This window comes from Citrobacter sp. S-77, assembly GCF_963864895.1.
GTDB classification, from domain to species: domain Bacteria; phylum Pseudomonadota; class Gammaproteobacteria; order Enterobacterales; family Enterobacteriaceae; genus Citrobacter; species Citrobacter murliniae.
The window spans coordinates 2,556,823-2,614,493 of sequence record NZ_CAWLWU010000002.1; the positions used below are offsets into that span (position 1 = coordinate 2,556,823).

Here is a 57,671-nt window from a genome sequence, read left to right on the forward strand (position 1 = left end):
TAACATTTCAGCCCAATCAAATCACAATCCCCTATAATTCTGCCCATGCGGGAAGGATGAGAAGCTTCGATTCGAGCACACAATTTGCCTGATGCACGATGCTTATCAGACTTACAAAAAACGCCTACATTCACCATCCTGCAAACAGTTATAAAAAAACCCCGCCGAAGCAGGGTTTTGTCTTACGAAAATAACGGATTAGTGACGTGCGCGCACAATCTGGTATTTACGCGTCAGATACTCGACAGGAACGCTCCAGATATGCACCAGACGCGAGAACGGGAACAACAGGAACAACGTCATACCGAGCACCAGGTGCATACGGAAGATGAACGCCACACCGTCCAGATATTGAGAAGCGCCGCCGTGGAAAGTCACCACGGACTGTGCCCAGTTCACCAGCTTCATCATCTCGCTGCCGTCCATATGCTGGGCAGAGAATGGGATAGTCAGCAGACCCAACGCACACTGGATAACCAGGACAGATAGCACCAGAATATCCGCGCCAGTAGTGGTTGCGCGTACGCGTGGGCTGAACAGACGGCGTTTAAGCAGTAATACGCCCCCCACCAGGCACATCACACCGGATGCACCGCCAGCAAACATTGCCATCTTTTGTTTTACTTCCAAAGGCAGCCACGCTTCGTACATCCAGTGCGGCGTCAGCATACCAAGGAAGTGACCAGCGAAAATACCCAGGATCCCGATGTGGAACAGGTTTGACGCCAGGTTCATTCCTTTACGATCCAGCATCTGGCTGGAAGCCGCGCGCCAGGTGTACTGACCGTAGTCATAACGCAGCCAACTACCAATCAGGAAGACAGAACCCGCGATGTACGGATAGATGTCAAAGAAGAACGTATTCAGGAAGTGCATTATTGCTGTCCTCCGGTGGTGATATTCAGGTACTGCGGCGCAACGGCCCCGGCAAAACGACGCTGGTGAGCGGAGATTTCAGATTCGCCGCACCCCTGGTCGGCAAAGAATTTCACCTGCTCTTCTTCCCAGACCGCATCCAGCGCCTGTGGAGTGTCGTCACGAACTTCATCCGCAATTTTTTCAGCCACTTTGTTGCTGTCGATAGCAGCGTTAGCCAGTTTCAACAACAGATCGAACAGCACGGCGTAGCGGCTCTCGCGCTGTTGCAGACGCGCACTGAGCAGCGCCAGAATCGGTGCGATATCCTGCAGGCCACCCAACGCTTCTTCCTTCGGCAACTGAGCCAGATATTCCAGATATAACGGAAGATGATCTGGCAGCTCGCGGCTGTCGAGCTGCAAACCGTGTTGCTCGTACTGAGCCATCAGGTCTACCATCGCCTGGCCGCGATCGCGGGATTCTCCATGAACATGTTCAAACAACAGCAGAGAGGTTGCACGACCACGGTCGAACAGCTCGCTGTAGCTTGCCTGCACATCCAGCATATCCTGCGCGGTTAAATCACGCAGGAAGACGCCCAGGGTCTGAGCATCCTCTTTGTCCAGGTTCTCAGATGATGCGAGTGCATCGAAAAGTTCCTGCTGATGCTGCCACAGGGCAGCATCTGGGTATTCGAGCAGGCGCGAAACAATGACGAGTTCAATCATTGGTGCGGCTCCGTTTTACTGGTCACATCGACAGCATCGATGCGGCGGCTGTTGAACAGATTGAATTTTGTGTCAGAACCATGACAACCATCACCAAAGCTAAAGCCGCAACCCCCTTTCTCCGGGAACGCTTCGCGCGCCAGTTCACGATGGCTGCTCGGCACGACGAAACGATCTTCGTAGTTAGCAATCGCCAGGTAACGATACATCTCCTGTGCCTGAGCTTCAGTCAGTCCGACCTCTTCCAGCGCACGGGTGTCGACTTTACCGTCAACCGTTTCCGCACGTTTGTAGTGACGCATCGCCAGCATACGTTTCAGTGCCAACAGCACCGGCTGGGTATCGCCGGCAGTCAGCAGGTTTGCCAGGTACTGAACCGGAATACGCAGGCTGTCTACATCCGGCAGAATGCCATTGCTGCCCAGTTCGCCCGCGTCAGCCGCTGACTGAATCGGTGACAATGGCGGCACATACCAGACCATTGGCAATGTGCGATACTCCGGATGTAGCGGCAGTGCCAGTTTCCAGTCCATCGCCATTTTGTACACCGGAGACTGCTGTGCCGCGTCAATCACGCTCAGTGGGATGCCATCTTTCAGCGCCTGTTCAATGATCGCCGGATCGTTCGGATCGAGGAATACATCCAGTTGACGCTGGTACAGGTCTTTCTCGTTTTCCGTGCTTGCCGCGCTTTCAATCGCGTCCGCGTCATACAACAGCACGCCGAGGTAGCGAATACGACCTACGCAGGTTTCGGAACAAATGGTCGGCTGACCAGCTTCGATACGCGGGTAGCAGAAAATGCATTTCTCGGATTTGCCGCTCTTCCAGTTGAAGTAGATTTTTTTGTACGGACAACCTGTGATGCACATACGCCAGCCACGGCACTTATCCTGGTCAATCAGTACGATGCCATCTTCTTCACGCTTGTAGATGGCGCCGCTTGGGCAGGTCGCCACGCACGCCGGGTTAAGGCAATGCTCACACAGACGCGGCAGATACATCATGAAGGTGTTCTCGAACTGACCGTACATCGCCTTCTGCATGTTCTCGAAGTTTTTGTCTTTCGACAGCTTCTCAAATTCACCACCCAGGTCATCTTCCCAGTTCGGACCCTTGGTGATTTTATCCATACGCTTGCCGGTGATCAGCGAACGAGGACGAGCAATCGGCTGCGCCTTGCTGTCAGCTGGCGTGTTATGCAGCGTCTGGTAGTCGAAATCAAACGGTTCGTAGTAATCATCCAGGCCCGGCAGGTGCGGGTTGGCAAAGATTTTACCCAGAAGCATCGCGCGGTTACCCATACGCGGCTGCAGTTTACCGTTGATCTTACGAACCCAACCGCCTTTCATTTTCTCCTGGTTTTCCCAGTCAGTCGGGAAACCGGTACCTGGCTTGGTTTCAACATTGTTGAACCACGCGTACTCGGTCCCTTCACGGCTGGTCCAGACGTTTTTACAGGTGACTGAGCAGGTATGACAGCCGATGCACTTATCGAGATTCAGCACCATGCCGACTTGTGAACGAATTTTCATTTTACGCTCTCCTGTACCTGGTCATTGCCTTCGCCATCCAACCAGTTAATGTTCTTCATCTTACGTACAACCACGAACTCATCACGGTTTGAACCTACGGTACCGTAGTAGTTAAAGCCGTATGCCAGGTGCGCATAACCGCCAATCATATGGGTCGGTTTCGGCGTAATGCGGGTCACCGAGTTATGGATACCACCACGTTGACCGGTAATTTCAGAGCCAGGCAGGTTAACGATACGTTCCTGTGCGTGGTACATCATGGTCATCCCGGCAGGAACACGCTGGCTTACTACAGCACGAGCGGTCAGCGCACCATTGCTGTTGAAGACTTCAATCCAGTCGTTGTCTTCAATACCAATCTCTTTGGCATCCTCTTCACTCATCCATACAACCGGACCACCGCGGCCTAAAGTCAGCATCAGCAGGTTGTCACTGTAGGTGGAGTGGATACCCCACTTCTGGTGTGGCGTCAGGAAGTTGAGCGCTTTTTCCGGGTTGCCATTGGATTTCTCACCCATCACCTCTTTCACCGAACGGGTATCGATTGGCGGACGATAGACCAGCAGGCTTTCACCGAAGTCGCGCATCCACTGATGATCCTGATACAGTTGCTGGCGACCCGTCAGCGTACGCCATGGGATCAGCTCGTGAACGTTGGTATAACCGGCATTGTAAGAAACGTGTTCATCTTCCAGGCCAGACCATGTCGGGCTGGAGATAATTTTGCGCGGCTGCGCCTGAATATCACGGAAGCGGATTTTCTCGTCTTCTTTATTTAGCGCCAGGTGCGTATGGTCCCGACCGGTAAACTCGCTCAGCGCCGCCCATGCTTTGACGGCTACCTGGCCGTTAGTTTCCGGGGCCAGTGTCAGAATCATCTCTGCCGCATCAATCGCCGTATTCAGCATAGGCTGGCCTTTAGCCGGACCTTCTGCCTTGGTGTAATTGAGCTTACGCAGCAGATCCATTTCACTCTGGGTGTTCCAGGCAATCCCTTTACCACCGTTACCGACTTTATCCATCAGCGGGCCAATAGAGGTGAAACGCTCGTAGGTGGCCGGATAATCACGCTCAACGGTCATGATGTGCGGTGCAGTTACGCCTGGTATCAGATCACATTCGCCTTTCTTCCAGTCTTTTACATCCAGCGGCTGCGCCAGTTCGGCGGCAGAGTCGTGCTGGATAGGCAGTGTAACCACATCAGTTTCTTTACCGAGATGGCCAACACAAACTTCAGAGAATTTCTTCGCGATGGCTTTATAGATTTCCCAGTCGCTTTTCGATTCCCATGCCGGGTCAACGGCGGCAGACAACGGATGAATAAACGGATGCATATCCGAGGTATTCATGTCGTCTTTTTCGTACCAGGTCGCGGTTGGCAGCACGATGTCGGAATAGAGGCAGGTGCTTGACAGACGGAAGTCCAACGTCACCACCAGATCCAGTTTGCCGTCGAGACCGTTATCCTGCCATTCCACTTCTTCCGGCTTCACACCGCCCTGTTTGCCCAGATCCAGCCCCTGAATACCGTGCTCGGTACCCAGCAGGTACTTCAGCATATATTCATGGCCTTTACCGGATGAGCCCAGCAGGTTTGAACGCCAGATAAACAGGTTACGTGGATGGTTTTTACCGTTTTCCGGCTGCTCGGCCGCAAAGCGAATAGTGCCCTCTTTCAACGCTTTGACGGTGTAGTCTACCGGTGTCATTCCGGCTTTTTCCGCTTCATCGGCGATACGCAGTGGGTTAGTGCCTAACTGCGGTGCAGACGGCAACCACCCCATACGTTCTGCGCGAACGTTGAAATCAAGCAGATGGCCGGTGTAACGGGATTTATCCGCCAGCGGTGACAGCAGTTCTTGCGCCGTAACCGACTCGTAGCGCCATTGGCTGGAGTGGTTATAGAAGTACGAGGTGCTGTTCATATGGCGCGCCGGACGTTGCCAGTCCAGACCAAACGCCAGTGGCTGCCAGCCAGTCTGCGGACGCAGTTTTTCCTGACCGACGTAGTGTGCCCAACCGCCACCGCTCTGGCCGACACAGCCGCAGAACACCAGCATGTTGATCAGACCACGATAGTTCATATCAAGGTGATACCAGTGGTTCAGGCCCGCACCGACGATAATCATCGAACGACCGTGCGTTTTATCCGCGTTATCGGCAAATTCACGCGCGATACGGACGATCTGTGAGCGGGAAACACCGGTGATTTTTTCTGCCCACGCTGGGGTATACGCTTTGATGTCATCGTAGCTGGTCGCACAGTTTTCATCGTTCAGACCGCGTTCCAGACCGTAGTTAGCCATGGTCAGATCGTAAACGGTAGTCACCAGTGCAGTAGAACCATCTGCCAGACGCAGGCGTTTCACCGGCAGTTTATGCAGCAGAACATTTTCCAGTTCGACTTTATTGAAGTGTTCAGTACCTTCACCGCCGAAGTACGGGAAACCAACTTCAGCGATATCATCCTGACTACCCAGCAGGCTGAGCTGCAGTTCGGTTTCTTCACCAGACGTGCCGTCACGCTGCTCAAGATTCCATTTGCCTTTTTCGCCCCAACGGAAACCGATTGAGCCGTTTGGCGCGACCATATCGCCATTGGTATTAATCGCGACAGTTTTCCATTCCGGGTTGTTTTCCTGACCCAGAGAATCAACAAGATCCGCAGCACGCAGCATACGGCCCGCAGCATAGTAACCGTCACGCTCTTCAAGCATTACCAGCATCGGCATGTCGGTATAACGACGCACATAGTCGGTAAAATACTGGCTCGGATTATCGAGGTGGAACTCACGCAACATAACGTGGCCCATCGCCAGTGCCATCGCGGCATCGGTACCCTGCTTCGGCGCCAGCCACAAGTCGCACAGCTTGGCGATTTCTGCATAGTCCGGCGTAATCGCAACGGTTTTGGTGCCTTTGTAACGAACTTCCGTGAAGAAGTGGGCGTCCGGAGTACGGGTCTGCGGAACGTTAGAGCCCCAGGCGATGATATAGCTGGAGTTGTACCAGTCAGCAGATTCAGGTACGTCGGTCTGTTCACCCCAGGTCTGTGGAGACGCAGGCGGCAGGTCGCAGTACCAGTCGTAGAAGCTCAGGCAGGTACCGCCAATCAGGGACAGGTAGCGTGCGCCGGAAGCGTAAGAAACCATCGACATTGCCGGGATCGGAGAGAAACCAGCGACACGGTCAGGACCGTAGGTTTTGACCGTGTAAACGTTGGAAGCCGCAATCAGTTCATTCACTTCCTGCCAGGAAGAACGGACAAACCCACCACGACCACGCGCTTGTTTGAAGCTTTTTGCTTTATCGGCGTCTTCAATGATGGATGCCCATGCGTCTACCGGATCGCTGTGCAGTCTTTTCGCTTCACGCCACATCTTCATCAGACGTTTGCGCATCAGCGGATATTTGAGACGGTTAGCGCTGTAGAGATACCAGGAATAGCTCGCACCGCGCGGGCAGCCGCGTGGTTCGTGGTTCGGCAGATCAGGACGGGTACGCGGGTAGTCAGTTTGCTGAGTTTCCCAGGTCACCAGACCATTCTTCACGTAGATTTTCCAGCTGCATGAACCGGTGCAGTTTACCCCATGGGTTGAGCGCACGACTTTGTCATGCTGCCAACGCTGGCGGTATCCATCCTCCCAGTCCCTGTTAGTATCGAGAAGCTGGCCGTGCCCATCGGCAAAGGTTTCGCCCTTCTGTTTGAAGTAGCGAAACCGGTCCAGGAATTTACTCATCGGTTGTCTCCTGTAGGAGCCTGACGGCTCTCTGATAAATCGACATTGCTTGATTGCCTGCGAAGTTAACGCTCTGAAAGCACGTAGGAATTGATAACGATCAAGGCAGACAGGGATGAAAAATGGAGGTTAATTTTCATATACCCCCTAAGTGGGATATTTTTATTGAATCTAACTAATTGATATTAAATAATATTTCCAATAACGCTCATCATGCAAATGTTAATTTCTTTACAAGTGGGTATTAAGGGGTATGCCCCCTGCCTGGCATATTGCATGCACACTATCTCAGGCGGTCACCTTGAAATAACTCATTAGTATGTTGTAACTAAAATCAGACAAAAAAAAGCGCGGTCTAACACCGCGCAATGGATAATCAATTGTTACTTTTTTACTTTTTAGAATGCCGTCCGTATACCACCCAGGTGATTACCACGCAGGCGACATAGAAGATTAGAAAGACTTTCATCGCCCCCACCGGCGAACCGGTTAACGCCAGAGAAGTACCAAATGCTTTTGGAATAAAAAAGCCGCCAATTGCGCCAATGGCTGAGATAAAGCCCAATGCTGCAGCTGTATCAGTTGCCGCTTCACGCATCGCTTTCTCTTCAGAACCACCTTCCGCTTTAACCCTGTCCATCGTCAGCTTACGGAAGATGACAGAGATCATCTGGAAGGTAGAGCCACTGCCCAGACCGGCTGTCAGGAACAACGCCAGGAACACGACGAAGAAGGCCATAAAGTTGCCACCCTCACCGTTTACAGGCAAGGTCAGGAACAACAAAGCGCTGAAAACTGCCATCAGTACAAAGTTCACCAGCGTAACGCGCGTCCCGCCCAGTCGGTCAGAGATTGCACCGCCCGCAGAACGAGCCAGGGCACCAATCAGCGGACCAAAGAAGGCGTAATGCAGGATCTGCACATCCGGAAACTGAGTTTTTGACAGCATCGCGAAACCGGCAGAGAAGCCGATGAAGGAGCCAAAGGTCGCCAGATACAGCAGGCTCATAATCCACAGATGCCCACGTTTCAGCACCGGAAGTTGCTCTTTCAGCGACGCTTTCGAGGTTGCCAGTTCGTTCATACCGAACCATGCCGCCAGCGTGAACACCGCCAGGAACGGTACCCAAACCCATGCAGCGTTTGCCAGATACAATTGCGTGCCATCCGGTTGTTCCACGCCATGACTGCCAAATACGGCGAAAATGGACAACGAAACCACCAGCGGCGCAACCAGTTGCATCACGCTGACGCCCATATTGCCCAAACCGCCATTCAGACCCAGCGCACCACCCTGTTTCTGTTTTGGAAAGAAGAAACTGATGTTTGCCATGCTGGAAGCAAAGTTTGCACCCGCAAAACCGCACAACAAGGAGATCACAATAAAGGTACTAAAAGGCGTGGTGGTATCCTGCACGGCAAAACCTAACCATACGCAAGGGATGATCAGGATACCGGTACTGAATGCCGTCCAGCGGCGTCCACCAAATAGTGGAACCATAAAGGAGTACGGTACGCGCAACAGTGCGCCGGAAACCGATGGTAACGCCGTCAGCATAAACAGCTGTTCAGTTGTGAAGTCGAAACCGACCTTCGGCAGATTCACCGCAACGGCGCTGAATAACATCCACACACAAAACGCCAGCAGCAGACAAGGGACGGAAATCCACAGGTTACGGCTGGCAACTCGTTGACCACGCTGTTGCCAGAAGACGGGATCTTCCGGCCGCCATTCTGTAATTACAGCTCCAGATGCCCTTTCCGGGGCAGATGAGTGACTCATAGACACCTCTGATACTTGTTTCGATGCCTGCCACATTAGGGTTTACAGCCGGTGGTAAGTTGATATAAATCAAAGGAAAAGGTGTCATTATTGATGCTTAAAATTTATCATTACCCCAAATGAGTAGCTAACATCGGTAAAAAAGATGTGGTTTTTCACGCTTCTGTCGCACGCTACTCCCCTCTGTCAGGAATCGCTCCCACCAGTGGCAATTAAGGGGTAGCCCGTTTGAGGTATGGGTATACTCCAGTGTATAGCTGAGAATAACGCCACTGCCTGCAGCAGAATCGTCATTCAATAAGGTTTTCTGCTCAATGAAAACCCGAAGGAAGAAGTCACCATGTTTAAACGTTGTCTCTCACCGCTTACGCTGGTCAACCAGGTGGCGCTTATTGTTTTACTGTCCACTGCTATTGGCGTGGCGGGTATGGCTGTCTCCGGCTGGCTGGTTCAGGGGGTTCAGGGCAGCGCCCATGCGATCAACAAAGCGGGTTCACTGCGAATGCAAAGCTATCGCCTGCTGGCAGCGGTGCCATTGGATGCCGACGACCAACCGCTGCTGGAAGAGATGGAAAAAACCGCGTTTAGCCCGGAACTGACTCGCGCCGCGCTCCGTGACGGGCAGCAGGAACAGTTGAAAGCATTGCAGAATTACTGGCACACCGAACTGGCGCCAGGGCTCGCGCATGCACAAAATGGCGCAGCGGTGGCCGGGGACGTTTCACGTTTCGTGACAGGGTTGGATCAACTGGTCACGGCCTTCGACCACACCACCGAACTGCGTATTGAACGCGTGGTCATGCTGCATCGCCTGATGGCGATATTTATGGCATTGCTGCTGGTCTTCACCATTATCTGGCTACGCGTGCGCCTGTTGCAGCCGTGGAAACAACTGCTGGCGATGGCTCGTGCAGTCAGTCAGCGCGACTTCACCCAACGCGCACATATCAGTGGCCGTAATGAAATGGCCGCACTGGGATCGGCACTGAATAATATGTCAGAGGAACTGGCCGAAAGTTACGCGGTACTGGAACAGCGGGTCCAGGAGAAAACAGCAGGTCTGGAACATAAAAATCAGATCCTCTCTTTCCTGTGGCAAGCTAATCGTCGTCTGCACTCCCAGATACCACTTTGTGAACGACTTTCCCCGGTACTCAACGGCCTGCAAAATTTAACATTACTGCATGATATTGAACTGCGGGTTTACGATCTGGAGGATGAAGATAACCATCAGGAGTTTACCTGTCAGTCTACTGTCAGCTGTGATGAAAAAGGGTGTCACCTGTGTCCACGCGGCATTCAACCCGCAATTGACGGGGGCATTACGCTGAAATGGCGGCTAACCGATGCACATACCCAGTACGGTATTCTGCTCGCCACCTTGCCATACGGACGCCATCTCAGCCACGACCAACAGCAACTGGTGGACACGCTGGTTGAACAACTGACCGCTACGTTGGCGCTGGACAGGCACCAGGAGCGCCAGCAGCAGTTGATTGTTATGGAGGAGCGTGCCACCATTGCTCGCGAACTGCATGATTCTATTGCACAATCTCTCTCTTGTATGAAAATGCAGGTCAGTTGCTTGCAGATGCAGGGTGACGCGCTACCAGAAAACAGCCGCGAGCTGTTGAGTCAAATACGTAACGAACTGAACGCCTCGTGGGCGCAGTTGCGCGAACTGTTAACCACCTTCCGTTTGCAGCTAACGGAACCTGGATTGCGGCCTGCGCTGGAAGCCAGCTGTCAGGAATACAGCGCCCGCTTTGGCTTTACGGTGAAGCTGGATTATCAATTGCCGCCACGTCTGGTGCCTTCCCATCAGGCGATCCACTTGCTGCAAATTGCCCGCGAAGCCCTGAGTAATGCCCTTAAACACTCCCAGGCCGATGACGTTATCGTGACGGTGGTGCAAAATGGCAAGCAGGTCAAACTGACTGTACAAGATAACGGCTGCGGCGTACCGGAAAACGCCGAACGCAGTAACCACTACGGCATGATAATAATGCGTGACCGTGCGCAGAGCTTGCGCGGCGATTGCCGCGTTCGCCGTCGCGAGACAGGCGGTACTGAAGTTACTGTCACTTTTATTCCCGAAACAAACTTCACAGATGTCCAAGGAGATACCCATGAGTAATCAGGAACCGGCAACCATCCTGTTGATCGACGATCATCCGATGCTACGAACCGGTGTAAAACAGCTTGTCAGCATGGCGCCCGATATTACCGTGGTCGGTGAAGCCAGTAATGGCGAGCAGGGTATCGAGCTGGCTGAATCCCTTGATCCGGATCTGATTCTGCTGGATCTGAACATGCCCGGAATGAACGGTCTGGAAACACTCGATAAGTTGCGAGAAAAATCACTTTCCGGCCGCATCGTGGTTTTCAGCGTATCTAACCATGAAGAAGACGTTGTTACCGCACTGAAACGCGGCGCAGATGGCTATCTGCTAAAAGACATGGAACCGGAAGATCTGCTGAAAGCGTTGCAGCAGGCAGCAGCAGGTGAAATGGTACTAAGCGAAGCCCTGACACCTGTTCTGGCTGCCAGTCTGCGGGCGAACCGTGCGACTTCCGACCGGGACGTTACCCAGTTGACGCCACGCGAGCGCGACATTCTGAAGCTGATTGCCCAGGGCCTACCAAACAAGATGATTGCCCGTCGTCTGGACATCACCGAAAGCACGGTAAAAGTGCATGTTAAGCATATGCTGAAGAAGATGAAACTCAAATCACGCGTTGAAGCAGCGGTGTGGGTGCATCAGGAACGTATATTCTGATAATGAGTTCCTGAAGTATTTTAACGAGGATCATTTTCCGACACGGTGATGAACGGTTCGGCCAGCGATAGCGTGATCTCATTGGAAGAGACACGCTGGCCCTGCCCGTCTTCCACTACCACTGACAACCGCCAGCGGTTTGTTGCCCCTTCGCTACCGTCCCACTTCGGCGTAATAATCGTCCAGCCTTCCGCACTGCGGGTATTTGTCCCGGCCGTTAAGCTCAGTGCCTGCGTATCCCCCTGCCACGCCAGATGGCGAATACCATGCAGACTACGGACCTCAAGCTTCAGTACCACCGTTTCACCCGGTTTGAGATCCCAGGGCGGCGTTGCCAAAAAGACGGAAAGAGATTTGCGCTGGCGATATTCCATCGTTGGCAGATTATCACGTTGCGGAAAGTCATAACGACTGCCACGCAGTGACTGGCTGCTCGCCACTTCACTGACCATCAGCTGTTTTTTCAGCGGGACGCCAAAACGATAATTGAGGTTTAATCCAAGGTTATTTTGACTCACTCCACTTTCCCCCTGCTTGTGCTGTGCGGTCAATGTTATCAGTGGGACCGGCGTATAGCTTAGCCCCAGTTTGACCGCTACAGGGTTGTGGTATCCGGCTCCGGAATGAAACAGATCCACCCGATCGCCGAAATATTGTTCAACGCTGACACTGGTATTGAGGTGCTCATAAAATGGCACCCGCATCAGCGCGGTAAGGTCATACCCACGCGCCATCCGCTGCTCTTGCGTCGCTGAACGCTCCTGCCAGGCAGAGAACGGTTGATAGTAATTCGCGGATAAGCGCAGATACTCTCCCCACGCTTCTGCCCCCAATCCGCCCCGGGACAGATTTTCATCCAACAGGTTATCGTAAAAGGTGTTGTAGCCCAGCAACCAACCGTCCCGCACCCAGCGTTGTCCGATACCCACATTACTGACTAATCCCTCATCCTGTTGAGTCAGCCCCAACTGGCTCCAGGTAAGGTAACGCTGATTATCCTGCCAGGGTATAAACCAGTTACCACGACTGCCGCTAAAACTGCCCTCATTATCAATCTGGAGCCCAACGCTGGCTCTTCCCCAGGGAGAAAGCCATGATTCAAGCTGCTGATTAACCTGTTCACTCACCGTGTCACGCACCTGGCCAAACGCGAACTGCTTCGCCTGCTCGCCCGTATCAAGCCCGTTGTCGGTCATACTGGCTTCGCCAAACGCTTTAACCATTTCAGCAAAATGCTTTTCTCCTGTCCTGGACTCAGGTGCCATGCCAAGGTCAGGCAGACCATCATCATTATTGTCGAAAGGGTTTTCAGCTTTCTGAATAAAGGAAGGGGGTGCGCTGGCAATACCGCCTGCCGGCGGCAAGAGTAGGAGGAGATACAGCGGACTACAGACTATACGGCTCAAAACGTCAGTTGTTTCTTACATCAATAAATTACAGCGGCATACATATCCTAAACCATAGCGTTTTCACGCAATATTTGCAGCCCTGCTCTCTCTTTTCCGGATTATCCCTGGACGAAAAGTACTTGTGACCCGCCCCTTCACTCATGCTTCCTTTTCCATACAAACAACACGGAGTAACATAGATGCTGATGAGTAATCCTGTCCCCTGACAACCGGAGTCAAAATGCAAAAGATTGTGATCATCGCGAACGGTGCGGCCTATGGAAGCGAATCGTTATTCAATAGTCTGCGTCTGGCCATTGCGCTGCGCGAACAGGAGAGTAGCCTGGAGCTACGTCTGTTTTTGATGTCGGACGCAGTGACGGCTGGGTTACGTGGGCAAAAACCTGCGGAAGGCTACAATATTCAGCAAATGCTGGAGATTCTGACCGCGCAAAATGTGCCGGTAAAACTCTGCAAAACCTGCACCGATGGACGCGGGATCACCGCATTGCCATTAATCGACGGAGTGGAAGTCGGTACGCTGGTAGAACTGGCACAGTGGACGCTGGCGGCAGATAAGGTTCTGACCTTCTGATTCGCTAAGTTTCAGGCAAGCGCACTACCAGGAGCAGCTATTCCCCGATTTAATCTTACATGGGCGTGGTTTCACTGAAAGTTAGCACGCCCTTTCAACGCTTCTGAGGGATTTTGTCATTTTTGTTTAATCGTTATGCCATTTTTTGATCAAAATCAGCATCCTGTTACTCCCCCTTTGGTGTTATGCAATGAGTGAAATGTGAACAACATCACGCAGCACTTTCGAAAGAGAGTACGTTGTTTTCAAGAACGGGGTGAAAAATGGCATTAGTGAAGGCAAGTTTAAAGTTATTTGGTGGAGATACGGTGGTTGTGCGCTGCTCTGAGCGCTGTCACATCCACCTGATGAGCGAGAAAAATCACGTCAAAGACATGCAGACTGACATTTTAAGCGTGCAGGATCGTGATAACGCGTGGCTGACCGTACCGTACACAGGCGTCTGGAATGTGCTGATCGACAGTCACAGCCAGTCGCTGGAGCACTCAATCAGTTATATTGCAGCCTGATTGTAAAAGGCCCGATAGCGCATACGCTTATCGGGCATCTTACAGGTAAGCGGGTTCTCGCTTACGCATATCCTGGTCGCATAACTCCTTCCGGCAGATCCTCACCCAACAATCTTTTGACGGTTATCACCAGATCGTTAAGACAATCATCCTTCATTCCCAATCTGGAAAGCTCTTGTTCCAGCGAGAACAAATACTGTGCGTTAGTCCCTAATGGCCCACTGGCGGCAGCGATAAGCGGCGCTATGACCTGCGCTCGGGTATCGGACTCAAACAGTGGGTGACGCGGATCCATAATAAAGACCAGCGCATTGACCGTCCTGCCATCATCCAGCGCCAGCTGACACCAGGTTGGAAGATAACAGCCAGTAATCATTTCACGCTTCCACAGCAGGGAAAGCTCTTGTTCCAGGGTGGCATCCGGTAAGCGATATGCGACACCGGTCGTGCGCCCGCCCTCCTTCAGAGCCAGCATACGTCCTGGCTGACACGCCGTTCCTCGCCCCGCCGTCAGACGCAGACAAAAAGCCCGATGCCAGCCAACCAACGTCCCGGTACAGGACTCTTCAAACTCTAAAGCCGGGTTCCACATCAACGATCCATAACCAAAGATCCACACCGGTCCATCATCAGGTCGGCAAGAGAGCGTGGCTGCCAGTGAGGCTGCCCGTTGTTCCGCTGACCAGAGTAGTGATTCTTCAATTGTACCAAATGCCGTTTTACAGTCGGCATTCAACAAAAAATCACGCGTTAACACCTTACACCTCCGCCACTGCGACTTCCCTGCGACAACTTTTGACGCCTTCCGGACTTTTTTACTGCTCATTTTGAAACCAATACCAGGACAATAGGCAATTCACCGACAGCTTGCAAGACAACAAAGGCTCAACGGCACTTTATATCCTGTTCCGATGACCCCAATTGTCCGAGTATTTGCATCATTATCATTGTCAATTTTTGTGCCCAATGGAAGCTAACACTTTGTTATTTAAACACTCTATAAACAAGATAAACGATTTTACTCACTTTGAGGCAAAAACTGACTCATGCCGTAAAATTACGTAAAAACAGATCGGAAATACCGAGAGATCTGTTATTTTTTACATTCTTTAATACATTTATAATTATAAATACCTGCAGAGATGGAGAATTAATTAAATGACACATGCACATGAGGCGGTTAAAACCCGCCACAAGGAGACCTCGCTCGTCTTCCCGATTTTGGCGCTGGTAGTCCTGTTCTTATGGGGGAGCAGTCAGTCACTACCAGTGGTCATCGGCATTAATGCTCTTGCCCTTGTTGGTATATTAAGCAGCGCTTTTAGCGTTGTCCGTCATGCTGACGTATTAGCCCACCGTCTGGGCGAACCTTATGGCTCGTTAATCCTGAGCCTTTCGGTAGTTATTCTTGAAGTTAGTTTAATTTCCGCATTAATGGCAACTGGTGATGCCGCACCGACGCTAATGCGCGATACGCTCTACTCCATCATTATGATTGTTACCGGCGGTCTGGTCGGTTTTTCATTACTGCTGGGTGGACAAAAATTTGCCACTCAGTATATGAACCTGTTTGGAATTAAGCAGTATTTAATTGCTTTGTTCCCGCTGGCTATTATTGTGTTGGTCTTCCCGATGGCATTGCCGGAAGCAAACTTCACTACCGCGCAAGCGCTGCTGGTAGCGTTAATCTCTGCGGCAATGTATGGCGTATTTCTGCTGATTCAGACCAAAACACACCAGAGCTTGTTTATTTACGAGCATGAGGATGAAAGCGACGACGACGATCCGCATCACGGTAAACCATCAGCACACAGCAATATGTGGCATGCTGCCTGGCTTATCATCCATTTAATTGCGGTCATCGCCGTGACCAAAATGAATGCCAATCCTCTGGAGACTCTGTTAACTGAGCTGAATGCACCAGTCGCATTTACTGGTTTCCTGGTTGCTCTGTTGATCCTCTCCCCGGAAGGGCTGGGAGCACTAAAAGCGGTGCTCAGCAATCAAGTACAGCGTGCGATGAATTTGTTCTTCGGCTCAGTATTAGCCACCATCTCACTGACAGTACCGGTGGTGACACTGATTGCATGGGCGACGGGGAACGATCTGGTATTTGGCTTAGGCGCGCCAGAGATGATCGTGATGGTTTCTTCGTTGGTGCTGTGCCATATTTCCTTCTCAACGGGGCGCACTAACGTGCTAAACGGTGCGGCACATCTGGCACTTTTCATCGCCTATCTGATGACGATATTTGCCTGACCGTGTAAAAAAGCCCGATAAGCGTTAACGCATATCGGGCTTACATGCCTGGTTTTGCAGACCGGATAAAACGCTCAGGCGTGTTATCCGGCAGACAAAAACCGCAGTTTAGTTTTCAGTATCCAGTTCGTCGAAACTTTTCACCAGATCATCAATCGCTTTAATCTGCGTCAGGAACTGTTCCAGCTTCGCCAGCGGCAGCGCGGACGGACCATCACATTTTGCATTCGCTGGATCCGGGTGTGCTTCAATAAACAGACCAGCCAGACCTACCGCCATACCAGCGCGCGCCAGTTCGGTAACCTGCGCACGACGACCGCCGGAAGCTGCGCCAAACGGATCGCGGCACTGCAGTGCGTGAGTGACGTCAAAAATAACCGGAGAGTTGCCGGAAACTTTTTTCATCACGCTAAAGCCCAGCATATCCACAACCAGGTTGTCGTAACCAAAATTGGCACCACGATCGCACAGAATAACTTTATCGTTACCGCCTTCATGGAATTTATCCACGATGTTACCCATTTGACCAGGGCTTACGAACTGCGGTTTTTTCACGTTGATAACGGCACCAGTCTTCGCCATGGCTTCCACCAGATCGGTCTGACGAGCAAGGAATGCCGGAAGCTGAATTACATCCACAACGTCAGCAACTGGCTGTGCCTGGCTGGCTTCATGAACGTCGGTGATCACTTTTACGCCAAAAGTTTGCTTCAGTTCCTGGAAGATTTTCATCCCTTCTTCAAGGCCTGGTCCACGGTATGAGTGGATGGAAGAACGGTTGGCTTTATCAAAGGAGGCTTTGAACACGTAAGGGATACCCAGTTTTTGAGTAACGGTTACGTAGTGCTCACAAATGCGCATCGCCAGATCGCGGGATTCCAGCACGTTCATTCCGCCAAACAGCACGAACGGCAGGTCATTTGCCACGTTGATGTCGCCAATGCTAACCACTTTTTGTTTCATAGGATCGCCTTAAACGGTAGGTAAAGTGTCATTAATCAATGCAATACAATTTGTTTGTGCGAAATAGTATTGATCTGCGCACGGATCATTTCGCTGATCGGGTCTTCCGGACACTGTTCAACGAAATAACTTAAATCATTTAATGCAACATGTTCACATTCCAGTTGCGCGTAAATCAATCCGCGATCGCGTATTTCATACGGGTCTTCAGGATTAAACTGCAATAACGCTTCGCTGGCGCGTAGTGCCAGCTCCATTTGACGCTCTTCCATTAGCGAAGATTTCAGCGTATCGAGCAGTTTGCGGATCACTTCCGCATTATCCGCTTCATCCAGATCTTCGTTAAATAACTCAGCAACCGGGCTGATATTCCCCTTCAGCCACACTTCCAGAGTGTGCTCATTTAACGTTTCGCCATTGAACGGATTGATCAGCCACATTTCGCCATCCAGCGATTCAATACGCAGAATTAACTGCGTCGGGAAAATCACCGGGACCAGCGGGAGATCAAGCCGATTGGCAATCCACAATAAGATTGCGCCAAGCGACACGGCGCTACCCTGGCGATTTTTCAGAACCTGGTCGAGCCATAGTGCATCAGAAAGACGATAGACGCCGCGGGTATCCGTAAACCCCCATTCGCCGTAAAAAAGTGCCAGCAGTTTTTCCAGTTGCTCATCCTGAGACAGGAGCTGGCTAATTTCTTCATGCGCCAGACTTGCCAGACGTTCCAGTTCGGCATAGACAGACTGCGTAGGGAAATCCAGGCGGATAGATTCCGATGCCAGGATCATTCCTTCGCACAATGGCGCTTTATTAAATTCGAAATCAGCTAACGACCTCATGACTTACCCCAGTAACGGTATTTTTGTGGTGGCGAGTTTAATGATGATGTACAGCACCACCAGCGCCAGCGGAAAAGCGATTAATCGCGCCTGCTGGCTGCGCGCCCGACGATAATCGAGCGCAATAAAACCCAAAACGATGTAAATGATAACCCCAAACAGCTTTTCAGTCAGCCATGTCCCCTGCCCGGTGAATGGCAGGATGTGCGTTTTAACGATCAACGCCACGCCGCTAAGTAATAAAACGGTATCAATGATCGGTGGCACAATACGCGACCAGCGCGCAGATGCAAGGCGTCCGTCGGTATAACGCCACCAGAAACGTAACGTTAACAGACCGACAGAAAGCGCGATGCTGATAAGATGAATGCTAAGTAGCACGCTGAATGTAGTCATAATGCGGTGTGTCCGAACGTAATTCGTTCGTTGCCGCCATAGTCGCGACAGGTTTCAACAGCCTGGTAACCCGCGCGAAGAAAAGCATCGCGCACTGCCTGCCCCTGCTGCCAGCCATGTTCCAGTAACAGGTAACCACCGGGAATTAATACGCTGCGCGACTGGTCGATGATATGCACAATATCTGCAAGACCATGATCGCCCGCCACCAGTGCTGATAACGGCTCAAAGCGCACATCGCCTTGCGCCAGGTGCGGGTCCTGCTCATCGATATACGGCGGATTGCTGACAATCATGTCAAACTGTTCCCCCTGCAGGGCGCTAAACCAGTTGCTTTGCAATACGCGAACATTACTGACGGTCAGGTGCTGTGCGTTACGCGTCGCCAGATCAACAGCATCTGGCATGCGGTCAACTGCAGTTACCGCGCAATCCGGGCGCTCGGTAGCCAACGCCAGCGCAATTGCCCCCGTGCCGGTCCCCAAATCAAGAATACGACACGGCGAGGCTGGTAGACGCGCCAACGCCTGTTCAACCAGACATTCGGTATCCGGGCGCGGTATTAGCGTTGCCGGAGAAACAAACAGCGGCAGCGACCAGAACTCGCGAATACCGGTCAAGTGTGCCACAGGCTCTCCCCGCTGGCGGCGCGCCACCAGAGAGTCCAGCTGTTCACGCTGCGCCCCGGTTAATTCCGTTTCGCCAAATGCCAGAATAAAAGTCCGCCCCTTGCCAGTGACATGCTCGAGTATGATCTCGGCGTCACGGCGCGGGCTTTCGCTGTCCTGTAATTGGCTTATCGCCTCACGCAGCCAGTGCTGATAGTCCATTAATCCTGCTCGGACAATGCCGCCAGTTGGTCGGCTTGATATTCCTGGACAATTGGCTCAATGAGCATGTCCAGCTTACCTTCCATCGCTTCGTCCAGACGGTAAAGCGTCAGATTGATGCGATGGTCTGTCACGCGCCCCTGCGGGAAGTTATAGGTGCGGTTACGATCGCTGCGATCGCCGCTACCCAAGAGGTTACGACGCTCAGAAGCTTCTGCCTGCTGACGTCTTGCCACTTCGGCTGCACGAATACGCGCCCCCAGCACCGACATCGCTTTCGCTTTGTTTTTATGCTGCGAACGTTCGTCCTGGCACTCCACCACAATACCGGTCGGCAAGTGGGTAATACGGATTGCCGAGTCGGTGGTGTTAACGTGCTGACCACCCGCCCCCGATGAACGGAAGGTGTCAATACGCAAATCGGCCGGGTTGATGTCCGGCAGTTCGGCCTCTGGCAGTTCCGGCATCACCGCTACCGTACAGGCGGAGGTATGAATACGCCCCTGCGATTCCGTGGCCGGTACGCGCTGTACACGGTGACCACCAGACTCGAACTTCAGACGACCATACACACCGTCGCCGCTCACCTTGGCAATAATTTCTTTGTAACCGCCATGTTCACCTTCATTGGCGCTCATGATCTCGACGCGCCAACGGCGTGATTCAGCGTAACGGCTGTACATACGGAACAGATCGCCGGCAAACAGTGCGGCCTCATCGCCGCCGGTACCCGCGCGAACTTCCAGGAACGCGTTGCGTTCATCATCCGGATCTTTTGGCAGCAGCAGAACCTGCAGATGCTGTTCCAGCTGTTCACATTTTTCTTTTGCTTCGCGCAGTTCATCCTGCGCCATCTCACGCATTTCAGGATCGTCGAGCATCATCTGTGCCGTTTCGATATCATCCTGAACCTGTTGCCAGTCCGTAAAACAGCGAGATACATCGCTTAATTGGGCATATTCGCGCGACAATGCACGAAAGCGTTCCTGGTCTGCGATAGTTCCCGCATCGCCGAGCAGCGCCTGAACTTCTTCATGGCGTTCATGCAGGGCTTCCAGTTTGGCAACGATAGAAGGCTTCATAGGCGTAAATGCACCCTGTAAAAAATGAGATTGGTGTGCTGCTACTCCAGCCCGAGGCTGTCGCGCAGAATATTCAGGCGTTCACTATCCCCGTCACGGGCAGCCTGTTGAAGTGATTTGGTTGGTGCATGGATCAGGCGGTTAGTCAGTTTCCAGGCCAGATCCTGCATAATAGCTTGCGCATCACCGCCCTGTTCAAGAGCAGCCAACGCTTTGGCGGTCAGTTCATCACGAACCTGTTCTGACTGACTGCGGTATTCGCGGATGGTTTCACTTGCGCTCTGGGCGCGCAGCCAGGCCATAAACTCGCTGGTTTCCTGCTCAACGATCGTCTCAGCCTCCACTGCCGCCGCTTTGCGCTGCGCCAGGTTATGCGAAATGATACTTTGCAGGTCGTCAACGCTATACAGGTAGGCGTTAGACAGTTTGCCAACTTCTGGTTCAACATCGCGCGGTACAGCGATATCGACCAGCAGCATCGGCTGATTGCGGCGATTTTTAAGCGCGCGTTCCACCATTCCTTTACCGATAATCGGTAGTGGGCTGGCTGTGGAACTAATAATGATATCGGCGTCCTGCAAACGCTCGTCGATTTCACTCAGTGAGATCACCTCGGCACCGACCTCATCTGCCAGAACCTGTGCGCGTTCACGCGTGCGGTTGGCAATAATCATCTTCTTCACTTTGTGTTCACGCAGATGACGCGCCACCAGCTCGATGGTTTCACCTGCGCCGACCAACAGCACGGTCACCGTGGAAAGAGATTCAAATATCTGACGCGCCAGTGTACAGGCGGCAAAAGCAACGGATACCGCGCTGGCGCCGATATCGGTTTCAGTTCGAACGCGCTTGGCAACCGAGAAGGATTTCTGGAACATGCGTTCCAGCGCACTGGCATTCAAGTGACCTTTTTGCGAATCCGCAAACGCTTTTTTCACTTGACCCAGTATTTGTGGCTCACCGAGCACCAGCGAATCCAGGCCGCTGGCAACACGCATCAAATGGCTGACGGCGTCGTTGTCCTGGTGCCAGTAAAGGCTGCTGCGCAGATCGTCTTCATTCAGATTATGGTATTCGCACAACCAACGAATCAGCGCCTCTTGCAGGTTATCCTGCTCCTCGACGCTGAGGTAAAGCTCCGTACGGTTACACGTCGACAGCACCACCCCGCCCTGCACCATTGGCTGCGCAAGCAGGCTGTCCAGCGCCTGATCGAGCGTGTCCGGCGAAAACGTTACGCGTTCTCGCAGCGATACAGGTGCCGTTTTATGGTTAATACCAAGCGCTAAAAGGGTCATGTGTGCGGGAATAGTACCAGCGTTGATAAGGTTAGACTGGGGGCATCATACAGGATGCGTGCGGTCAATAAAAGAGACAGCCCCCTTTTGGAGTAATAGCTTACGGTTTAAATTAAGATAACGTGAACGTAGACGATATACCCGCTCGGCGCTAGCATTAAGGGTTATAACTGCAACCGATGGCAAGATTTTGCCGGATGGCTAAAAATTAGCCTTATCCGGCCTACGGGTTGAGTTTGTAGGCCTGATGAGTCGTAGCGCCATCAGGCAATTATTGCACCGTACTACAAGGATTTGTCATCATTATGACCCTGCCTGATTTTCGCTTGATCCGCCTGCTGCCGCTGGCAAGTCTGGTCCTCACCGCCTGTACGCTCAACGCGCCGAAAGGTCCTGGCAAAAGCCCCGACTCCCCAGAATGGCGTCAACACCAGCAGGAAGTGCGCGCACTACATCAGTATCAGACGCGCGGCGCGTTTGCCTACATTTCCGACCAGCAGAAAGTCTATGCCCGCTTTTTCTGGCAGCAAACCGGTCAGGATCGCTATCGTCTTTTGTTGACTAACCCACTGGGCAGCACCGAACTGGAGCTGAATGCCCAGCCAGGCAATGTAGAGCTTGTCGATAACAAAGGTAAGCATTACACCGCTGACGACGCCGAAGAGATGATCGGTAAATTGACCGGAATGCCAATTCCTTTAAACAGTCTGCGTCAGTGGATCCTCGGTCTGCCTGGCGAGGCTACTGATTACAAACTCGATGAGAAATACCGTCTGAGTGAAGTGAACTACAGTCAGGACGGTAAGAACTGGAAAGTGGTCTATAGCAGCTATGACAGTAAAACGCAGCCCGCTATGCCCGCTAATATGGAACTGTCGGACGGCGCTCAACGCATTAAGTTGAAAATGGATAACTGGATTGTGAAATGATGACCCACTGGCCCTCCCCGGCAAAGCTGAATCTGTTTTTGTACATTACTGGACAACGTGCAGATGGTTACCACACGCTACAGACGCTGTTCCAGTTTCTCGATTATGGTGACGACATCACTATCGATGTGCGTAGCGACGGTGAAATTCACCTGCTAACCGCAGTTGAAGGCGTGGAGCATGAAGATAACCTAATCGTTCGCGCAGCACGTTTACTGATGAAAACCGCCGCTGGGAGTGGGCGCCTGCCCACAGGAAGCGGCGCTGACATCAGTATTAAGAAACGTCTGCCGATGGGCGGCGGTCTTGGAGGTGGCTCATCGAATGCCGCTACCGTGCTGGTTGCGCTAAATCATCTTTGGGGTTGTGGGCTGTCACAAGATGAGCTGGCGGCGATTGGATTAACGTTAGGCGCCGACGTACCGGTATTCGTGCGCGGACAAGCCGCTTTCGCCGAAGGTGTAGGCGAAGTCCTTACACCGGTTAATCCCCCCGAAAAATGGTATCTGGTCGCCCATCCTGGCGTCAGCATTCCAACACCGGTTATTTTTAAAGATCCGCAACTGCCGCGCAACACGCCAAAAAGGTCAATAGAAACGTTACTAAAATGTGAATTCAGCAATGATTGCGAGGTTATCGCAAGAAAACGTTTTCGCGAGGTTGATGCAGCGCTTTCCTGGCTGTTAGAATACGCGCCGTCGCGCCTGACTGGTACAGGGGCTTGTGTCTTTGCTGAATTTGACACAGAGTCCCGTGCTCGCCAGGTGCTTGAGCAAGCCCCGGAATGGCTCCAAGGCTTTGTGGCGAAAGGTGTCAACCTCTCCCCATTGCACAGAGCGTTACTTTAAATCATTCGGGTTTCAGGAAAATGGTAAGATGGCGAATCCCCGGAAGCATACAAAATGTGACGGTGTGAATCATTGATGCCAGGAGACATGAAACGTGAATGACGATGAGTAAGCCGGGCAAGCTGAGTTGCGGTGACAACGTCACCCTGTTCCAGACGTTGCATCGCGCTCTTTAATACACCGCCTGGAGAGGATACTGCCTGGCCCGCACAGTTTTCGGCAGATTCTTTCCACCAATGGACGCATGCCTGAGGTTCTTCTCGTGCCTGATATGAAGCTTTTTGCTGGTAACGCCACCCCGGAACTAGCACAACGTATTGCCAACCGCCTGTACACTTCACTCGGCGACGCCGCTGTAGGTCGCTTTAGCGACGGCGAAGTCAGCGTACAAATTAATGAAAATGTACGCGGTGGTGATATTTTCATCATCCAGTCCACTTGTGCCCCTACTAACGACAACCTGATGGAATTGGTCGTTATGGTCGATGCTCTGCGCCGTGCTTCCGCAGGCCGTATCACCGCCGTTATTCCTTACTTCGGCTATGCACGTCAGGATCGTCGCGTACGTTCCGCTCGTGTACCGATTACCGCAAAAGTCGTCGCGGACTTCCTGTCCAGCGTTGGCGTTGACCGCGTCCTCACCGTTGACCTGCATGCTGAACAGATCCAGGGCTTCTTTGATGTACCGGTTGATAACGTATTCGGTAGCCCAATTCTGTTAGAAGACATGCTGCAGCTGAATCTGGACAACCCAATTGTGGTTTCTCCGGACATCGGTGGCGTCGTGCGTGCCCGTGCTATCGCTAAGCTGCTGAACGATACCGATATGGCTATCATCGATAAACGTCGCCCACGTGCGAACGTTTCTCAGGTGATGCACATCATTGGTGACGTAGCAGGTCGTGACTGCGTGCTGGTTGATGATATGATCGATACCGGCGGTACGCTGTGCAAAGCAGCAGAAGCGCTGAAAGAACGTGGTGCAAAACGCGTATTCGCTTACGCTACCCACCCGATCTTCTCAGGCAATGCGGCAAACAACCTGCGCAACTCTGTGATTGATGAAGTCGTTGTCTGTGACACCATTCCACTGACTGATGAAATCAAAGCACTGCCGAACGTGCGTACGTTGACCCTGTCGGGTATGCTGGCCGAAGCGATTCGTCGTATCAGCAACGAAGAATCCATCTCTGCTATGTTCGAGCATTAATCGAGCCCGGCTCAAAAACCCGCTGCGGCGGGTTTTTTTATCTGCAACATTTATTTGTATGACTTATGCCTCCTTCACCTGCCATTTAGTTGACAGATGATGCGCTCATGGATGAAACATTATTGTGAACAGATTATTTTCCTCACATGTGATGCCTTTCCGCGCTCTCATCGACGCTTGCTGGAAAGAAAAATATACCGTCTCACGCTTTACCCGTGATTTGATCGCCGGGATAACCGTTGGGATCATTGCTATCCCGCTGGCGATGGCACTGGCAATTGGCAGCGGCGTTGCGCCACAGTACGGCTTGTATACCTCAGCCGTTGCTGGGATTGTTATTGCCCTCACCGGGGGGTCACGCTTTAGCGTTTCTGGTCCGACCGCCGCCTTCGTGGTGATCCTGTATCCGGTATCGCAGCAGTTCGGATTGGCAGGCCTGTTGGTTGCCACGCTCATGTCCGGGATATTTCTGATCCTTTTCGGCCTCGCCCGCTTTGGTCGCCTGATCGAATATATCCCCGTGTCTGTCACCTTAGGTTTTACGTCCGGTATTGGTATCACCATCGGTACCATGCAGATTAAAGACTTTCTTGGTCTGCAAATGGCTCATGTACCGGAGCACTACCTGCAAAAGGTAGGTGCACTGTTTATGGCATTACCGACCATCAACCTCGGCGATGCCGCTATTGGTGTGGTCACGCTTGGGATCCTGATTTTCTGGCCTCGTCTGGGGATCCGTCTGCCAGGCCATCTTCCTGCACTGCTGGCCGGTTGTGCGGTGATGGGCATTGTTAACCTGATGGGCGGCCATGTGGCGACCATCGGTTCTCAGTTCCACTATATTCTGGCTGACGGTTCCCAGGGTAACGGTATCCCACAACTGTTGCCGCAACTGGTATTGCCGTGGAACCTGCCAGATTCAGACTTCACGCTAAGCTGGAGTTCATTACAGGCACTGTTACCCGCGGCTTTCTCTATGGCGATGCTGGGGGCAATTGAATCCCTGTTGTGCGCCGTGGTGCTCGACGGTATGACCGGAACCAAACACAAAGCCAACAGTGAACTGATTGGTCAGGGTCTGGGGAATATTGTCGCACCGTTCTTTGGCGGCATAACGGCTACCGCTGCTATTGCCCGCTCTGCGGCTAACGTCCGTGCCGGGGCAACCTCACCAGTTTCCGCAGTCATCCACGCAATTCTTGTGATCCTCGCTCTGCTGGTGTTAGCGCCGTTGCTCTCCTGGTTACCCCTCTCGGCAATGGCTGCACTGCTGTTGATGGTGGCGTGGAACATGAGCGAAGCCCATAAAGTGGTGGATCTGCTGCGCCACGCACCGAAAGACGACATCATCGTCATGCTGATGTGTATGTCGCTGACAGTTCTGTTCGATATGGTGGTCGCCATCAGCGTCGGTATCGTTCTTGCCTCCCTGTTGTTTATGCGCCGTATTGCCCGCATGACACGTCTGGCACCAGTGAACGTAGTTGTACCGGATGATGTGCTGGTACTGCGCGTGATTGGCCCACTGTTCTTTGCCGCAGCTGAGGGACTATTTACCGATCTCGAGTCTCGTATTGAAGGCAAACGCATTGTGGTGCTGAAATGGGACGCTGTACCGGTACTGGATGCTGGTGGCCTTGACGCCTTCCAGCGTTTTGTAAAACGTCTTCCGGAAGGCTGTGAATTACGCATCAGCAATCTGGAATTCCAGCCGCTGCGCACGATGGCGCGCGCGGGCATCCAACCGATCCCGGGCCGTCTGGCATTCTTCCCGAACCGCGACGCAGCGTTGGCGGATATTTAATGTTCATCTGCTACCGGCATGCTCTTGCCTGCCGGTAACACTTCTCTTCTGTAAACACGTCTGAGTTGTTATCATCATCTCTCCTGCTCTCTGACGATACCTGTAGCCATGAAATCTGACTCTACATTTGTCTATCGCGAAATCACCGAGACTGATATTCCAGCCGTGCAATCGTTTATTATCCGGCATCTGAATCTCTATTTTAATGCCAACAGGCCACTCCCCGACTCAAGTCAGGATGTGTTAGCGTTACGTTCACAATACATTCACCAGCCACGAAATCTGTTGATCGGCGTATGGGATGAACAACAACAGCTTATCGCCACGCTGGCGGTATGCCAGTACGATGACAGAATATCGACATTACGTGGGCGTTATAATTTATCTACAACCGCTGAGATTTGTCGTTGTTACGTTGAACAAAATTATCGTCGCCAGGGAATAGGCGGTCAGTTAGTTTCATTGGCAGAACAATTTTGCCTGCGTCAACAATATAAAACACTCTACCTGCACACCCATCATTTTTTACCTGGCGGTTATCCGTTTTGGCTACGCCATCATTTCACCGAGTTTTTAGATGAAGGTGGAGAACAACAAATTGTGCATATGGAGAAATATGCTATCGGAATGTGACATTGTGCAAATAATTAAATAATTGTGCATCCGCACTATTAATTCCGGTCATTTTTATCGCAGCAAAATTAATTGATCAGAATCAAATAATTCTCATTTAATTTATCTGATATTCACCATCAACATAGAACACACTAAAAAATATTCTCATAACACTATGTTTTTAAAGGAATTAACAATAGCAAAACAAATACCCCTACTTATTCAAGCGGTTGACGCGATAATTGGATGCCGATACATTCGCCGATGACAGTATTTCAGAATGTACTTATTATTTTGAAACGGAATATGGTGCGGATTATTTCAATCTTATGCCATAGCTGCCCCCGCAACTGTAAGCGGATACAGAATATCTTCGTATGGTAATAAATCACCATAGGTCACTGTAAAGATTTATTTATGGGAAGGCCGATATTCTGATTGCCGCGAGCCAGGAGACCTACTGTCAAGGTTGTATACATTGAGTGGACGGGATGGTCCATGGGGTGATTTATTTGACGAACTAATGATCGTGATTCCTGACCTGGTAGACGAGAATATACTTTTTTTTCATATTATCTTGTCTGTACATCATGATTCGATGTCATCTATCGTCATGCGCCTGTCCCGAAATTATATACCAGACGATCAGATTCTGGCATGAAAGGGACAATTATAATGCACGTTGACATTACCTCTTCTTATTCCAAACTTTCACTTCTGGCCTTGACTGGCGCCGCACTTTTCCTGGCCAGTAATATGGCTTCTGCGGCCAAAACAGAATATCCACTGACTATCAAAAACTGTGGCCGGGATATTACTTTTAATAAAGCTCCCCAGCGAGCTACCACCGTAGGGCAAAATAGCACTGAAATACTCTATTCTCTGGGTCTGGCCGATCGTGTTGTCGGAACGTCACTCTGGTTCGGTCCCGTCCCGGAACAGTACAAGGCGGTGAATGATAAAATTGCGGTCATTGCACAGAACATCCCGAGCTTTGAAGGGATTATTGCTAAAAAGCCAGATTTAGTAGCCAGCCAGTTTGAATGGCAAATTGGCCCTGCCGGTACGGTCGCGTCCTACGAACAATTCAGCGAATTGAAAGTTCCGGTTTATACCGCTCCCGCCGATTGTGCCAAAGATAACGAAGACGGCGGAGATGGTGTACGTAAGGGGATGTTTGATATCGCCATGGTTTACCAGGAAGTCGCAGATCTGGCAAAAATTTTCGATGTTCAGGACAAAGGTGATGAACTGATTGCCAGCCTCAAAGCACGTGAGGCTGCGGCAAAATCCAAAATTACCGGTATGGACAACAACGTTTCCGCCGTCTTTTGGTTCTCCAGCGCCGATCTGCAACTTGACCCGTATGTCGCAGGAAAATTTGGCCCCGCCGCGTGGATCGCCCAATCACTTGGGGTGAAAAACGTCATTGATTCCGCCGAAGAGTGGCCAACTGTAGGCTGGGAGACCATCGCCAAAGCGGATCCATCGGTTATCGTTCTGGGCGAAATGGGACGTCGCCGTTTCCCAGCTGATGACTGGAAAGTCAAAATGGAATACCTCAAGTCTGATCCTGTCACCAGCCTGATCCCGGCGGTTAAAGAAAACCACCTGCCAGTGATCGACGTGCAAACCATGAATGCCGGGATAAGAACTATCGATGGTCTTGAGAAACTCGCTGATGCGCTGGTGCAGTACGGCCTGGCACATCCAAAAGCCACTCATTAATCCTCGTCGCGCGTTATGCCTTTTGCAGGCATAACGCCCTTTTGTACTCAGGGCAGCCGTAAAATAATGAGTGAATTACGCAGGACGCGCCAGGCCATTCGTCAATTAACAAACCGGGCAGTGCTACACAGCCTGTGGGTCAGTGTGGTGATGTGTGGCGTTCTTCTGGCAGGGATCTCCATCGGTGAAACATTTATTCCGTGGCAGCACGTTATCCATACGCTGGCAAACCGACTGTTTGACACCCAGTATATGGTGGACGCGTTGGATGCCGGGATTATCTGGAACTACCGTCTGACTCGCGCGCTGGTTTCCGCCTGTTGCGGCGCATGTCTGGCGGTTTCCGGGGTAGTGTTACAGTCACTGCTACGTAATGCGCTGGCCGAACCCTATCTGCTGGGGATTTCCGCCGGAGCGTCAACCGGAGCCGTGCTCATTGCATTAACCGGACTGGGTGCAGGGATCGTCAGCATGTCTCTCGGCGCATTTATCGGCGCCTTGACGGCGTTTTTGTTTGTCGCACTGTTGGCGATGGCTGCGCGGGGAAAACACGGTTCCGCCACCACGCAAATCATTCTCGCCGGGATTGCCAGCTCACAGTTGTTCAATGCCATCACTTCACTGATTATCACCCGCTCAGCCAATGCCGAGCAGGCTCGCGGCATTATGTTCTGGCTACTGGGCAACCTTAGCGGCGTTCGCTGGCCAGATGTGGTTCTGGCTATCCCAACTGCGCTGGTCGGCATAATTATCTGCTTTTGCTACGCCCGCCATCTTGATGCATTTTCCTTTGGCGCTGAATCGGCCGCATCGCTGGGTATTCCGGTTAAACGCACCCGCGTCGTACTGATTACCGCAGTGACGGGAATGACGGCCATTATGGTATCGATTGTAGGCGCTATTGGTTTTGTCGGGCTGGTCATTCCTCATGCCGCCCGTTTACTGGTGGGAAACCAGCATCACCGCTTATTGCCCGTAAGCGCCTTTATTGGCGCTATTTTTCTCATCGTGGCGGATGTCATCTCCCGAACCCTGCTTCCAGGGCAAGTGTTGCCAATCGGCGTGATCACCGCCCTGGTCGGCGCTCCCGCATTTTCACTCATATTGATACGAGGGAATCCGAGCAAATGACCGTTAACCCATGCTTTACATCACCTCTACGCAGAGCGAATGCGGCTAATCATGTGGTTTGCGCGCAAAATCTGCACTGGGAAGTGAAAGGCAAGGCAATTGTAAATGATGTCTCTTTTCAGGTTTCTCCCGGGGAGTTTGTTGGGATTATCGGCCCCAATGGTTCCGGGAAAACATCACTGATTTCGCTTCTGGCCGGTTTACTGAAACCCTCCGCAGGCAAGGTTTTGCTGAACAACAAAGACGTTCACCGCTATTCGCGGCGCCATTTGGCGCAAAAAGTGGCTCTTGTTGAACAACAGGCAGAAACCAGCGAGCGTCTTACCGCCATTCAGGCCGTTTCTCTTGGCCGCACACCATTTCTAAGCCTGTTGTCGCCATGGTCGCCTTCTGACGATGAGATTGTGCAAGCGATGCTGGAAAAAGTCTCCATGCAAAACGTACAGCATCGCTGCTGGCATACATTCTCCGGGGGCGAACGCCAGCGCCTGCATATAGCCAGGGCGTTGGCGCAACAACCCCAGGTACTGCTGATGGATGAGCCGACAAATCATCTCGATATCCAACATCAGATTGGCCTGCTCAACCTTGTCAAACGCGAGAAACTTACCGTTATTGCTGCCCTGCACGACCTGAATCATGCCGCAATGTTCTGCGATCGCATCATGGTGATGAAAGCCGGACAACTGGCGATGCAGGGCAATCCTTCTGCAGTGTTCACCCGAGAAAACCTTAACTGCTGGTTTGGCATCGATGCAATTGTCGAACGTCCACCTGATGGGGCGAGCTGCTTCATCCGCTACCAACGACCAGCGTAAATACCAAAGGAACTGATATGAAATGTATTAAGCAAAGTCTGCAAATCCTGTGCCTGTTAGCCTTCACCTCCACGGCTTTTGCACAAACGCATGAAGTGCTGATGAAAAACCGAGGTGCTGGTGGGCCAATGGTCTACGAGCCGGACTATCTGGCGATCCAACCGGGCGATAGCGTGAAGTTTATCCGCAAACATAAGAGCCACAATGCAGCCTCGATTGCCGAACTCTCACCCGCAGGCTATCCCGGTTTCATTGGCAAAATCGATGAAGAGATTGAAGTCAAATACGACAACGCAGGCTTCTACGGCATCAAATGCTCACCCCACTATGCCCAGGGCATGATCATGCTGATCAAAGTCGGTGACGCCGTATTGCCCGACAACTACCGCGCGTTTAAAGCACCGGGCCTTGCGGATAAACGCTTTCAGGATATTTATACCCGCATCGATAAACAGTAACGCCACGATAAAGGGAGAATACTGGTGGTGGATAAAAAACCCGATAGTGAAACGATCCAGACCGGGCGACGTGACTGCCTGTGCAAACTGACAAAATTTGTCGGCGTGGCGGGTGTCACCGCCGCCGCCTGGCCGCTCATCTCAGCACTGGGTCCGGATGATAAAACCGAGGCAGAAAATGAGCCAATTGATGTCTCTCTTGCAGGCGTAGCAGCAGGCCAGACAGTGAAGCGTATCTGGCAGGGAAAACTGATCCTCATTCACCACCGAACTCCGCAAGAGATTGCAGCGGCGCAACAGGCAGATAATCGATTACTGCTGGCTCCTCAGGCAGATAGCGAACGGGTTACAGCGGCACATCCACAGTGGCTGGTTATACAGGGCTACTGCCCTCATGCAGGGTGTGTTCCTAACGCCAACCCCAGTGGCCAGGGATGGATCTGTCCGTGTCATGGTTCAGAGTTTGATACCTCCGGACGTGTGACGCGCGGTCCAGCCACTGCGAATCTGGCAATCCCGGACTATACCTTGTCTGCCGATGGTCTGAGCGTACGTATTGGTGCAAAGGATGCCTGATATGAGCACTTCTGATATAACGACGTCATGGCGCAACTTTCAGTTTCGCCTTCCGCTTCCCCGCTCCGTTTCCGGGCTGTGGGTATTTGCTATCGGTTTGATATTGCTGGTGATGCTGGGTGTCCAAATCCTGTCGGGCATTGTACTGGCAATGTTCTACGTACCTACGGCGGAGTCCGCATTTGATTCCATTATTCATATTATGCGTTCAGTCAGGCACGGTGAACTGGTGCGCAACATGCATGCAACTGGCGCTTCACTCTTTTTCTTTGCCTGTTATTTGCATATTTTCCGCGCGATGTATTACAACGTTTACCGCAAACCCTATCTGAAGATGTGGACCATCAGCGTGACGTTATATGTGCTGCTGATGATCACTGCTTTTCTGGGCTATAGCCTTATTTGGGGGCAAAAAAGCTACTGGGCAGCCACGGTTATTACCAGTTTTGCCCGGGCAATTCCGTTTATCGGGGATTCGCTGTATACCTATTTAGTCGGTGGATATGCGCCCGGTACACCAACACTTGGGCGTTTTTATGTGCTTCACTTTATTATTCCATTCGCGATTGTCGCGGTGACGATATGGCATGTACGCACCGTTCAGTCGGCTTTTGCCCATGCGATGAAGAAAACATTTTCCGCACAAGAGTCTCAACGGCTGCTGTTTGATTTTCGCGTCACCGAGAGCGATGCCATTAAACTCACTCTCTTTTTAATGTTGTTTACCTGGTTTCTCTTCTTCGCGCCCCATTATCTCAGCAGCGCCGATAACTTTATTCCCGCCGACCCGACAGTCACGCCGGCCATCGTCGCACCGGAATGGTACTTTCTGCCCTTCTTCTCTATTTTGCGCTGCTTTCCCAATGAGCTGGCGGGTATTACTGCGATGTGCGCCTCGGTACTGATTTTCTATTTTCTCCCCTGGCTGGATACGTCACGTGCGCGGTTTCGCAACTATAGCAAGCTGGTTAAAGTCAGCTTCTGGATTTGGGTAGGCAACGCCTTCTTTTTAGGCTGGCTGGGATCAAAAGCGCTGGTTGGTCCGGATTTAGTTGATGGGTTTAATCATGACGAGGGCTGGATCCGTGCAGCATCTCAGCTTTCAACGCTGGTCTATTTCGCATGGTTTCTGATTGTTCTGCCGTGTCGACGCTTACTGGAAAAACAGGACTGACATTATGGGCCGATTTTTAACGTACACCACCCTCAGTCTGGGTCTGTTCTTCAGCAACGTACTCAGTGCGCAGCAACCGCCACCGCAGACGTGGTCTTTTAGCGGTGCGAACGGCAAATACGACACAGAGCAGTTACGACGCGGTCTGCAGGTTTACGAAGAAAAATGTCGGGCCTGCCACAGCATGAAATATCTGACGTTCCGAACGCTGACCAAACCGGGAGGGCCGGAGCTGAGTCAGGCTGAAGCTAAAACAATGGCGAGCGGTTACGTCTTTGCAACCGTGGAGGACGACGGGCAACCCGGCGAACGGGATGGCAATCTGAATGATGTCTTTGCTTCCCCTTATCTCAATGAGCAGGAAGCCAAATACCTCAACAATGGCGCGCTGCCGGTAGATTTGAGCTATATCGTTCGGGCACGAACCTACGATCGCGGATTTCCACAATTTTTACTGGATGCGTTTATTCCTTATTCCGAACAAGGGGCTGATTATATTTATGCATTGCTGACGGGGTATGTTCCCGATGATCCTGAGATGAAGGCTAACCGGTATTTCCCGGGCGGGATTATCAATATGCCAAAACCACTGACAGACGGTGAGGTAATCTGGGCTACGCAAACACACATACCCCAAACGGAAGAACAGTACGCACGCGATGTCACCGCATTTCTGGCGTGGGTAGCCGATCCGCAGCTGGAGTCGAGAAAGCATCAGGGAATGTATGCTATGGGATATCTGGCGGTTGTTTTGGCGCTAGTCGTGTTATTACAGCGCATCCGTTCCCGCTCGCGCAGAAACAAGGCGAACTAACAACCAGTCAGCATAAAGCTGACTGGTCTACAATAACGTCACCGCTTAGCTGTGGCGTTGGCTGTTATTCCGGCGACAGCGTTTGTCGTAATGACGAACCCACCAGTAGCGGTCGCTGATTTGTTCATGCCCACCGACGCGGGCCCCCGCCAGCCAGAGAACACCACCAACAAAAATACTGAGCACAGCACCATGTGCGAAAAACTGTGGCAGATTAAATTGCGGCAACTGATTTAAAATAGAATAGCCAACACCGACAACCATCACCACCAACCCTAAAGCCATGAGCACGTTACCGAGTAACGAAGCATTTTTGCGTTTCATGTGTCACCTCCGGAACTTTGGGTTGCTACAGGGAATACCCCTAATCCTTATGTGTAAAGTATAGACAACACTGCCGTTTGCATGTGCGGGAGCGATCACAATTACAAACACCAATGCAACAAAACTTTACAAATAAGCTACTGAACAACCTCATTTTCTAATAGTCCATTTGGGCAATTATTCAGATTTTGCAGTTACGCACGCAGTTTTTTGTCAAGCGCACCGACAGACAGTAAACTACACGCCGGTTATAGACACACTCAGGACAAAATACGTGACGATTAAATTGATTGTCGGCCTGGCGAACCCCGGCGCAGAGTATGCGGCAACGCGACATAATGCAGGCGCATGGTACGTCGATCTACTGGCAGAGAGATTACGAGCCCCCCTGCGCGATGAGCCGAAATTCTTCGGTTACACCTCCAGAGTGACGCTCGAAGGTGAAGATGTCCGTTTGCTGGTGCCGACCACATTTATGAATCTGAGCGGCAAGGCCGTCGGCGCGATGGCCAGTTTTTATCGCATTAACCCCGATGAAATTTTAGTCGCCCACGACGAATTGGATCTGCCCCCGGGCGTCGCAAAATTTAAGCTTGGCGGTGGTCATGGTGGGCACAATGGCCTGAAGGACATCATCAGCAAGTTAGGCAATAACCCGAACTTTCATCGTTTACGCGTCGGAATTGGCCATCCTGGCGATAAAAACAAAGTTGTCGGCTTTGTTTTAGGTAAACCGCCTGTTTCAGAACAGAAGTTAATTGATGAAGCTATTGACGAAGCGGCTCGTTGTACCGAGATTTTATTCAAAGATGGCCTGACGAAAGCAACGAGCCGCTTACATACCTTTAAAGCTCAATAAGCAGTGATGTGCGGCATTTTTCTCGCGTGCTGTGTATAATAGGCAGAGTTATTTACTTTTCTACAATCTGTTTTCTATAACAGGTTGAATATCAAAAGATTAAGGTGATTTAAACATGGGATTCAAATGCGGTATCGTCGGTTTGCCAAACGTAGGCAAATCCACCCTGTTCAACGCGCTCACAAAAGCGGGTATTGAAGCGGCAAACTTCCCGTTCTGTACTATCGAGCCGAACACCGGTATTGTTCCGATGCCCGATCCGCGTCTGGATCAACTGGCCGAAATCGTAAAACCACAGCGTATCCTGCCAACCACAATGGAATTTGTGGATATCGCGGGCCTGGTAAAAGGCGCGTCCAAAGGTGAAGGTCTGGGCAACCAGTTCCTGACCAACATCCGTGAAACCGAAGCTATCGGTCACGTAGTTCGCTGCTTCGAAAACGACAACATTATCCATGTTAATAATAAAGTGGATCCGGCTGACGATATCGACGTTATCAACACCGAACTGGCTTTATCCGACCTTGATACCTGTGAGCGCGCTATCCACCGCGTGCAGAAGAAAGCCAAAGGTGGCGACAAAGACGCTAAAGCAGAACTGGCTGCACTGGAAAAATGCCTGCCACAGCTGGAAAACGCCGGTATGTTGCGTGCACTGAAAAACCTGACTGACGAAGACAAAGCGGCTATCAAATACCTGAGCTTCCTGACCCTGAAGCCAACTATGTATATTGCCAACGTCAACGAAGATGGTTTTGAGAACAACCCATATCTCGATAAAGTTCGTGAAATCGCCGCCGCTGAAGGTTCTGTGGTCGTTGCCGTTTGTGCTGCAGTTGAATCCGATATCGCAGAACTTGACGATGCCGATCGTGACGAATTTATGGCTGAACTGGGTCTGGAAGAACCGGGCCTGAACCGCGTGATCCGTGCCGGTTACGAACTACTTAACCTGCAGACCTATTTCACCGCTGGTGTGAAAGAAGTCCGCGCATGGACAATCCCTGTTGGCGCCACCGCGCCACAGGCTGCCGGTAAAATCCATACCGACTTCGAGAAAGGCTTTATCCGCGCACAAACCATCGCATTTGAAGATTTCATCACCTACAAGGGTGAGCAAGGCGCGAAAGAAGCCGGTAAAATGCGTGCAGAAGGTAAAGATTACATCGTTAAAGATGGCGACGTAATGAACTTCCTGTTCAACGTCTAAATAAAATTTGTCGTCTCATGAGGTTTCACTGAATCTCATGAAAACCACAAAAACCTTTAAAATCCACGCAATTGCGTGGATTTTTCATTTCACAGAGTCTCAATTCATCTCGTAGCAACGCAGTCAAAAATGAGTGCGCGGATGAGTACAACATTCTTCCATCTTCATCCTTGAAATTCTTCAGGAAACAGCTAAACGGGGAGCCCCGACAGTTGCAGCGGAAGCTCGCCGCACCGTTTCATCAATTTTCGAGTTGGCAGTCGCGACGCCTGGAGCTGATAGCGATCCCGTCTGGTCTGCGCGCAAGCCCCTTCCTGCTAATAAAACACAAACAGGCATTAAACCCACAGCAAATCGGGAGATTATTGAGCTGTTTTGACAATAGTCATGGCTCGTACCAGGTTAACTATTGCATATGGTTAATGTGGTGGACACTTGCGCGTCCCGCTGAAGTTACCGAAGCAGAATGGGCAGAATCGATCTTGATAGCGCCCTGTGGACCATTCCGGCAGCGCGAATGAAAGCTTGTAGAGAACACGGTATTCCCCTGCCCTCCCAAGCTGTCAAAAAGCTCAGAACACTACAGGGATTAACCGGGCATCGGTAGCACCTTTTTCCGGGCAGGGATAATCCGCTAAGCCCAATGACATCGCACTCTCTGTGTCGGCTACTTAAAAGTCTCGGCTGGAGTGGTATCTATATACCAGAACTACAGGAAGAACACGTTTAAACGAGATGGGCTATCAACCCGACGCTATTGAGGTCCAACTTGTGCACGCTGATACCAACAATTTTCGTCGCACATACAACCATGCAACTTATCTCGATGAGTGAAAGGTTATGATGCAGGAATGGGCTGATAAGCTGGGCAAAGGGGTAGCAGGATTCGAGTAGAACTTATTGCACTTAGTAAACCTCGAGGATTGAACTCCTTCCTCAATGTCCGCTTTGTGCCAAAAGCGGAAGTTGCTAAATCAGTCTATGTTAATCAATGCGGAATAAGTAGATAAGATTGACACTAAAAAGTATGGTGATGGTTCGAATAATGTGTTTGTTATCTGGACTTTATCATTAAAATCCTCTACAAAACATGAGTGTTTTAAATTTCTAGGCTTCGTACATCTACAATCTGTACTTCTTGAAATTTCTTCATCTCCAGAGAAGTACTACAAGTTACGTAGCTATCAAGAACGTGTTATGGAAGGTATGATGCCTGAAGAACCAAAATCCATAGTTATAGACGATACTGAGTGGGGATGTATTCACTCGCAGTATCACTACCAAGATAAAGATCCTGCGATAATAACATGTATCGTAAACGTAAATAATACTGACTTGATAGCTACAGAGCTTGTGAACTCAGTGTTGAATACATCCTGGATTTCTTCTCTCGATGCTGGTACACAGCGGTCATATAAAGTTACTGCGAAAGAAACAACTGATGCATTGGTTGAAATATTCAATAAAGTTCTTGATGGTGATCCCTTAGGAGCTGAATTTGGTGAAGTTATGGTTTCCATTGGATCCTCTCGAGCATTAAGTCAGATATTACACCACATTTCCCTACCTATTGCTGAGTTATGGAAACCTCAATTAAAACAAAACGAGGGTTTTGATTTTCATACAACATGTACTGGAAATCTTATAAACTTCGGAGAAGCCAAATTTTCAGCCTCCATTAACCCACACGGAAATGCGATCCGCCAAGCACATGACTTTATCACACAAGATAAACATTTCCGTGATCGCGTTCATTTAGTAAACCTTTGTCATAAAGACGCGATCAAAAATCTCGATGAAGAAAAATATGGCATCATCGCAGCTTTCTCTATCAACTCAGATCATCCTGAAATAATAATGGATAATGCGATTAAAACCGTTATTGAAATAGAATTATTAGACCGCGTTAGTTTTATATATTTGGTTGGTGTAAAATGTTAAGCATTCAAGAAATTATCAATGACGAAGATCCAAATAAATCCATTGGACAGATATTAGATGATTTGCATAGCAAAGGACCAGTTGATAACAAGTTGGTCGAGAAGTTAACATATTATAAAGAGTTTCATGCTGAGGAATTTGCAGTTCATGAGGAAAACATAATATCTACCCTGGGATTGTTCTATAAAAATAAATCCCCTTCAAATCTCTATTCATTCATTTTAGGGACAATAGGAAACCAGTACAAAAAGCAGTACGGTGAATATCTTACTCCTGTACAGGCAAGCATTCGTGATGCTGTTGAAGAAAAACAATTCATTTCTATATCAGCGCCTACAAGTGCAGGGAAATCATTTTCAATAAAGGAATACATCAGCACACAAGATGGCGATGCTGTTATTATCGTACCATCGAGGGCATTAATAGCAGAGTACGTTGAAAACTTAAAAGGATACTTTGAACATGACAAAGATGTGATGATTAGTACGTTTGTGGATTATGTCTATACTAACAGGAATTTAAGAAGAATATTTGTTCTCACGCCAGAACGGACAAAAGATCTAACAACTTTTAGTAAAAAGCTAAATATTAATTTGTTCTTTTTTGATGAAGCTCAAGTTTCTGAAGAACAAGAGCGAGGTGTAATATTCGATGTCACCGTTAGGCGCGTACAGAAACTTTTTCCAACAGCAAAACTAATCTTTGCACATCCTTTCGTAGATAATCCCGAAGCTCAGTTCAAAAAACACAATATCGACACCCCCGAAAAATACTCTCGGAGTTATGCTCATAACACTGTAGGAAAAATTTTCATTTATGCGCATAAGAATGGCAATGACTATTATTTTTCACCATATATGAATAAGGGGCATTTGTTAAAGAAAGCTGCACCTTTTTCGGGTAGCTTTGAACAATTTGCATTTTCAGGTAATAAATCAGTCCTTATTTATGTATCAAAAGCATCTGTCTATGATGGGAAATTTATCAACAAATTCAAGAAACACACTGCTAAATTCAAAAAAATAGTAGATAAAGAAGCGCTGAAAATAATTAATAACGTCGGAGATATATTAGGCGCTAATAACCACGGCCATAGATCTGTATTGGTAGAACTATTGAATATCGGTGTAGTAATTCACCATGGTTCTGTACCTTTAGAAGTTAGATACTTAGTCGAGAAATTTATTAAAGCCGGATTTGCTAGGATTTGCTTTGCTACCAGTACGTTAGCCCAAGGCATCAACATGCCATTTGATATAGTCTGGCTTGCAAATATGAAGATGTATGGCGAGTCTGAACAGAAAAGATGTCTGGCATTTAAAAACTTAATAGGTCGCAGTGGCCGTTTATCAAAGAATAAAGAATTTGATTATGGATATGTATATACACATAATGCAGAGTTGTTATCACGCCGAGTCAAAACACCATTCAAATTAGAAGAGGAGTCAGTATTAGAGAATCCAGTTGACTCAGATAATGATAACCATGAACTCATAAAATCCATTGTTAATGGAACTTTCAATGAGGATATAAATCTTCCCGAATCCAAGATTGAAAGGTTACAGAATGATAACATATATAAAAAGATTACATTTATTTTAGATACCGTTTTCAACGAACAGTTTGGTAGTAAACTAATTGGCCCTGAGAATAGAGAAGGAAGGGATAAAGTCAAGTCTTGTTTCTTATCGTTGTATGAAACATCTTTAGGCCGAGAGTTATATGACGGTGAAAGAAATGTATTCAAATCAGCAATTGACATTATGTTTCTTGTAATGGCTGGTCGAAGTTTTAAAGAAATTGTTGGAATAAGATACAGCTACATATCAGATAGAGATGGTAATAATAATGGTATTTCAAGATTTTCCCAACCAGCTAATAAATTACCTGATAGCAATCTGATTAGGTCCTACTCTCTATTTAACTCTGTAAACTCAAGGGATGTAAGCTATGATACCGTTGTGTTTGATACTTACGACTACCTTGATACTGTAATCTCATTCTCTCTTACTGATGTTTTCGTGGGGGCATTCAAATTATATTTAGATGATACCGGCGATCAAAGAGCTGCTGTTTTCATTGATTTTCTAAGATACGGTACCATCAATAAGGCTCACATAATGTTGATGCGATATGGAATTCAGCCTGAAGATGTTCCTTTAGTTGCTCCATACTTAAAATTCATCTCCGAAGAAAGGATCGAAATTGATCCAACGTTAGAATTTGGTGATAACGAGCTTTGGAAAAAAATCAGCTGGTATCTTCCATAACAGTCCTGGAGAGTATGATAATTTATTTCATACTCTTCAAACTGCAACATAATCCCCCTCCAGAAGCGAATTTTTTACTCTCTCCGCTACTATCATGGTATTTTATCTTATAATGAACTGCCTTTCGCTATTTCTCGCGAATTTAATTTTCTCATTAGCGATATCATTCTGTAAGCATCCCACTTAACTAAACCATTCGCTTTCAGAGAATATCCAGAAAAAGGTATCCTGTAAGGCTAATGTCCGCCCTTCGCTCACATCGGACCTTAAGAAGTCGGTAAGCTTATAACGGGAACCGTTTTGGTATTTAGTAATAAAGTCTCAATTGCAGCCCATTAATGTCAGAACGAATTCGGTTCTCAGTGACAAGGTTTGGAGGGGCACTTTCATTTGACCAAGGCCCTAATCCTACGCAGATGTATTCATACAAGGGGGTTAGTTCAAAATCAGGCTGAGAACCATTCATGTTATGCCAGGCATGGATCAACTCATGTGCAAGACCAATAAAAGCAGGCCGTGCCCGTTCGCCACTCAAAGATATTTTTTGAGGATTCCATCGAACACTAGAGCTAATCCCGACTCCCCTCGGAGTATGCTCATAGAGCAACATACTTAAAATAGTTTTTGCATCCTTTGATTGCTGGGAGTTGATCTCAAATGGAGTGGGAAAGTTTGGACCTGTAGCCCAACTCTCCAGTATTGTTGCGTTGATCCAACCATCACCATGTCTAGTACTTGAGATAACTGCGTCCGAAGGTGCAACAGTATAGTCGTCATAAATAACACTGTTGTTTATTTGTTCTGCCAACCAAGCCCATTGTCCACATCTTCCCATTGCATTCATTGCTACTGCAAGATTAGTATAGTCGGAAGTAAAAGATAATTTAATAGAACTTGGGCTTTGTCCGGCATATGCGCATGAATTTGAATCGCTTTTTCCTATCACCATATACTGGTTACGAGGTGGTAAAAAGTGATTGCTGATATTATGGATTAGTATAGAACCATGTACTAAGTTATTTATCGACTCCAATGCCACTACTGTGTCAGCTAGAAAGAAAATATCATTACGCCCTTCAAAAGGAATTCTAATCCCATTAGTATTCCCAGTATTTATTTGTAGATTATATTGAGCTGTCGATATTATATTAATGCAGCCAATGCTTAGACCCAATACACGGAATGAAGCATTGTACTTAAATCTCTTTGATGGTTGAATATTAGATATTTCTCGGAATAAATTTAATAAGTTAATGCTATTTTTAGCAATATGCCATGCTTCTATAGCATTCAATATTCTAATAAGAGATGTTTGCTTCCGAAAAAAGGTAGAAGGTTCTACATGCAGATATCTGTTTTCGGCTCTTAGTGCAGTAATAAATGCATCCTTTGCTAACATAATTACTCCTGTAAAATATCATGGAATAAATTGGTCATTACAGGATTATCTCGTGTTAACAGTCTCTCCGTCAATTGCCCCTGAAATTTATCGTATTGCTCCCGGTTTTCGGGTACTGAGTATCTGCGTAAAAGCCGCACCAGTGCTGAACCCTGATGCAGGAGGCGCGGCGCTGAAAGCAGCATGTGAAGCAGTTCTTGCCAATGATCCTGAATGGGCAGAATCCCATCTGATCGCATGGGCTGAGGTTTTTCAAGAGTTTGGTGCTAAGCCCGAACGTCCCCCTTGTTCGGCTGATGCATTACGTAAGCGCGTATTACGTGACGGAACGATGCCAGCGATCGATCCTATTGTCGATCTTTATAATGCTGTTAGCCTTCTACGGGATACTTACAGTAACTCTGTGGCAAGAGTAGTCTCGGAGTTTGCTAATCAGTAGGGTGCAGGTCGATACCACAGATAGCGGATTAGTGCAATTTTTGTGGACTTTCAGAATTTTTGATTTCAGCATTGTGGAATGCTTATGAGGAATATAAGATACTAGGAAGATATATTTGAAAAGTAACCTATATTAACAACTCAAGATAATTATTTAACTGTAACGCTAAAGTGTTTTATAAAAATAAATACCACCTTAAGGATTAAGTCATATAATGAAAACCAAGAAAACAAATAAACATATTAAAAAAAGCGATTACTTTCACAATGGAAAGCCAATTCATCGGAAATCATATTGCGCCTTTTTGGATGTTCTTGGATTTTCAGCGAGAACAAGTGCAAGTTATATAAATGGCACCGAAGATACTTTACTAGCTGAATTTCACCATATACTCACCGAAAGTCTTTCCTCGCTTGAGGAAGATACTGATGAGTCAATGCTTTACTTTAAATCATTTACAGACAACGTAGTGCTTGCGCATCCTGATTTTAGCAGTGAAATGGAATCAGAATTTGGACTCATTCTCTATCCGATCCGAGAATATCAGTTCAAAATGGCGCTTAATGGGTTCTTTATTCGTGGTGGACTTGCCGTAGGACAACTATTCATGGATAAAAATAGTGTCTATGGTGCCGCATTGCTGGAGTCATATCGCCTAGAAAGTAACGTGGCTGTTAACCCTATTGTAGTGTTGTGTGATGACACCATGAAGCTGGTAGACGAACATCTTAAATACTACGCTAAAGGTGTAGCCCCACAACTGAGAGATGTGTTGAAAGGACCAGATGGTCGTTATTTTATAAATTACCTCATGGAGTGCATTATTGATGGCATGTATGGGCAACATCTAGATACGAATTCTTTAATCCTTCACAAGCAGCAGATTGAGAAAGCATTAAAAAATTATGCTACTATACCAACCGTTTTTTCTAAATTTGCTTGGCTCGCCTCATATCATAATTATTTTTGCGATATGATTTCCAAACATCCAGAATATGACGACACCATGAAGATATCTTCAAATCTTTCTAAATTTCAGTTTCAAACTATTCAATGATAATCCCAAAAGTATAGTGGAAAGCATCAAATGACGGATTATCGTTTGGTATGAAATTATATATATTGGTGCGGCTATATCAGTCAATTATTCAATAGGAAATTAATTTATTAGTATGGGCGTCTTTCGTAAAAGCACGCCCTCAATCGTAAGATGCATAGTGGATGGTTCTACTCCGCATTGATCGACACACGGCTATGCTTGAAATCTCCGTTGGAGGTTGGGTTGCCAACTTCCGCTCCTCGCTCACATCGGACTGTCAATCATACAATCGAACTGCAATAGCCGGGATATCTGCGTATAGAGGTTATAAGGAAACGATGAGCTGTAATCTGGGATAACGTTCCAACCATTGCTTTGTAGTGACCCGTTGTTTGAAAGAGTCCAACTTTTCACGTTCAAATGCAGGAGTCGGTCGTAAACGCAGTTCAAATAAGTCAGAAAGTCCATAAGGCGCAGTGATATCGAGACCTTCCTTCCCCAATCTGACAGCCACGGCCGTAGCTGTTTCAGGCCAGTGCAGTAAAGCATTTCCTGTTGAGGTATAGGGATGATCACCATTACGTTGATGCATTCTGGCTTGATTCTTCACTGACCAGTATAACGAAGGTAATTGTTGCCTAAGCCTGTCTTCAAGGAAGCGATCATGGTCTGGGCTACAGTGCTCACAGTCAAACCAGACGACATCTACATCACCAGAAATTGGACTTAGCCCATATCCATGTAAGTGATCCCAAACAGCGTCTCGTACAAATCCTGCGCCGATCCAACCATCATTGAGTTCCAGTGCTCGAACTGCATATAGGATTTTCATTCTTACAGGGTCATCTGACAATATTTTCTGCAATGACGTTTGGTATTCCATTCGTATCCCCCTGTTGGAAACAATAACCCACTGGTGGAAATATTATCAGCATCCTCCTGTCCATGTCCGCTCCTCGCTGTGAGTTCAACGGGTCGATGCAACGCTATCCTTAATCAAGGGGGACGTTGCCATGAAACGAAGAACTCGGATTAACTACACGTCAGAGCAGAAGGCGATTATCTGGGACAGACATAAACAAGCCTGCATTACTACGGACTGACGCTATTAGACCTTCTATTTTTCCTCCATATGGTGCCGGGATTAAGACCGGTATGGCATTTCATTGCACGGGGGAATGTCTGTTGAGATTCGTAACCCTATTGAACAGCAATATCAATGACAGATGCTCCTTTCTTAATCAGATCAATTTCAGCATGGTCCAGACGGACAATTTTGATATATCAGTGAAGAGTCATAGCTGTGTACTGTTTGAATAACCACTGAAGATAGATGCCAGAGCAAAAAGCCAGCCCTTCTTGCAGCGATTTCAGTATCCCTATTTTTGGCTGAGCTGCGATTTATCCAGCAAATAAGTTTAGTGGTAACCTCCCGTTGGTATCCGTTGTCATATGGCATGCTGTTTGCCAGAACTCAAGCAAAGTACCGTTGCACTCGCACACTTTGAAATCCCTCTGGAAACCGCACGCGACGGACTACGAAAAGCGAAGGGTTTGGGCAATACAACGTTTCTCAACCCGGCACCGACTCGCAATTTACGCGGCATCGCCCTGAGTGCCGTTGATAATCTGACGACATAGCTACCGACGATCAGGCTGTTACAGACGCAACCTACCCGTTCTAACTCTCCTGGCAGGGGAAGTAATACCACTGAAACGCATTCCGTCATGGAACCATTTGGCATGCCATGCAGTTTTTTTCGACTTAAACCACTTAGGGTGATTCTTTTTATTACGAATAATGTTATGTTATAACATAACTTAAAAAAAGAAGAAGATTTATGAAATTTACACCCTCCCTTATCGCACTTAGCGTTTTTGCCAGTCTTTCATCCTTCGCTCATGCCGCTGAAGAAACACTGGTGGTTACGGCCACCAGCAATGGCAGCAGTTTTTCCGAGCAGACGGATTCTAAACTGCTTGCCGTAGGCTCCGGCTCCCGTCTGGGTTTAACCGACAAACAGACGCCACGCCATACGGAAACCATCAGCCAAGAAACCCTGAAGAAGAAAGGCAAACGCACCCTGACTGAAGTGGTGGAAACAGCGCCAGGTCTGTCGGGCACCAGTTCCCCTACGCTGTCTAACTCGGTATCCCTGCGCGGTTTCTCCGGTGTGTCCTGGCTGCTGAATGGCGTAGCCGTTCCAGGCAGTACCATCCAGATTGCCGATCCGGCGCACTATGAAAACGTCGATATCCTCTACGGCACGGGTTCTGTGCTGAACGGGCTTAGTAATGCAGGCGGCAGCGTAAACCTGGTTTCCCGCAAGGCCTCCTTCATACCGCAGCCTGTTGAAGTGGATTATGGCTATTCCAGCCATAACAGCCATCGCGCCCATGTAGGCGCAGGCGGTACTCTGGTAGACGGTCTGGCCGCTGGCCGTGTGGATGTGAGCGCATCCAATACCGGAACTCAGGTCGAAAAAGAACGCAGCCGTCCAGAACGCGTGACGGCCAACCTGCTGCTGACTCCGACCGACACCACCGAGATTACGCTTGATCTTGACCGCAGCCTGACCGACCAGCACAACCCGTATTTTGGTACGCCGGTAATTGATGGCAAAATCGATAAAGGCTTGCGTCATGTGAACTACAACAACATTCAGGACGCATTCATCCGCAGCCAGGCCACCTCTATCCAGTCCACCCAGACCTGGCGCGCCACGGAAGACCTAACCTTTGATAACCAGTTTTACTATTACAAAGGCTTCCGCGAGTGGCAGAACACCGAGCGCTATTTCCAGTCGAAGACGCAGGCAGCAGGCACCACCACCCGCGATTCCTACGGCGCAATCGCGCACGATGACAAGCTGGCGGGCAACCGCACCATGGTGACCTGGGATCACTCCATCGCCTCCATGGATAACCGTGTGACCGCAGGCGTGGACTTCAGCAAGCGTGAATTCCAGTATTACTCGAACGGCTTCCCTGGTGGTGAAGATGTATCCCTGACTAACCCGGCCTCTAACACCTTCCGCACTGGCGCGGGCGGCAAGATGCGCGCCCCAGTTCGTCACATCATCCAGAACCAGTACGCCCTGTTGCTGGAAGACAACCTTAACGTAACGGATTCCGTCGCCCTGCTTACCCAGCTCCGCTACACCAATATGGATATGCACTGGAACTACCAGCAGGCGGGGAAAGTCATCGACCGTGGTTATAATTTCATGAGTGTGGGCGTGGGTCCGAGCTGGGCTATCAACGATGACTGGACGGTGTACGCAAACTACTCCACCGGGAAAGAACCTGGCAGCGATATCTTCTTTATCAGCCCGGAACAAACATCCCTGCCGCTCACCGATGTTCGCCAGTATGAAGCAGGCGTGAAGGGTGCTTTCTGGGATAAACGCGGCGAAATGAAACTGGCCGTTTACGATCTCCAGAAGACCAACCTCTACCAGCAATCTGCGACGCAAGCAGGCGTATGGAACGCGGTCGGCAAACAGACCTCACGCGGTGTTGAGTTAAGCGGCGCAATGAAGCCAGTTGATAGCGTCACGCTTGCCGGTAATGTGGCGTACACCCACGCCCGCTTTGATGAGTTCAAGCAAGGCACTAAAGACCTGTCTGGCAACCAGCCGCGCTACGTACCGGAATGGACGGCCAACCTGTCTGGGCGCTACATGCCGACCGAGAAACTGGGCTTAGACGCGCAACTCCACTACGTGGGCAGCAGCTACAACGATGATGCGAACACCAACAAGATGAGTGATTACACCACCGTTGATCTGGGCGCTGATTACGAGCTGGTAAAAGATGTTGTGGTGGGCACCCGCGTGCGCAACCTGACCGATCGCTTCTACACCTGGCAGCGCACCTACGCAGGCCAGGAAATGATCGCACCAGGCCGAACCTATGAAGCCTACGTGAACATGAAGTTCTGATGCGTCGTCTCGCCATTCTTCCGCTTCTGGTTGCCTGCAACAACTTTGCCCATCCGGTAACGCTTGAAAACTGCGGCAAGCGCTGGACGTTCGCACACCCACCGAAACGGGCTATCGCCTACATGCCGACCGCGATAGAAAACATGCTCGCTCTGCATCTGGGGGATTCCATCATCAGCGCGGTGGGGTATCGGCCAGATGAAGATACCGCGCCGTCGCCCTGGGCTGCTCCACTAAAAGCCCAGCTCGATGACGCGGCCTGGTCTGGCGAGGCGCTGTTAGCCTCCCGGCCGGACTTTATCTACTCAGGGAGCTATTACTGGTTTAACAGCCCTGAAACCGCTAACCGCGAACGCCTGGAGGAATGGCGAATCGGGAGCTGGCTTATCGAAAGCATGTGCAACGGGCAGCAAGGTGCAACCCCTGCCCCCGTCACCTTCGAGGGGATTTACGATGAGCTGCGCAATCTCGCCCGTATCTATGACGTTGCCCCCCGCGCTGACGCTCTGATAACCAGGCTGAAAGCGCAGGTAGCTGCCGATACTCGCGTGAAGCTCCCGCCCAAAACACTGATGTGGTGGTACTCCAATACCGCCACGCCTTATGTGGCAGGCGGTTACGGTGCATCCGAGCTGCTTACGCAGACCATTGGCAGTAAAAACATCTTTGATGGTTATCGTGAGCTGTGGCCCGCGATGAACTGGGAAGTAATAGCGGTTCTCGATCCTGATTTTCTGGTGCTGGGCGACTTAAACCGTGGCGGCCCAGGTGACAGCGCCAAAAGCAAAATTGAGTTTCTGGAGCACAACCCGCTTACGGCCAGCATGAAAGCCGTCAAAGCAAGGCACTACATCATCTTGCCAGGCTACGACATGGACGCTTCTGCGCGTTCTGTACTGGCCTTGCATCGACTTGTCACGCAAATGCAGTCTTTTACCAAGGAACCACAATGACTTTTCCAGCCCGCGATTTACTGAATAACTGGGATCAGCAACAAAACGCCTACATCGCGCACCGCGAAGAACGTTTCGCCGCCGCTCTCGATGTACTGGCAATGACCTTTGGTGATGATTTTCACGTTGTCGATGTGGCCTGTGGCCCAGGCTCCTTTAGCCTGCGCCTGTTAAACCGCTTCCCGAACGCTCGGGTGACGGCCATCGATCTTGATCCACTGCTGCTGACCCTGGCAAAAGAAGCCATGATCGAGCACAAAGACCGCATCCAGTTCATTCATGCTGATATCGCGCTACCGACCTGTTTTGATTCCGTTGAAGGAAAACCGCAGGCCATGGTATCCAGTACGGCCATTCACTGGCTGTTACCGGAACAGCAGACTGTGCTTTACCGCAATATCTATCACACTCTGGATCAGGGCGGCCTGTTCATGAATGCCGACCACCAGCGTTTTGATAACCGCAACCCACGCCAGAAACTGATGGCGCAAATGCACGATGAGCTGACGCAGGAACAAGGCTGGGCGGCGGGCGCGCAGGACTGGGATACCTGGTTTGAAGCAGCAACCCGCCACCCTGAACTTGCCGAAAAAATGGATGAACGTACCGCTATCTTTGCTGGCCGTCCGATGCCGTTGCCGACGCCGATAGAATTCCAGCTCGCCATGCTGCGTCAGGCTGGCTTTGACGAGACTGGTACCGTCTGGCAGTTCCTGGATGATTACGTTATCGCTGGCTGGAAATAACCATGCTACGTTCCTCCGTCATCCGTGTTTTGATTCTGGTGCCAGCGTTACTGCTAGTGCTGTGTGTTGCCATTAAATTCGGCCCTGTCACCTTCTCACTTGATGAGGTGGTGAACGCCGTGATGGCGGGTTACTGGCATAGCGATACGGAAGGAACACTGCACCAGCGGATTGTATGGTCGCTGCGATTGCCCCGCGCCCTGCTGGCCACGCTGGCAGGCGCATCCCTGGCGCTGGCTGGAACCGTGCTTCAGTCGCTGACGCGCAACCCACTGGCTGATCCATGGGTGCTGGGTATTTCCTCCGGCGCTGGCGCTGGGGCGGTGCTTGTTATCGCGCTCGGTCTCAGTGTGGGCTGGGCGGCTGTCCCGGCAGGGGCATTTTGTGGTGCGGTGCTGGCCTTTGTGCTGGTGCTGTCGATGGCGGGAAAATCCCTTTCCGGTTCCTCCAGCCGCTTCATCCTGACAGGCGTGGCCGTCACGCAACTGCTGTCGGCGCTCACCTCGCTTATCACGCTCTGGAAGACCGACGCGGATACCACCCGTGGGGTAATGTTCTGGCTGCTGGGCAGTTTCGCTCAGGCAAGCTGGATGCAGGTGCTGTTGTGTGCGCTGGTGCTGCTGCCTGTCGGGCTATTCTGCTGGTGGCGCGCCGTGGAGCTGGATGTTATGACCTTGGAGCATTACCGCGCAATCCCTGGGTGTGGAAGTCGGCCAGATCAAACTGGTAATGTTCTGCCTGCTTACGCTGCTGACGGGGGTTGTCGTCGCCTGCTGTGGCGCTATCGGGTTCATCGGCCTGACCGTCCCGCATATCGCACGGATGCTTATCGGCCATCGGCATCGGACGCTGCTGCCTGCAGCCATACTGTCGGGGGCTATCTTCGCCGTACTGGCCGATACACTGGCACGCACGATACTTGCCCCACGTGAATTACCCGTGGGGATCTTAACCGCGCTTTTAGGCGTCCCTGTCTTCTTGTTCCTGATATCCAGAACGACCAAATAGCAATGTGGTGACCCTGTACTCGCTGACGCTATTCTAGCCGCAAGATCGGTGGCGTATCTAACACCTTTGAGTTTATAGTCAGAGAGTGGGCGCAGATGAAAAACGATAAAGAGTCATTTTCCCCAGCATCGGCATAAGGGATTAAATCTCTATGGAAATCATTTAAACTTTGGTTAGCTAACTACAGCAACTCAAACAACTGCAATTATCCGTGATGGAAATCTCCGTATTGAAACGGCTAATAAAATTCACGAATACATATCAACGCAAACCATAACAGGTAGTACAAGTCCCTGGATAAGCCTCACCTGCCCCTTGATCTGAAAGACAGAGAAGAAGTTTGTACCTCCAAGTACCATTTCATTTAACATAACCTCAGGCGCTAAATCCTCTGGAGTTTTAGTCATTTTCACATCCGTTATATTAAAAATATTTGAACCAACGACCTTATCTACACTAACCTGATAATCTCTATTAATCAGATAACTTTCCCCCTTCTGAGTCATTATTCCTTTATGAATGATAGTAACAGCGCCAGAACTATTAAAGATAAAAAAAGATGTCACACGGATCTCTGCATCTTCACCAGATGAATCAGCTTTACGTACAACGACATCTGATTGACACCGAAAATCATCAAGATGATGTTCATCCCGGATAAAGTAATAAAAAATCACACAACCAGTGGCAATCAACATAATTATGACAAATATTATCTTTAACAACTTATCAGTCATCATCTAAGTTCCTGTCATGTTCCTGTAAGATATACAATTTTTATAATCGTCGGCCTCTTTATTCCAATAGCATACACCTAAAAAAACAATTTCAATCTGGTGTTGTCCAAAGTTTGAATAGTAGACATCAGCACCGGGTAATTGACAATTGACATGCTCATCAACAATCATATTTCGTATCCTGTCCAGATAATGATTTACTGGCTCAACTTTGTTTTTCCCAACAAAATAAACTGCACATTCACTAATTTTACCGAGAAAATGTTGATGAATACCTTCTGAATACGGGTGCGGGTAATCGTCTTTTCGAATTAGTAGCAAAAATGTAGTTATCCCTATAAAAATACTGATAAAAAACACCCTCAACTTCCATACATGCTGTCGTGAAAATTGAGAACAAAAATGCCAACGGGTATTCATGAGGAAAATTTTATTGCGGGGTGTTTTTTCTGCCACCTGTTTTTGACTATCAGAAACTCTCAGTGTGTGATGATCAATATTCGCCTCAAGACAGAAACCCTTGCCACGGATGGTCCTTATCAGCATGGGGTCACATCCGAGATAACGAAACGCTTTTCTTATTTCACTTACAGCTACATTCAGACTCACTGAAGAACCTGTGAATCCATGATCTTCCCACACTTTCTTTATCAAATCTTCACGTTCTACTACGTGTCCATTATTAATGATTAATACGTATAATAATCTTGCACCTTGATTAGATAAATGAATCGATGATTCTTCCTCACCATTAATCATAATAATTCCGCTATCGACTTCGTAAAGCATTGTAAGATCAATGAGGTACTTCATAAGTATCCTTACGAGCTAGTACATAAGAGAAATAATACCCACAAAATATTATGCGTCAAGTAAAGCCAACTAATTAACCGCAATGAAGTTATATATCCTGGTTAATTAAGAATTATTAAATGATTATTATGCATAGATATATCAGGCGTAGTAGATAGTAAAAATAATTCAGCCCAGCAAAGAAGATTATAATGTCGTTTATCGCCATTAATCAGTATAATATTTTGATATGTGTCTTTTTGTTGCATGATACTCACGTTGAAGCAGAGTCGTTTCATCGACATACATATACCTCTGATGTTTCTGATTAGAAAATTTTAGTCACGTATTTAATTCAATGGTAAATCTGTGCGAAAGAATCAACTCCCCCGCTACATACCCATATTATTTGATATCAATCAAACGGAGTTTATTATGATTAAAAAGGTCATGATCGTATCTGCATTTGCAGCAGTTACCACTTCAGCAAGTACGATTGCTGCCGACGATACTGCTGGTGGCGTTATCAACTTTAGTGGTGCTATTACAGATACAACTTGTACAATTAATGGAGGTAAAAGTGCTGACTTTACTGTAGCGCTCTCTCCTATTACAATTACGGAAGCAGGAAATACTGTAGGCCTTATCAACAAAAATAAAAAGTCATTTTCAATGACATTCTCTGATTGTACACCAGCAGTTAGTACCTCAGGCATCCATTTTTTGAAAATTAATTTCTTTTCTGCTGATAATATTTCAACTGATGGGAAATATTTATTAAATAACTCCGTCAACGAAAACGACCCAAGCGTTGCACGTAATGTTGGCTTCTCACTTGTAGAGCCGGGTGCTACCGCACCAATTATTCTAAACCAACCATATACAACCTCGATTACAGAAGCCGCAAAATTATCTGACGAAGAGACACTCACTCTGGATGTTTACTACTATAAGACAAATACCACTGCCGCCACTGTGGGGGCATTAAGTTCGAACGTTACTTATACCATTTCATACCTGTAAGTCTCACCCATTCAGACTCTGCAAAAGCAGAGTCTGAATTAAAGGTTATAATCATGCTTAAAGCAACTTTACTGACTGTGTTTTTTCTAAGCATTAGCAATACACATGCTAATATAGTGATCAATGGCACGCGAATTCTTTATCCTGAAAAGAGTAAAGAAGTTATCGTTCAATTAATTAATAATGGCGATGCTCCTTCTTTAGTTCAATCATGGATTGATGATGGGAACATAAAATCAACCCCAGAAACTGCAAATGTTCCCTTTCTGCTTTCCCCCCCAGTAATAAAGGTTAACCCTAATAATGGTCAACATCTTCGCATCAAAAAGATACCGGCGAATCTGCCGACAGATCGTGAATCCGTTTTCTTTCTCAATGTACTGGATATTCCACCGACCCCTGAAAATTTACATGGTCAGAATACAATACAACTTGCTATCAAGACTCGTATCAAACTATTTTATCGCCCTGCCGCTTTAAATGGTTCTGTGGATAGTGCATTGTCCAGGCTAAAATTTATCGCAGAACATAAGCAGCTACGTATCATTAATGAAAGTCCTTTTAATATTACTATCGCTAATATTGAAAATATTCAAAAAGATAAATTACTGAATGAGCCGTTGATGATTTCGCCATTTGCACATGAAATCACCTTAACAACAAAAACTATCAACCCGGGTCAAAAATACTGGATTATGTATGTTGATGACCTGGGGGCATATAAACGCCACACTATCACCAGTCAGTGATAGGAATGTTTCATCATGCAAATTACACAAAACAAGTTTTATCTATTGGTTATATGTCTGCTTCTATTTTCGTACAGATCGAGCGCCCTGACTTTCGATACTTCTATACTTGCAGGAGCATCTGGCAAGTCTGATCTTTCTCGCTTTTATGAAAATAATGAAATGCCAGTTGGTAAACATCCATTAAATATCTACGTAAATGGTAACTGGAAAGGCTGCTATGATGTCATATACGGCAAAGAACGAGATGATATCCGTCTCGACTGGAAAGATTCACAACTACTAGGAATTAATACTCAAAATATCCCTACACCTGCAACTGAATCCGCTCAGGTGCAATTGCATGATTTGGTACAGGGAGGACGTATTGAAACGGATCCAGGTTCGTTAAGTGTAAAACTTACTGTTCCTCAGGCCGCGATAATTCGTACAGAAGAAGGTTATGTTGCCCCACAATTTTGGGATGAAGGTATCTCTGCAATAACACTTTCATACAACATGACCTACTACAACACGCAAACTAAAACCCCCCCAAAAGTCAACAATGATGATTTCTACGCTGGTCTTAATTCCGGGGTTAATCTGCTCGGTTGGCAATTTCGTGATAACAGCACATGGAGTAAGCGCACCAGTAACGAAGGCCAGTGGGAAAATAATACCCGTTACTTTCGCAAACCCATTGCCGGACTGAAATCAAATCTGACTTTCGGTGATTTCTATACACCCGGAGATCTCTTTGACTCCCTTAGGATCCGAGGGTTTTCAATTAATTCTGAGATGAAAATGCGGCCTAATTCTCAACAAGGTTTTTCTCCAGTGATACATGGTATCGCGCAGACTAACGCTCTCGTTAAAGTAATCCAAAGCGGCAATATCATTTACCAGGAGAATGTACCACCGGGCCAATTTTCCCTGGACAGTATTCAGCCAACAGGTTCCGCAGGAGATCTCCTGGTGGTCATTCGTGAAGCCGATGGGACAGAGCAATCTTTCACCGTGCCTTTTTCATCTGTGCCTGGCATGCTAAAAGCAGGGGTAACTCAATACGGTATTATCGCAGGGAAAGTTAACCAGACCACTATTGATACCACTCCCTCTTTTGTTCAGGGGACTTTCAGTTATGGCATCAATAACCTAATTACGGGTTACACCGGGGCGATCATTAGTGATAACTACCAGGCTAGTTTGTTCGGTTCTGGCTGGAACCTTCCTTTCGGCGCAGTTTCAATAGATGTTACCCACGCAAACACTAAGCTAGAGAATGCTACAAATAGTGGGCAAAGCTACAGGATATCCTACAGCAAATTTATCGATTCCACTGCCACAAACTTTACTGTGGCGGCTTATCATTATTCAACTAAAGGATATTATAGTTTCAACGATGCACTTTATTCACATGAGAGTTATCATCTTCTGAAAATAAGCCATGAAGACTATGCGGATAATGTTTATAATGCAACAGATATGCCCTTTAATACTAAAGAGGCAACATACACTACACGTCCTAAAAATACATTTACGCTCAACTTAAACCAGCGTTTGACTGACTCATGGGGGACTATATTTTTATCGGGTACACAGAGCGATTACTGGGATTCAGGACAAAAAAAACTCGAATATCAAATGGGATATTCAAATTCGGTGGGAAAAACCAGCTATTCCATCTCTTCCAGCCGCGTAAGGGATATTCAAGGAAAAGAAGAAACACGTATGTATGCTTCATTAAGTTTGCCATTTTCATTATTTGAAGAGACAGCCTGGATAAGTTCCAGTGTTTCTGCCAGTGATACACATTATGAACAAAGCAACATTAGTATAAGCGGGACAGCAATGGCTTCTAACCGGTTAACTTATTCCCTGTCCGAAAGCCACTCAAATAATGGTGATAATATGGCGAGTCTTAATGCCACATACAGGTCCAACTATTCTACCCTGGGGACATCATACAGCAAATCAGCGAATTTTCGGCAGTCAGGTATGAGCAGTCGAGGAAGCATTGTAGCGTTCCCATGGAGTATTCTCACCTCGAATGAAATAAGCAATACGATGACTATCGTAGAAGCACCTGCAGCCTCAGGGTTAATGATAAATGGTGATGAAAGCATCATTACAAACAATAAGGGCCTGGCACTTGTACCTTATGCTACGCCTTATCGCAAAAATTCAATTACGTTAGCAGAAACAGACACCCATTCAGGAGCAGAAATAATAGGAAATATGGCAAATAGCGCACCATACGATGGTGCAATTAATTATCTATATTTTGAAACAGATAAGCGACAAACATGGGAACTTCACGCAACACGGTCTGATGCTTCTCCCCTACCTTTCGGTACTGAAGTCTTTAATGAAGAGAATATCTCTGTTGGTTATGTCGGCCAGGCAAGCATGCTTTATTTGCGTGCAGAACATCCACCAAAACGCCTGAGAGTCAGGATGCGTGATAGTTACTGTGACATAACATATCCCGTATTCAGTTTGAATTCACCTACTGCTATTTGTAAATAAAAACAGGATCGATAATAATGAAGTGGCTCCTTCTCATGTTGTTCGCTTTTGTCAGCAGCACTAGCTACGCAACCTGCTCCGGTAATGGTATAAGCTATGCCGCCCCCATAAATGTCGATTTATCAGACAAACTAAGTACAGCTACGCCAGAATGGACGGGGACGTTCACTACTCAGTATGCTGGCACTTTTAACTGTACAACATATAATAGTGATTTTGCGTATACTCCGATACTCTCAAATAACATAAAATACGCAACCATTCTTGGATTCAACAATAATAAACACATGATACTTGCAGAAATAACGAGTACTCATTCAACAGTTACTTTGAAATCGAATGGATTGCACTCTGCTTCAGAGTTGAATACCCGTTTCAACGTACGATTTTCGCTGGTAAACTAGGGAGGAATGGCTATCACAGGAGAAACAGTGAAACTTTATGATGTTTTGTTTGTGAGTGATCTTAGTGGATTGTCCTTTTCAGAAATCATATTATGGCCATTAAATCAGGTACAAAAAATATTCACATGGCTATTCAACGGTTTCAGGTGGCCATATGATACGCGCGACATGTTTGGTCAACCCATGATAATTAAATACTCACCGAAACAGACTACTTGTTCATTTATTAATGCTGGGTTGACGGTCAGTCTCCCTACCCTGGGAGTAAACCAGATTAACTCTTCAAACCAGCCCGGATTAACACCTTTTATATTGAATATGCGATGTCAGGATATAAGCATAGCTGGCACTTCAGACCGGGCAATCGAAATGTTTTTGTCAAGCAATACGTTACACTCCTCTGATAATTCAGTACTCGTGGACAACAGCGCATCTGGAATAAAAGGCATTGGATTGCGTTTGACTCTACAGAGTAAACCGCAAACACCAGTTATGATTTCCACCTCAAACACCAGCAGGGGTATGGCAACGCTGCTTTATAATGTTACGGCTGGACACTCTATAAGCGATAATTTTTCAATTCCGATGACAGTATACTATTACGCATGGGATAAAGAAAACATTACCCAGGGTAAAATAAACACATCCGCCACATTAAATATTATTTATCCATAAAATAAACATTCTAAATTTTATGATGATATTTTTTAAACTTACTAAAAATAATAACGAAAACATCTCATCACTGAGCGATAACAGGTGGTATCAGTAATATTTTCCTGACAACTGCATATCAGGTAAAAAGGAGAAGCGCATCCACACATAAAAAAAGTGGAGCGCTACATTGGACCTTGTGTACAAACGTCGTATTACAGTTTTAAAAACCCACGCACTTGCGTGGATTTCTTTGAGACTTGCCAGCCCATCTCCGCTTTTACCACTTATCGCTTTTGCCCCGATGGATCCGGTTACGTTTTCTACGGTTAGCTTGTTTGCACCACTTTCATGACCGCAAAGTAGAAAACAGGCACGAATATATCGCAATAAGATATAACCACACCCATTGCATTGTTTCTTACCGCTGATCGGATACTCTTTTTTCACATTATCTCTGGCGGCGTTTGCCAGTACAGGATGGAGTGCAATCGCGCTGCACATGTGGTGTGCAATACGATAATTTTCCTTGTCAGTAGAACGTCGGCGGGTTCGCAAATGCACCGTATGCCACTGGTGGAGTGCGGTGCAGAAAGGAGAAGAAACGCGCGTTATGAATATGAATAACGAGGAGACTTTTTATCAAGCCATGCGTCGTAAGGGAGTAAGCCGACGCAGTTTTCTCAAATATTGTAGCCTTGCAGCCACATCGCTGGGTCTCGGTGCCGGAATGACGCCGAAAATAGCCTGGGCACTGGAGAATAAACCCAGAATTCCGGTTGTCTGGATCCATGGCCTGGAATGTACCTGCTGCACCGAATCGTTTATCCGCTCCTCTCACCCTCTCGCCAAAGATGTCATCCTCTCACTGATTTCCCTCGATTATGACGACACCCTGATGGCCGCCGCCGGTACGCAGGCCGAAGAGGTATTTGATGACATCCTCAACCGCTACCACGGCAGATATATATTGGCAGT

49 protein-coding genes, 4 pseudogenes and 1 riboswitch (1 of these 54 running past the window's edge) are annotated in these 57,671 nt (G+C 48.7%); of the genes and pseudogenes, 34 read left to right on the forward strand and 19 right to left on the reverse strand.

Annotation, left to right across the window (positions count from 1 at the left end; genetic code table 11):
• Nucleotides 1-198: 198 nt before the first annotated feature.
• The 5 genes from narI to AACS05_RS12775 form a co-directional block, all read right to left on the reverse strand.
• Nucleotides 199-876: a respiratory nitrate reductase subunit gamma gene (gene narI, locus AACS05_RS12755; RefSeq protein WP_045443634.1), complete on the reverse strand. Its 678-nt coding sequence runs from the start codon at nucleotides 874-876 to the stop codon at nucleotides 199-201.
• Nucleotides 876-1,586: a nitrate reductase molybdenum cofactor assembly chaperone gene (gene narJ / locus AACS05_RS12760; RefSeq protein ID WP_045443637.1), complete on the reverse strand. Its 711-nt coding sequence runs from the start codon at nucleotides 1,584-1,586 to the stop codon at nucleotides 876-878. The genes narI and narJ overlap by 1 nt, the downstream gene beginning before the upstream one ends.
• Nucleotides 1,583-3,121 (reverse strand): nitrate reductase subunit beta, encoded by a 1,539-nt coding sequence (gene narH / locus AACS05_RS12765; RefSeq protein ID WP_045443641.1) that lies wholly within the window; start codon nucleotides 3,119-3,121, stop codon nucleotides 1,583-1,585. Before narH ends, narJ begins: the two co-directional genes overlap by 4 nt.
• Nucleotides 3,118-6,861 (reverse strand): nitrate reductase subunit alpha, encoded by a 3,744-nt coding sequence (locus tag AACS05_RS12770; protein ID WP_045443644.1) that lies wholly within the window; start codon nucleotides 6,859-6,861, stop codon nucleotides 3,118-3,120. The genes narH and AACS05_RS12770 overlap by 4 nt, the downstream gene beginning before the upstream one ends.
• A 391-nt stretch (nucleotides 6,862-7,252) precedes the next feature.
• Nucleotides 7,253-8,644, reverse strand: coding sequence for a NarK family nitrate/nitrite MFS transporter (locus tag AACS05_RS12775; RefSeq protein WP_045443647.1), 1,392 nt, complete (start codon nucleotides 8,642-8,644; stop codon nucleotides 7,253-7,255).
• A gap of 340 nt (nucleotides 8,645-8,984) precedes the next feature.
• On the opposite strand from AACS05_RS12775, the gene narX reads away from it, so the two are divergent.
• Nucleotides 8,985-10,781, forward strand: a complete 1,797-nt coding sequence (narX, locus tag AACS05_RS12780; RefSeq protein WP_045443650.1) for a nitrate/nitrite two-component system sensor histidine kinase NarX — start codon at nucleotides 8,985-8,987, stop codon at nucleotides 10,779-10,781.
• Nucleotides 10,774-11,424 carry a two-component system response regulator NarL gene (gene narL, locus AACS05_RS12785; RefSeq protein WP_045443652.1) on the forward strand — a complete coding sequence of 217 codons (651 nt, stop codon included), beginning with the start codon at nucleotides 10,774-10,776 and terminating at the stop codon, nucleotides 11,422-11,424. Before narX ends, narL begins: the two co-directional genes overlap by 8 nt.
• 20 nt (nucleotides 11,425-11,444) lie before the next feature.
• On the opposite strand, the gene AACS05_RS12790 is transcribed toward narL, so the two are convergent.
• Nucleotides 11,445-12,830, reverse strand: coding sequence for a YchO/YchP family invasin (locus AACS05_RS12790; protein ID WP_071828961.1), 1,386 nt, complete (start codon nucleotides 12,828-12,830; stop codon nucleotides 11,445-11,447).
• 223 nt (nucleotides 12,831-13,053) lie between these two features.
• On the opposite strand from AACS05_RS12790, the gene AACS05_RS12795 reads away from it, so the two are divergent.
• On the forward strand, nucleotides 13,054-13,407 hold the full coding sequence (locus AACS05_RS12795; RefSeq protein ID WP_045443655.1) for a DsrE/DsrF/TusD sulfur relay family protein: 354 nt from the start codon (nucleotides 13,054-13,056) through the stop codon (nucleotides 13,405-13,407).
• 263 nt (nucleotides 13,408-13,670) lie between these two features.
• Complete coding sequence (locus AACS05_RS12800; RefSeq protein ID WP_045443658.1) at nucleotides 13,671-13,916, forward strand: DUF1883 domain-containing protein; 246 nt, start codon at nucleotides 13,671-13,673, stop codon at nucleotides 13,914-13,916.
• A 61-nt stretch (nucleotides 13,917-13,977) separates the two neighbouring features.
• Here AACS05_RS12800 and AACS05_RS12805 read toward each other — a convergent pair whose 3' ends face one another.
• Nucleotides 13,978-14,673 carry a gamma-glutamylcyclotransferase gene (locus AACS05_RS12805; RefSeq protein ID WP_045443661.1) on the reverse strand — a complete coding sequence of 232 codons (696 nt, stop codon included), beginning with the start codon at nucleotides 14,671-14,673 and terminating at the stop codon, nucleotides 13,978-13,980.
• Nucleotides 14,674-15,074: 401 nt separating this feature from the next.
• On the opposite strand from AACS05_RS12805, the gene chaA reads away from it, so the two are divergent.
• Nucleotides 15,075-16,175 (forward strand): sodium-potassium/proton antiporter ChaA, encoded by a 1,101-nt coding sequence (chaA, locus tag AACS05_RS12810; protein WP_045443664.1) that lies wholly within the window; start codon nucleotides 15,075-15,077, stop codon nucleotides 16,173-16,175.
• 108 nt (nucleotides 16,176-16,283) lie between these two features.
• On the opposite strand, the gene kdsA is transcribed toward chaA, so the two are convergent.
• Genes kdsA through hemA form a run of 6 tightly spaced genes read right to left on the reverse strand, consistent with a single transcriptional unit; the run spans nucleotide 16,284 to nucleotide 21,589 of the window.
• Nucleotides 16,284-17,138 (reverse strand): 3-deoxy-8-phosphooctulonate synthase, encoded by an 855-nt coding sequence (gene kdsA / locus AACS05_RS12815; protein WP_003020772.1) that lies wholly within the window; start codon nucleotides 17,136-17,138, stop codon nucleotides 16,284-16,286.
• A 35-nt stretch (nucleotides 17,139-17,173) separates the two neighbouring features.
• Nucleotides 17,174-17,983 carry an invasion regulator SirB1 gene (sirB1, locus tag AACS05_RS12820; protein ID WP_045443670.1) on the reverse strand — a complete coding sequence of 270 codons (810 nt, stop codon included), beginning with the start codon at nucleotides 17,981-17,983 and terminating at the stop codon, nucleotides 17,174-17,176.
• A 3-nt stretch (nucleotides 17,984-17,986) separates the two neighbouring features.
• Nucleotides 17,987-18,379, reverse strand: coding sequence for an invasion regulator SirB2 (gene sirB2 / locus AACS05_RS12825; protein WP_045443673.1), 393 nt, complete (start codon nucleotides 18,377-18,379; stop codon nucleotides 17,987-17,989).
• Complete coding sequence (gene prmC, locus AACS05_RS12830) at nucleotides 18,376-19,209, reverse strand: peptide chain release factor N(5)-glutamine methyltransferase (RefSeq protein WP_045443676.1); 834 nt, start codon at nucleotides 19,207-19,209, stop codon at nucleotides 18,376-18,378. The genes sirB2 and prmC overlap by 4 nt, the downstream gene beginning before the upstream one ends.
• Complete coding sequence (gene prfA, locus AACS05_RS12835; RefSeq protein ID WP_045443679.1) at nucleotides 19,209-20,291, reverse strand: peptide chain release factor 1; 1,083 nt, start codon at nucleotides 20,289-20,291, stop codon at nucleotides 19,209-19,211. Before prfA ends, prmC begins: the two co-directional genes overlap by 1 nt.
• Before the next feature lie 41 nt (nucleotides 20,292-20,332).
• Nucleotides 20,333-21,589, reverse strand: coding sequence for a glutamyl-tRNA reductase (hemA, locus tag AACS05_RS12840; protein WP_045443682.1), 1,257 nt, complete (start codon nucleotides 21,587-21,589; stop codon nucleotides 20,333-20,335).
• A 305-nt stretch (nucleotides 21,590-21,894) separates the two neighbouring features.
• On the opposite strand from hemA, the gene lolB reads away from it, so the two are divergent.
• The 12 genes from lolB to AACS05_RS12900 all read left to right on the forward strand — a co-directional run bounded on the left by lolB (nucleotide 21,895) and on the right by AACS05_RS12900 (nucleotide 33,694).
• Nucleotides 21,895-22,518, forward strand: coding sequence for a lipoprotein insertase outer membrane protein LolB (gene lolB, locus AACS05_RS12845; protein WP_045443685.1), 624 nt, complete (start codon nucleotides 21,895-21,897; stop codon nucleotides 22,516-22,518).
• On the forward strand, nucleotides 22,515-23,366 hold the full coding sequence (gene ispE, locus AACS05_RS12850; RefSeq protein ID WP_045443688.1) for a 4-(cytidine 5'-diphospho)-2-C-methyl-D-erythritol kinase: 852 nt from the start codon (nucleotides 22,515-22,517) through the stop codon (nucleotides 23,364-23,366). The genes lolB and ispE overlap by 4 nt, the downstream gene beginning before the upstream one ends.
• A 262-nt stretch (nucleotides 23,367-23,628) precedes the next feature.
• Nucleotides 23,629-24,576 carry a ribose-phosphate diphosphokinase gene (prs, locus tag AACS05_RS12855; protein ID WP_001518537.1) on the forward strand — a complete coding sequence of 316 codons (948 nt, stop codon included), beginning with the start codon at nucleotides 23,629-23,631 and terminating at the stop codon, nucleotides 24,574-24,576.
• A gap of 124 nt (nucleotides 24,577-24,700) precedes the next feature.
• Entirely contained in the window at nucleotides 24,701-26,380 is a 1,680-nt protein-coding gene (dauA, locus tag AACS05_RS12860) for a C4-dicarboxylic acid transporter DauA (RefSeq protein WP_071828963.1), read from the forward strand.
• Nucleotides 26,381-26,488: 108 nt separating this feature from the next.
• Nucleotides 26,489-27,013 carry a GNAT family N-acetyltransferase gene (locus AACS05_RS12865; protein ID WP_045443697.1) on the forward strand — a complete coding sequence of 175 codons (525 nt, stop codon included), beginning with the start codon at nucleotides 26,489-26,491 and terminating at the stop codon, nucleotides 27,011-27,013.
• A gap of 233 nt (nucleotides 27,014-27,246) precedes the next feature.
• Nucleotides 27,247-27,474, forward strand: a riboswitch (cobalamin riboswitch).
• Between the two features lie 196 nt (nucleotides 27,475-27,670).
• On the forward strand, nucleotides 27,671-28,723 hold the full coding sequence (locus AACS05_RS12870; protein ID WP_045443700.1) for an ABC transporter substrate-binding protein: 1,053 nt from the start codon (nucleotides 27,671-27,673) through the stop codon (nucleotides 28,721-28,723).
• 66 nt (nucleotides 28,724-28,789) lie between these two features.
• Nucleotides 28,790-29,854 (forward strand): FecCD family ABC transporter permease, encoded by a 1,065-nt coding sequence (locus AACS05_RS12875; RefSeq protein ID WP_045443703.1) that lies wholly within the window; start codon nucleotides 28,790-28,792, stop codon nucleotides 29,852-29,854.
• The gene (locus AACS05_RS12880; protein WP_045443706.1) at nucleotides 29,851-30,672 is read left to right on the forward strand and encodes an ABC transporter ATP-binding protein; all 822 of its coding nucleotides are present in this window, start codon (nucleotides 29,851-29,853) and stop codon (nucleotides 30,670-30,672) included. The genes AACS05_RS12875 and AACS05_RS12880 overlap by 4 nt, the downstream gene beginning before the upstream one ends.
• Before the next feature lie 17 nt (nucleotides 30,673-30,689).
• The gene (locus AACS05_RS12885; RefSeq protein WP_045443709.1) at nucleotides 30,690-31,130 is read left to right on the forward strand and encodes a pseudoazurin; all 441 of its coding nucleotides are present in this window, start codon (nucleotides 30,690-30,692) and stop codon (nucleotides 31,128-31,130) included.
• A gap of 24 nt (nucleotides 31,131-31,154) precedes the next feature.
• A complete protein-coding gene (gene petA / locus AACS05_RS12890; protein WP_045443712.1) occupies nucleotides 31,155-31,706 on the forward strand; it encodes a ubiquinol-cytochrome c reductase iron-sulfur subunit in 552 nt (183 codons plus the stop codon).
• A gap of 1 nt (nucleotide 31,707) precedes the next feature.
• Entirely contained in the window at nucleotides 31,708-32,880 is a 1,173-nt protein-coding gene (locus AACS05_RS12895) for a cytochrome b N-terminal domain-containing protein (RefSeq protein WP_045443715.1), read from the forward strand.
• Nucleotides 32,881-32,884: 4 nt separating this feature from the next.
• Nucleotides 32,885-33,694, forward strand: a complete 810-nt coding sequence (locus AACS05_RS12900) for a cytochrome c1 (protein WP_045443718.1) — start codon at nucleotides 32,885-32,887, stop codon at nucleotides 33,692-33,694.
• Nucleotides 33,695-33,739: 45 nt separating this feature from the next.
• Here AACS05_RS12900 and ychH read toward each other — a convergent pair whose 3' ends face one another.
• Nucleotides 33,740-34,018 (reverse strand): stress-induced protein YchH, encoded by a 279-nt coding sequence (ychH, locus tag AACS05_RS12905; RefSeq protein ID WP_045443721.1) that lies wholly within the window; start codon nucleotides 34,016-34,018, stop codon nucleotides 33,740-33,742.
• A gap of 274 nt (nucleotides 34,019-34,292) precedes the next feature.
• Here ychH and pth point away from each other — a divergent pair, with 274 nt between their 5' ends.
• The 5 genes and pseudogenes from pth to AACS05_RS12930 all read left to right on the forward strand — a co-directional run bounded on the left by pth (nucleotide 34,293) and on the right by AACS05_RS12930 (nucleotide 40,298).
• Nucleotides 34,293-34,877, forward strand: a complete 585-nt coding sequence (gene pth, locus AACS05_RS12910; RefSeq protein ID WP_016153302.1) for an aminoacyl-tRNA hydrolase — start codon at nucleotides 34,293-34,295, stop codon at nucleotides 34,875-34,877.
• Nucleotides 34,878-34,992: 115 nt separating this feature from the next.
• Nucleotides 34,993-36,087, forward strand: a complete 1,095-nt coding sequence (gene ychF, locus AACS05_RS12915; RefSeq protein WP_045443727.1) for a redox-regulated ATPase YchF — start codon at nucleotides 34,993-34,995, stop codon at nucleotides 36,085-36,087.
• A 166-nt stretch (nucleotides 36,088-36,253) separates the two neighbouring features.
• Nucleotides 36,254-36,921 (forward strand): annotated as a pseudogene (locus AACS05_RS12920) (tyrosine-type recombinase/integrase); the annotation flags it as partial.
• 363 nt (nucleotides 36,922-37,284) lie between these two features.
• Entirely contained in the window at nucleotides 37,285-38,028 is a 744-nt protein-coding gene (locus AACS05_RS12925; RefSeq protein WP_223306998.1) for a hypothetical protein, read from the forward strand.
• Nucleotides 38,022-40,298, forward strand: a complete 2,277-nt coding sequence (locus AACS05_RS12930) for a DEAD/DEAH box helicase (protein ID WP_045443733.1) — start codon at nucleotides 38,022-38,024, stop codon at nucleotides 40,296-40,298. Before AACS05_RS12925 ends, AACS05_RS12930 begins: the two co-directional genes overlap by 7 nt.
• Nucleotides 40,299-40,605: 307 nt before the next feature.
• Here the strand turns inward: AACS05_RS12930 and AACS05_RS12935 are convergent, their stop codons facing one another.
• Nucleotides 40,606-41,697 carry a M91 family zinc metallopeptidase gene (locus AACS05_RS12935; RefSeq protein ID WP_045443736.1) on the reverse strand — a complete coding sequence of 364 codons (1,092 nt, stop codon included), beginning with the start codon at nucleotides 41,695-41,697 and terminating at the stop codon, nucleotides 40,606-40,608.
• A gap of 52 nt (nucleotides 41,698-41,749) precedes the next feature.
• On the opposite strand from AACS05_RS12935, the pseudogene AACS05_RS12940 reads away from it, so the two are divergent.
• Both AACS05_RS12940 and AACS05_RS12945 read left to right on the forward strand, forming a co-directional pair.
• Nucleotides 41,750-42,076: pseudogene (locus AACS05_RS12940) on the forward strand (hypothetical protein); the annotation flags it as partial.
• Nucleotides 42,077-42,350: 274 nt separating this feature from the next.
• Nucleotides 42,351-43,193 carry a hypothetical protein gene (locus tag AACS05_RS12945; RefSeq protein ID WP_045443739.1) on the forward strand — a complete coding sequence of 281 codons (843 nt, stop codon included), beginning with the start codon at nucleotides 42,351-42,353 and terminating at the stop codon, nucleotides 43,191-43,193.
• Between the two features lie 307 nt (nucleotides 43,194-43,500).
• Here the strand turns inward: AACS05_RS12945 and AACS05_RS12950 are convergent, their stop codons facing one another.
• Nucleotides 43,501-44,058, reverse strand: a complete 558-nt coding sequence (locus AACS05_RS12950) for a nucleotidyltransferase family protein (RefSeq protein WP_045443742.1) — start codon at nucleotides 44,056-44,058, stop codon at nucleotides 43,501-43,503.
• Nucleotides 44,059-44,639: 581 nt separating this feature from the next.
• Here AACS05_RS12950 and AACS05_RS12955 point away from each other — a divergent pair.
• From AACS05_RS12955 to AACS05_RS12975, 5 genes and pseudogenes are all read left to right on the forward strand, one after another.
• On the forward strand, nucleotides 44,640-44,816 hold the full coding sequence (locus tag AACS05_RS12955) for a hypothetical protein (RefSeq protein WP_156184442.1): 177 nt from the start codon (nucleotides 44,640-44,642) through the stop codon (nucleotides 44,814-44,816).
• A gap of 200 nt (nucleotides 44,817-45,016) precedes the next feature.
• Nucleotides 45,017-47,119, forward strand: a complete 2,103-nt coding sequence (locus tag AACS05_RS12960) for a TonB-dependent receptor (protein ID WP_045443745.1) — start codon at nucleotides 45,017-45,019, stop codon at nucleotides 47,117-47,119.
• Nucleotides 47,119-48,072 carry an ABC transporter substrate-binding protein gene (locus AACS05_RS12965; protein WP_045443748.1) on the forward strand — a complete coding sequence of 318 codons (954 nt, stop codon included), beginning with the start codon at nucleotides 47,119-47,121 and terminating at the stop codon, nucleotides 48,070-48,072. Before AACS05_RS12960 ends, AACS05_RS12965 begins: the two co-directional genes overlap by 1 nt.
• Nucleotides 48,069-48,818 (forward strand): class I SAM-dependent methyltransferase, encoded by a 750-nt coding sequence (locus tag AACS05_RS12970; protein ID WP_045443751.1) that lies wholly within the window; start codon nucleotides 48,069-48,071, stop codon nucleotides 48,816-48,818. Before AACS05_RS12965 ends, AACS05_RS12970 begins: the two co-directional genes overlap by 4 nt.
• 2 nt (nucleotides 48,819-48,820) lie before the next feature.
• A pseudogene (locus AACS05_RS12975) lies at nucleotides 48,821-49,826 on the forward strand (FecCD family ABC transporter permease).
• Between the two features lie 248 nt (nucleotides 49,827-50,074).
• Here AACS05_RS12975 and AACS05_RS12980 read toward each other — a convergent pair.
• Both AACS05_RS12980 and AACS05_RS12985 read right to left on the reverse strand, forming a co-directional pair.
• Nucleotides 50,075-50,566 (reverse strand): hypothetical protein, encoded by a 492-nt coding sequence (locus AACS05_RS12980; RefSeq protein WP_052369285.1) that lies wholly within the window; start codon nucleotides 50,564-50,566, stop codon nucleotides 50,075-50,077.
• Complete coding sequence (locus AACS05_RS12985; RefSeq protein WP_045443754.1) at nucleotides 50,567-51,376, reverse strand: winged helix-turn-helix domain-containing protein; 810 nt, start codon at nucleotides 51,374-51,376, stop codon at nucleotides 50,567-50,569. It abuts the gene before it with no gap.
• Between the two features lie 414 nt (nucleotides 51,377-51,790).
• Here AACS05_RS12985 and AACS05_RS12990 point away from each other — a divergent pair, with 414 nt between their 5' ends.
• The 4 genes and pseudogenes from AACS05_RS12990 to AACS05_RS13005 all read left to right on the forward strand — a co-directional run bounded on the left by AACS05_RS12990 (nucleotide 51,791) and on the right by AACS05_RS13005 (nucleotide 56,714).
• The gene (locus tag AACS05_RS12990) at nucleotides 51,791-52,378 is read left to right on the forward strand and encodes a fimbrial protein (RefSeq protein WP_045443757.1); all 588 of its coding nucleotides are present in this window, start codon (nucleotides 51,791-51,793) and stop codon (nucleotides 52,376-52,378) included.
• Nucleotides 52,379-52,431: 53 nt separating this feature from the next.
• Nucleotides 52,432-53,127, forward strand: a complete 696-nt coding sequence (locus AACS05_RS12995) for a fimbrial biogenesis chaperone (RefSeq protein ID WP_045443760.1) — start codon at nucleotides 52,432-52,434, stop codon at nucleotides 53,125-53,127.
• Between the two features lie 15 nt (nucleotides 53,128-53,142).
• Nucleotides 53,143-55,635, forward strand: coding sequence for a fimbria/pilus outer membrane usher protein (locus AACS05_RS13000; RefSeq protein WP_045443763.1), 2,493 nt, complete (start codon nucleotides 53,143-53,145; stop codon nucleotides 55,633-55,635).
• 14 nt (nucleotides 55,636-55,649) lie between these two features.
• Nucleotides 55,650-56,714 (forward strand): annotated as a pseudogene (locus AACS05_RS13005) (fimbrial protein).
• A 90-nt stretch (nucleotides 56,715-56,804) separates the two neighbouring features.
• Here AACS05_RS13005 and AACS05_RS13010 read toward each other — a convergent pair.
• Nucleotides 56,805-57,197: a hypothetical protein gene (locus AACS05_RS13010; protein ID WP_045443766.1), complete on the reverse strand. Its 393-nt coding sequence runs from the start codon at nucleotides 57,195-57,197 to the stop codon at nucleotides 56,805-56,807.
• 115 nt (nucleotides 57,198-57,312) lie between these two features.
• Between AACS05_RS13010 and hyaA the strand changes: the two genes are divergently transcribed.
• A protein-coding gene (gene hyaA / locus AACS05_RS13015; protein ID WP_045449661.1) for a hydrogenase 1 small subunit crosses the window boundary here: on the forward strand, nucleotides 57,313-57,671 show its 5' end (the start). The gene runs 763 nt beyond the window's last position; the window shows 359 of its 1,122 coding nt (coding positions 1-359); it begins with the start codon at nucleotides 57,313-57,315; its stop codon lies beyond the right edge, outside the window.

Coding starts and splice junctions, on each gene's coding strand:
- narI (WP_045443634.1), bottom strand. CDS start 876: ATGCACTTCCTGAATACGTTCTTCTTTGACATCTATCCGTACATCGCG.
- narJ (WP_045443637.1), bottom strand. CDS start 1,586: ATGATTGAACTCGTCATTGTTTCGCGCCTGCTCGAATACCCAGATGCT.
- narH (WP_045443641.1), bottom strand. CDS start 3,121: ATGAAAATTCGTTCACAAGTCGGCATGGTGCTGAATCTCGATAAGTGC.
- AACS05_RS12770 (WP_045443644.1), bottom strand. CDS start 6,861: ATGAGTAAATTCCTGGACCGGTTTCGCTACTTCAAACAGAAGGGCGAA.
- AACS05_RS12775 (WP_045443647.1), bottom strand. CDS start 8,644: ATGAGTCACTCATCTGCCCCGGAAAGGGCATCTGGAGCTGTAATTACA.
- narX (WP_045443650.1), top strand. CDS start 8,985: ATGTTTAAACGTTGTCTCTCACCGCTTACGCTGGTCAACCAGGTGGCG.
- narL (WP_045443652.1), top strand. CDS start 10,774: ATGAGTAATCAGGAACCGGCAACCATCCTGTTGATCGACGATCATCCG.
- AACS05_RS12795 (WP_045443655.1), top strand. CDS start 13,054: ATGCAAAAGATTGTGATCATCGCGAACGGTGCGGCCTATGGAAGCGAA.
- AACS05_RS12800 (WP_045443658.1), top strand. CDS start 13,671: ATGGCATTAGTGAAGGCAAGTTTAAAGTTATTTGGTGGAGATACGGTG.
- chaA (WP_045443664.1), top strand. CDS start 15,075: ATGACACATGCACATGAGGCGGTTAAAACCCGCCACAAGGAGACCTCG.
- kdsA (WP_003020772.1), bottom strand. CDS start 17,138: ATGAAACAAAAAGTGGTTAGCATTGGCGACATCAACGTGGCAAATGAC.
- sirB1 (WP_045443670.1), bottom strand. CDS start 17,983: ATGAGGTCGTTAGCTGATTTCGAATTTAATAAAGCGCCATTGTGCGAA.
- sirB2 (WP_045443673.1), bottom strand. CDS start 18,379: ATGACTACATTCAGCGTGCTACTTAGCATTCATCTTATCAGCATCGCG.
- prmC (WP_045443676.1), bottom strand. CDS start 19,209: ATGGACTATCAGCACTGGCTGCGTGAGGCGATAAGCCAATTACAGGAC.
- prfA (WP_045443679.1), bottom strand. CDS start 20,291: ATGAAGCCTTCTATCGTTGCCAAACTGGAAGCCCTGCATGAACGCCAT.
- hemA (WP_045443682.1), bottom strand. CDS start 21,589: ATGACCCTTTTAGCGCTTGGTATTAACCATAAAACGGCACCTGTATCG.
- lolB (WP_045443685.1), top strand. CDS start 21,895: ATGACCCTGCCTGATTTTCGCTTGATCCGCCTGCTGCCGCTGGCAAGT.
- ispE (WP_045443688.1), top strand. CDS start 22,515: ATGATGACCCACTGGCCCTCCCCGGCAAAGCTGAATCTGTTTTTGTAC.
- AACS05_RS12865 (WP_045443697.1), top strand. CDS start 26,489: ATGAAATCTGACTCTACATTTGTCTATCGCGAAATCACCGAGACTGAT.
- AACS05_RS12870 (WP_045443700.1), top strand. CDS start 27,671: ATGCACGTTGACATTACCTCTTCTTATTCCAAACTTTCACTTCTGGCC.
- AACS05_RS12875 (WP_045443703.1), top strand. CDS start 28,790: ATGAGTGAATTACGCAGGACGCGCCAGGCCATTCGTCAATTAACAAAC.
- AACS05_RS12880 (WP_045443706.1), top strand. CDS start 29,851: ATGACCGTTAACCCATGCTTTACATCACCTCTACGCAGAGCGAATGCG.
- AACS05_RS12885 (WP_045443709.1), top strand. CDS start 30,690: ATGAAATGTATTAAGCAAAGTCTGCAAATCCTGTGCCTGTTAGCCTTC.
- AACS05_RS12895 (WP_045443715.1), top strand. CDS start 31,708: ATGAGCACTTCTGATATAACGACGTCATGGCGCAACTTTCAGTTTCGC.
- AACS05_RS12900 (WP_045443718.1), top strand. CDS start 32,885: ATGGGCCGATTTTTAACGTACACCACCCTCAGTCTGGGTCTGTTCTTC.
- ychH (WP_045443721.1), bottom strand. CDS start 34,018: ATGAAACGCAAAAATGCTTCGTTACTCGGTAACGTGCTCATGGCTTTA.
- ychF (WP_045443727.1), top strand. CDS start 34,993: ATGGGATTCAAATGCGGTATCGTCGGTTTGCCAAACGTAGGCAAATCC.
- AACS05_RS12925 (WP_223306998.1), top strand. CDS start 37,285: ATGGAAGGTATGATGCCTGAAGAACCAAAATCCATAGTTATAGACGAT.
- AACS05_RS12930 (WP_045443733.1), top strand. CDS start 38,022: ATGTTAAGCATTCAAGAAATTATCAATGACGAAGATCCAAATAAATCC.
- AACS05_RS12935 (WP_045443736.1), bottom strand. CDS start 41,697: ATGTTAGCAAAGGATGCATTTATTACTGCACTAAGAGCCGAAAACAGA.
- AACS05_RS12945 (WP_045443739.1), top strand. CDS start 42,351: ATGAAAACCAAGAAAACAAATAAACATATTAAAAAAAGCGATTACTTT.
- AACS05_RS12950 (WP_045443742.1), bottom strand. CDS start 44,058: ATGGAATACCAAACGTCATTGCAGAAAATATTGTCAGATGACCCTGTA.
- AACS05_RS12960 (WP_045443745.1), top strand. CDS start 45,017: ATGAAATTTACACCCTCCCTTATCGCACTTAGCGTTTTTGCCAGTCTT.
- AACS05_RS12965 (WP_045443748.1), top strand. CDS start 47,119: ATGCGTCGTCTCGCCATTCTTCCGCTTCTGGTTGCCTGCAACAACTTT.
- AACS05_RS12970 (WP_045443751.1), top strand. CDS start 48,069: ATGACTTTTCCAGCCCGCGATTTACTGAATAACTGGGATCAGCAACAA.
- AACS05_RS12980 (WP_052369285.1), bottom strand. CDS start 50,566: ATGATGACTGATAAGTTGTTAAAGATAATATTTGTCATAATTATGTTG.
- AACS05_RS12985 (WP_045443754.1), bottom strand. CDS start 51,376: ATGAAGTACCTCATTGATCTTACAATGCTTTACGAAGTCGATAGCGGA.
- AACS05_RS12990 (WP_045443757.1), top strand. CDS start 51,791: ATGATTAAAAAGGTCATGATCGTATCTGCATTTGCAGCAGTTACCACT.
- AACS05_RS12995 (WP_045443760.1), top strand. CDS start 52,432: ATGCTTAAAGCAACTTTACTGACTGTGTTTTTTCTAAGCATTAGCAAT.
- AACS05_RS13000 (WP_045443763.1), top strand. CDS start 53,143: ATGCAAATTACACAAAACAAGTTTTATCTATTGGTTATATGTCTGCTT.
- AACS05_RS13010 (WP_045443766.1), bottom strand. CDS start 57,197: ATGTGCAGCGCGATTGCACTCCATCCTGTACTGGCAAACGCCGCCAGA.